The sequence below is a fragment of the Pedobacter sp. FW305-3-2-15-E-R2A2 genome, from assembly GCF_038446955.1.
Taxonomy (GTDB): domain Bacteria; phylum Bacteroidota; class Bacteroidia; order Sphingobacteriales; family Sphingobacteriaceae; genus Pedobacter.
In genome coordinates this window covers 2363757-2421427 of record NZ_CP151803.1, presented here as the reverse complement: position 1 = coordinate 2421427, position 57671 = coordinate 2363757, and the positions used below count along the sequence as shown (strand labels likewise).

49 protein-coding genes (1 of these 49 only partly in view) are annotated in these 57671 nt (G+C 42.7%); 19 read left to right on the top strand and 30 right to left on the bottom strand.

Annotated features, from left to right (window positions below):
- Nucleotides 1–406 precede the first annotated feature (406 nt).
- Entirely contained in the window at nucleotides 407–7717 is a 7311-nt protein-coding gene (locus AAFF35_RS10050) for a LamG-like jellyroll fold domain-containing protein (protein ID WP_342332319.1), read from the top strand.
- A gap of 48 nt (nucleotides 7718–7765) precedes the next feature.
- Here AAFF35_RS10050 and AAFF35_RS10045 read toward each other — a convergent pair whose 3' ends face one another.
- Complete coding sequence (locus AAFF35_RS10045) at nucleotides 7766–9154, bottom strand: aminopeptidase P family protein (RefSeq protein WP_342332318.1); 1389 nt, start codon at nucleotides 9152–9154, stop codon at nucleotides 7766–7768.
- 245 nt (nucleotides 9155–9399) lie between these two features.
- On the opposite strand from AAFF35_RS10045, the gene AAFF35_RS10040 reads away from it, so the two are divergent.
- The 4 genes from AAFF35_RS10040 to AAFF35_RS10025 all read left to right on the top strand — a co-directional run bounded on the left by AAFF35_RS10040 (nucleotide 9400) and on the right by AAFF35_RS10025 (nucleotide 12065).
- Nucleotides 9400–9885 (top strand): hypothetical protein, encoded by a 486-nt coding sequence (locus AAFF35_RS10040; RefSeq protein ID WP_342332317.1) that lies wholly within the window; start codon nucleotides 9400–9402, stop codon nucleotides 9883–9885.
- 389 nt (nucleotides 9886–10274) lie between these two features.
- Nucleotides 10275–10829 carry a hypothetical protein gene (locus AAFF35_RS10035; RefSeq protein ID WP_342332316.1) on the top strand — a complete coding sequence of 185 codons (555 nt, stop codon included), beginning with the start codon at nucleotides 10275–10277 and terminating at the stop codon, nucleotides 10827–10829.
- A gap of 1 nt (nucleotide 10830) precedes the next feature.
- On the top strand, nucleotides 10831–11457 hold the full coding sequence (locus AAFF35_RS10030) for a T6SS effector amidase Tae4 family protein (RefSeq protein WP_342332315.1): 627 nt from the start codon (nucleotides 10831–10833) through the stop codon (nucleotides 11455–11457).
- 68 nt (nucleotides 11458–11525) lie between these two features.
- Nucleotides 11526–12065: a GNAT family N-acetyltransferase gene (locus AAFF35_RS10025; protein ID WP_342332314.1), complete on the top strand. Its 540-nt coding sequence runs from the start codon at nucleotides 11526–11528 to the stop codon at nucleotides 12063–12065.
- Here the strand turns inward: AAFF35_RS10025 and AAFF35_RS10020 are convergent.
- Nucleotides 12046–12384 carry a hypothetical protein gene (locus tag AAFF35_RS10020; protein ID WP_342332313.1) on the bottom strand — a complete coding sequence of 113 codons (339 nt, stop codon included), beginning with the start codon at nucleotides 12382–12384 and terminating at the stop codon, nucleotides 12046–12048. The two genes, AAFF35_RS10025 and AAFF35_RS10020, sit on opposite strands and share 20 nt — an antisense overlap.
- Nucleotides 12385–12507: 123 nt before the next feature.
- Between AAFF35_RS10020 and AAFF35_RS10015 the strand changes: the two genes are divergently transcribed.
- Nucleotides 12508–13632, top strand: a complete 1125-nt coding sequence (locus tag AAFF35_RS10015; RefSeq protein WP_342332312.1) for a serine hydrolase — start codon at nucleotides 12508–12510, stop codon at nucleotides 13630–13632.
- A 35-nt stretch (nucleotides 13633–13667) separates the two neighbouring features.
- On the opposite strand, the gene AAFF35_RS10010 is transcribed toward AAFF35_RS10015, so the two are convergent.
- The 5 genes from AAFF35_RS10010 to AAFF35_RS09990 all read right to left on the bottom strand — a co-directional run bounded on the left by AAFF35_RS10010 (nucleotide 13668) and on the right by AAFF35_RS09990 (nucleotide 20894).
- On the bottom strand, nucleotides 13668–14030 hold the full coding sequence (locus AAFF35_RS10010) for a DUF6370 family protein (protein WP_342332310.1): 363 nt from the start codon (nucleotides 14028–14030) through the stop codon (nucleotides 13668–13670).
- A gap of 79 nt (nucleotides 14031–14109) precedes the next feature.
- Nucleotides 14110–15045, bottom strand: a complete 936-nt coding sequence (locus tag AAFF35_RS10005; RefSeq protein ID WP_342332309.1) for a helix-turn-helix transcriptional regulator — start codon at nucleotides 15043–15045, stop codon at nucleotides 14110–14112.
- 21 nt (nucleotides 15046–15066) lie between these two features.
- A complete protein-coding gene (locus AAFF35_RS10000; protein ID WP_342332308.1) occupies nucleotides 15067–16170 on the bottom strand; it encodes an efflux RND transporter periplasmic adaptor subunit in 1104 nt (367 codons plus the stop codon).
- 36 nt (nucleotides 16171–16206) lie between these two features.
- Nucleotides 16207–19485 carry an efflux RND transporter permease subunit gene (locus AAFF35_RS09995; protein WP_342332307.1) on the bottom strand — a complete coding sequence of 1093 codons (3279 nt, stop codon included), beginning with the start codon at nucleotides 19483–19485 and terminating at the stop codon, nucleotides 16207–16209.
- 11 nt (nucleotides 19486–19496) lie between these two features.
- A complete protein-coding gene (locus tag AAFF35_RS09990) occupies nucleotides 19497–20894 on the bottom strand; it encodes a TolC family protein (RefSeq protein WP_342332306.1) in 1398 nt (465 codons plus the stop codon).
- Between the two features lie 234 nt (nucleotides 20895–21128).
- Here AAFF35_RS09990 and AAFF35_RS09985 point away from each other — a divergent pair, with 234 nt between their 5' ends.
- Nucleotides 21129–22592: a hypothetical protein gene (locus AAFF35_RS09985; RefSeq protein WP_342332305.1), complete on the top strand. Its 1464-nt coding sequence runs from the start codon at nucleotides 21129–21131 to the stop codon at nucleotides 22590–22592.
- A gap of 3 nt (nucleotides 22593–22595) precedes the next feature.
- Here the strand turns inward: AAFF35_RS09985 and AAFF35_RS09980 are convergent, their stop codons facing one another.
- Nucleotides 22596–24074 carry an arylsulfatase gene (locus tag AAFF35_RS09980; RefSeq protein WP_342332304.1) on the bottom strand — a complete coding sequence of 493 codons (1479 nt, stop codon included), beginning with the start codon at nucleotides 24072–24074 and terminating at the stop codon, nucleotides 22596–22598.
- Entirely contained in the window at nucleotides 24064–25578 is a 1515-nt protein-coding gene (locus AAFF35_RS09975; protein WP_342332303.1) for an alpha-L-fucosidase, read from the bottom strand. The genes AAFF35_RS09980 and AAFF35_RS09975 overlap by 11 nt, the downstream gene beginning before the upstream one ends.
- Nucleotides 25579–25735: 157 nt before the next feature.
- Between AAFF35_RS09975 and AAFF35_RS09970 the strand changes: the two genes are divergently transcribed.
- From AAFF35_RS09970 to AAFF35_RS09960, 3 genes are read left to right on the top strand one after another with little or no spacing between them, the layout of a single operon-like run.
- Nucleotides 25736–26593, top strand: coding sequence for a DMT family transporter (locus AAFF35_RS09970; protein ID WP_342332302.1), 858 nt, complete (start codon nucleotides 25736–25738; stop codon nucleotides 26591–26593).
- Nucleotides 26594–26639: 46 nt separating this feature from the next.
- Nucleotides 26640–27401: an AraC family transcriptional regulator gene (locus AAFF35_RS09965; protein WP_342332301.1), complete on the top strand. Its 762-nt coding sequence runs from the start codon at nucleotides 26640–26642 to the stop codon at nucleotides 27399–27401.
- Between the two features lie 30 nt (nucleotides 27402–27431).
- Nucleotides 27432–27833, top strand: a complete 402-nt coding sequence (locus AAFF35_RS09960) for a VOC family protein (protein ID WP_342332300.1) — start codon at nucleotides 27432–27434, stop codon at nucleotides 27831–27833.
- A 159-nt stretch (nucleotides 27834–27992) separates the two neighbouring features.
- Here AAFF35_RS09960 and AAFF35_RS09955 read toward each other — a convergent pair whose 3' ends face one another.
- The gene (locus AAFF35_RS09955; RefSeq protein WP_342332299.1) at nucleotides 27993–28838 is read right to left on the bottom strand and encodes an AraC family transcriptional regulator; all 846 of its coding nucleotides are present in this window, start codon (nucleotides 28836–28838) and stop codon (nucleotides 27993–27995) included.
- Nucleotides 28839–28999: 161 nt separating this feature from the next.
- On the opposite strand from AAFF35_RS09955, the gene AAFF35_RS09950 reads away from it, so the two are divergent.
- Together AAFF35_RS09950 and AAFF35_RS09945 are read left to right on the top strand one after the other, a co-directional pair.
- Complete coding sequence (locus tag AAFF35_RS09950) at nucleotides 29000–30679, top strand: GMC family oxidoreductase (protein ID WP_342333359.1); 1680 nt, start codon at nucleotides 29000–29002, stop codon at nucleotides 30677–30679.
- A gap of 4 nt (nucleotides 30680–30683) precedes the next feature.
- Nucleotides 30684–31289 carry a gluconate 2-dehydrogenase subunit 3 family protein gene (locus AAFF35_RS09945; RefSeq protein ID WP_342332298.1) on the top strand — a complete coding sequence of 202 codons (606 nt, stop codon included), beginning with the start codon at nucleotides 30684–30686 and terminating at the stop codon, nucleotides 31287–31289.
- Nucleotides 31290–31345: 56 nt separating this feature from the next.
- Here AAFF35_RS09945 and AAFF35_RS09940 read toward each other — a convergent pair whose 3' ends face one another.
- The 5 genes from AAFF35_RS09940 to AAFF35_RS09920 form a co-directional block, all read right to left on the bottom strand.
- On the bottom strand, nucleotides 31346–32611 hold the full coding sequence (locus AAFF35_RS09940; protein WP_342332297.1) for an ATP-binding protein: 1266 nt from the start codon (nucleotides 32609–32611) through the stop codon (nucleotides 31346–31348).
- Between the two features lie 45 nt (nucleotides 32612–32656).
- Nucleotides 32657–32971 carry an antibiotic biosynthesis monooxygenase gene (locus tag AAFF35_RS09935; protein WP_342332296.1) on the bottom strand — a complete coding sequence of 105 codons (315 nt, stop codon included), beginning with the start codon at nucleotides 32969–32971 and terminating at the stop codon, nucleotides 32657–32659.
- On the bottom strand, nucleotides 32968–33426 hold the full coding sequence (locus tag AAFF35_RS09930) for a DinB family protein (RefSeq protein ID WP_342332295.1): 459 nt from the start codon (nucleotides 33424–33426) through the stop codon (nucleotides 32968–32970). The genes AAFF35_RS09935 and AAFF35_RS09930 overlap by 4 nt, the downstream gene beginning before the upstream one ends.
- Before the next feature lie 57 nt (nucleotides 33427–33483).
- Nucleotides 33484–33996, bottom strand: coding sequence for a hypothetical protein (locus AAFF35_RS09925; protein WP_342332294.1), 513 nt, complete (start codon nucleotides 33994–33996; stop codon nucleotides 33484–33486).
- Between the two features lie 97 nt (nucleotides 33997–34093).
- Nucleotides 34094–35068, bottom strand: coding sequence for a prolyl oligopeptidase family serine peptidase (locus AAFF35_RS09920; RefSeq protein WP_342332293.1), 975 nt, complete (start codon nucleotides 35066–35068; stop codon nucleotides 34094–34096).
- A 200-nt stretch (nucleotides 35069–35268) separates the two neighbouring features.
- Here AAFF35_RS09920 and AAFF35_RS09915 point away from each other — a divergent pair, with 200 nt between their 5' ends.
- A complete protein-coding gene (locus tag AAFF35_RS09915) occupies nucleotides 35269–35811 on the top strand; it encodes a DUF2807 domain-containing protein (RefSeq protein WP_342332292.1) in 543 nt (180 codons plus the stop codon).
- Between the two features lie 72 nt (nucleotides 35812–35883).
- On the opposite strand, the gene AAFF35_RS09910 is transcribed toward AAFF35_RS09915, so the two are convergent.
- The 8 genes from AAFF35_RS09910 to rpiB form a co-directional block, all read right to left on the bottom strand.
- Nucleotides 35884–37236, bottom strand: a complete 1353-nt coding sequence (locus AAFF35_RS09910) for a PhoH family protein (RefSeq protein WP_342332291.1) — start codon at nucleotides 37234–37236, stop codon at nucleotides 35884–35886.
- 149 nt (nucleotides 37237–37385) lie between these two features.
- Nucleotides 37386–39263: an alkaline phosphatase gene (locus AAFF35_RS09905; protein ID WP_342332290.1), complete on the bottom strand. Its 1878-nt coding sequence runs from the start codon at nucleotides 39261–39263 to the stop codon at nucleotides 37386–37388.
- Entirely contained in the window at nucleotides 39263–40786 is a 1524-nt protein-coding gene (locus AAFF35_RS09900; protein WP_342332289.1) for a RagB/SusD family nutrient uptake outer membrane protein, read from the bottom strand. The genes AAFF35_RS09905 and AAFF35_RS09900 overlap by 1 nt, the downstream gene beginning before the upstream one ends.
- Nucleotides 40787–40804: 18 nt before the next feature.
- Nucleotides 40805–44161, bottom strand: coding sequence for a TonB-dependent receptor (locus AAFF35_RS09895; protein WP_342332288.1), 3357 nt, complete (start codon nucleotides 44159–44161; stop codon nucleotides 40805–40807).
- A gap of 132 nt (nucleotides 44162–44293) precedes the next feature.
- Complete coding sequence (locus AAFF35_RS09890) at nucleotides 44294–45253, bottom strand: FecR family protein (protein WP_342332287.1); 960 nt, start codon at nucleotides 45251–45253, stop codon at nucleotides 44294–44296.
- A 63-nt stretch (nucleotides 45254–45316) separates the two neighbouring features.
- Nucleotides 45317–45886 (bottom strand): RNA polymerase sigma-70 factor, encoded by a 570-nt coding sequence (locus tag AAFF35_RS09885; protein WP_342332286.1) that lies wholly within the window; start codon nucleotides 45884–45886, stop codon nucleotides 45317–45319.
- Nucleotides 45887–45968: 82 nt separating this feature from the next.
- A complete protein-coding gene (locus tag AAFF35_RS09880; RefSeq protein ID WP_342332285.1) occupies nucleotides 45969–46523 on the bottom strand; it encodes a GNAT family N-acetyltransferase in 555 nt (184 codons plus the stop codon).
- Between the two features lie 562 nt (nucleotides 46524–47085).
- On the bottom strand, nucleotides 47086–47532 hold the full coding sequence (gene rpiB, locus AAFF35_RS09875) for a ribose 5-phosphate isomerase B (RefSeq protein WP_342332284.1): 447 nt from the start codon (nucleotides 47530–47532) through the stop codon (nucleotides 47086–47088).
- A 181-nt stretch (nucleotides 47533–47713) separates the two neighbouring features.
- Between rpiB and AAFF35_RS09870 the strand changes: the two genes are divergently transcribed.
- Nucleotides 47714–48415, top strand: coding sequence for a DUF4397 domain-containing protein (locus tag AAFF35_RS09870; RefSeq protein WP_342332283.1), 702 nt, complete (start codon nucleotides 47714–47716; stop codon nucleotides 48413–48415).
- 65 nt (nucleotides 48416–48480) lie between these two features.
- Here AAFF35_RS09870 and AAFF35_RS09865 read toward each other — a convergent pair whose 3' ends face one another.
- Nucleotides 48481–49005 (bottom strand): hypothetical protein, encoded by a 525-nt coding sequence (locus AAFF35_RS09865; protein ID WP_342332282.1) that lies wholly within the window; start codon nucleotides 49003–49005, stop codon nucleotides 48481–48483.
- A 59-nt stretch (nucleotides 49006–49064) separates the two neighbouring features.
- Nucleotides 49065–49667, bottom strand: a complete 603-nt coding sequence (locus AAFF35_RS09860; RefSeq protein ID WP_342332281.1) for a hypothetical protein — start codon at nucleotides 49665–49667, stop codon at nucleotides 49065–49067.
- Between the two features lie 237 nt (nucleotides 49668–49904).
- Between AAFF35_RS09860 and AAFF35_RS09855 the strand changes: the two genes are divergently transcribed.
- From AAFF35_RS09855 to AAFF35_RS09835, 5 genes are all read left to right on the top strand, one after another.
- Nucleotides 49905–50183 carry a hypothetical protein gene (locus tag AAFF35_RS09855; protein ID WP_342332280.1) on the top strand — a complete coding sequence of 93 codons (279 nt, stop codon included), beginning with the start codon at nucleotides 49905–49907 and terminating at the stop codon, nucleotides 50181–50183.
- Nucleotides 50184–50192: 9 nt separating this feature from the next.
- On the top strand, nucleotides 50193–50867 hold the full coding sequence (locus tag AAFF35_RS09850) for a response regulator transcription factor (RefSeq protein ID WP_342332279.1): 675 nt from the start codon (nucleotides 50193–50195) through the stop codon (nucleotides 50865–50867).
- Nucleotides 50868–52187 carry a HAMP domain-containing sensor histidine kinase gene (locus tag AAFF35_RS09845; protein ID WP_342332278.1) on the top strand — a complete coding sequence of 440 codons (1320 nt, stop codon included), beginning with the start codon at nucleotides 50868–50870 and terminating at the stop codon, nucleotides 52185–52187.
- A gap of 233 nt (nucleotides 52188–52420) precedes the next feature.
- Nucleotides 52421–52789, top strand: a complete 369-nt coding sequence (locus AAFF35_RS09840; RefSeq protein WP_074610536.1) for a BlaI/MecI/CopY family transcriptional regulator — start codon at nucleotides 52421–52423, stop codon at nucleotides 52787–52789.
- Nucleotides 52786–54144 carry a M56 family metallopeptidase gene (locus tag AAFF35_RS09835; RefSeq protein ID WP_342332276.1) on the top strand — a complete coding sequence of 453 codons (1359 nt, stop codon included), beginning with the start codon at nucleotides 52786–52788 and terminating at the stop codon, nucleotides 54142–54144. Before AAFF35_RS09840 ends, AAFF35_RS09835 begins: the two co-directional genes overlap by 4 nt.
- 66 nt (nucleotides 54145–54210) lie before the next feature.
- Here the strand turns inward: AAFF35_RS09835 and AAFF35_RS09830 are convergent, their stop codons facing one another.
- From AAFF35_RS09830 to lspA, 5 genes are all read right to left on the bottom strand, one after another.
- Nucleotides 54211–54663: a PepSY-like domain-containing protein gene (locus AAFF35_RS09830; protein ID WP_342332275.1), complete on the bottom strand. Its 453-nt coding sequence runs from the start codon at nucleotides 54661–54663 to the stop codon at nucleotides 54211–54213.
- Nucleotides 54664–54682: 19 nt separating this feature from the next.
- Nucleotides 54683–55117: a PepSY-like domain-containing protein gene (locus AAFF35_RS09825; RefSeq protein ID WP_342332274.1), complete on the bottom strand. Its 435-nt coding sequence runs from the start codon at nucleotides 55115–55117 to the stop codon at nucleotides 54683–54685.
- 85 nt (nucleotides 55118–55202) lie between these two features.
- Complete coding sequence (locus AAFF35_RS09820; protein WP_342332273.1) at nucleotides 55203–56468, bottom strand: HAMP domain-containing sensor histidine kinase; 1266 nt, start codon at nucleotides 56466–56468, stop codon at nucleotides 55203–55205.
- Entirely contained in the window at nucleotides 56465–57142 is a 678-nt protein-coding gene (locus tag AAFF35_RS09815; protein ID WP_342332272.1) for a response regulator transcription factor, read from the bottom strand. Before AAFF35_RS09815 ends, AAFF35_RS09820 begins: the two co-directional genes overlap by 4 nt.
- 39 nt (nucleotides 57143–57181) lie before the next feature.
- A protein-coding gene (lspA, locus tag AAFF35_RS09810) for a signal peptidase II (RefSeq protein WP_342332271.1) crosses the window boundary here: on the bottom strand, nucleotides 57182–57671 show its 3' portion. It continues 29 nt past the right edge of the window; 490 of the gene's 519 nt are visible here — the last part of the coding sequence; its start codon lies off the right edge, out of view — the gene reads right to left on this strand; it ends in the stop codon at nucleotides 57182–57184.

Below are 57671 nucleotides of genomic sequence, written 5' to 3'. Positions count from 1 at the left end.
AACTGGTATTGACAACAAGTGCAAACGTTTGCGTTGAAATACACAGCGTTGCATTTCAACGCAAATATTACATCGAAATTATCCCTATTATATACTGATTTAGTAGATTTTATCCCCCTTAACTTCTTTAATTTACAACAGATCCCTGAAAAATATCTATCTCATTTCAAGATCCGGACTAAAAAGCGCTCAAACAAGCTAATTAAATCAATATCAATCGTTTGCGCAATGATAAAAAACAGATTCCAAACAAAAGCCCTTAAATTGGATTTACCAAACTAACCATCCTAAATCTTCTCTTATGAAATCTCTCCTTCACCACCTCTTCTTCTTCAGGAAAGTCCCTGCACTCCTTTACATTCGAAGTAACCCACAGCACTAAACCAACCAAACCCTATAAACCATTATGAAGAAAATTTTATTATTTCTTTGGGGCATTCTTGTGCCTTTATTTTTAACTGCGCAGGTTCGGAAACCCGTCGAAAAAGACTTCCGGATCCTCCATACCAACAAAGAATTTAAGCCCGAAAAAGGCTTTCGATCTGATCAGAGCGCCAACATGACAGATCAGAAAAAAGGAAGGATAAAGTACACTAAAGGAGAATACTTCCTCGTTCAGTTCGAAGAACTTCCAGATGCCACACAAAAGGAAAAGTTAAAAAACCTGGGCATAAAACTGCTCGACTATGTGCCAAATTATTCCTATTACGCACACTTTAAAAAAGAACTCCACTCTGATCAGTTTCCGGCTTTAGGCATCAGAACAGTTTTACCCATAGACGAAGGCTTCAAATTATCCGAAGATCTTTTCAGAAACAGGATTCCACAACATGCCAGAAAAGGCACTGAACTGGAACTGGAAGTCCTATTTTATGAAGAAGCAGATCTTGTTGCCGCTGAAACCGCCCTACTCAAAGAAGCCAGGATCAAATCTAAAGGTCAGACCAGAAAATGGACGATCATGATCCCTCAGCATAAGCTAAAAAGGCTAGCAGCAATTAAAGAGATCAAATTCATTTCCCCTGTCGAGGACGCACCAAAACCGGAAGTAGATGGTCCGGGGGATATTTTCGCCAATAACATCGGTCGCTCCAACTACATCAACAGCGGGTTTAACGGATGGAATTACAATGGAACGGGTGTCAATGTACACATCCGTGAAAATGATTTTCTGCAGGACATTGACATGCAAGGCAGGATGATTCCCGGCTCAGCAAATGTAAATCCCGGAGGGCACTCCTGGGGTGTTTCCAAAAGGATGGGCAGTGCAGGAAATTACGACCCTAAAGATCAGTCCAATGCATGGGGTTCAAATTTTTATGTCGTCTCCGGACAAAACACCTATACCAATTACGATGATCCCAATAAAAAGATCAGGGTAACCAATATGTCTTATGGCTGGGGTGCCGATGCGAATTATAGTTCTTTATCAAATGAGCACGACAACTATATCCGGACCAGACCGGAGGCCATGCTGGTTTACTCTTCCGGGAATAGTGGCGACATCGTACCTATCGGTGGAAAATACAATGGTCTGCCGGGTTGGGGTAACCTGACCGGAAGTGCCAAACATGCCAAAAACCTGTTGACCATCAGTGGGACCGATTATGATGACAATTTTCTGGATTGGACCAATAAAGGGCCAGCTTATGACGGCAGGATTAAACCAGACCTTACGATAGAAGGTTCCGGAGGAACTTCTTACGCCGCACCGAAGGTCTCCGGTATTTTCGCAATATTGCATCAGGCCTATAAAGCTGAAACTCAAGCTGCAACTGCGCCTTCTGCGTTGATCAAGGCCATTCTTCTGAATACTGCCGACGACATCTACAATGCAGGAATCGATTTTAAGACAGGCTTTGGTCGTCCAAACGTTCGTCGCGCTTTTAAAACCATCCAGAACAGAAGCTTCAGTACGGGCCAGATGGCAAACGGCGGATCAACAAGCAGTACCATTGAGGTTCCCGCAGGAACGAGCCAGGTCAGGGTCTTGTTATATTGGGCTGATTACGAAGCTACACCAGGAGCAGCACAGTCGCTGGTAAATGATCTTGACCTGAATGTAACCGATCCTTCAGCCAATACTTTCCTGCCATGGGGATTGGATACCGCGGCCAATGCAGTAAGCCTGAACGCTCTGCCGACCAGAAAAGCAGACCATATCAATAACGTAGAGCAGGTAACCATAGACAACCCTGCTGCCGGAACGTATACCTTAAACATCAATGGAAACCTGATCCCACAAGGACCTCAGGAATATTTCATCGTCTATGAGTTTTTAAAAGACGAGATCATGATGGCCTATCCGCTTGGAGGAGAAGCCATGGGACCGGGAAAATCAGAATATATCCGTTGGGATGCTTATGGTGTTCCGGGTAGTTTTAACCTCGACTATTCTGCAGATAACGGCAGCACCTGGACAGCCATCGCCAGCAATATCGCGGCAGATAAACGACAGTTCAAATGGACGGTTCCAAACCTCTCCTCGAAAATAAAGATCCGGGTAAAAAGAGGCACACAGGAGAGCACAGCCAGCAATGTGAATGTCCTGGCCGCACCGGAAGGCTTAGAAGTCGTCTGGGCGGGTAGTAGTTCTTTACAACTCTCCTGGAAAAAACTAACACCTGCAGTTCAATATGAAGTATTCAAACTTGGCGAAAAATATATGGAATCGGCAGGTTTGACCAGCGACACCAGTATCGTCCTGAATGGATCAGATTCAAACAAACAGGAATGGTATGCCGTTCGTGCTATTGGCGCAAACGGACTGCAAGGACTTCGGGGAAACAGCATCCCTAAAGAAACAGGCTTACTGAATTTCAAAAACCTGATTACAGGAACAGCATTCAATGTTCGCAAAAACGCGGCCCTGCTTACAGGAAAAGTGAACTCATTAGGGGGAACGCTGACAAACCTCGTCTTTGAATATGGCCCTACAACAGCCTATGGTTCACAAGCGATCGTCGCAGGTTCTTTTTCAGGCTCCAACCTTATTCCCGTTCAACAAGAGGTTCCGCTGACCATGAAATCCGGAGAAGTATGGCATTACCGACTAAAAGCACTGGCCAATGGCGTCGATGTTTTTGGAGAAGACCATACCTTCCAGCCCGCTCCGGGAAACTCCGTTGCCTTTACAGGAACCGGAACGGAATTTATTACTTTGGGGAACAATTCTGCCATTAACGGAACAAAAGCAAGAACGATTGAGCTTTGGGCAAAGGCCGATGCCTTCAACGATGGCGGCGTATTTGCAACGGGCATCACCGGAACAAATCTCGGGGAATTCAGTTTGAGAACCACGACCACTGATAACCTTTGGAGGGCCAATTTCTGGAATTCCAGCAAAGATTTCAGCTTAGCCAACAGTAAGGGCGAATGGCACCATTATGCATTGGTATTTGATGGAACGAATGTTAGTTTCTACTACGATGGAGAACAAAAACTAGCACCAACGCCTACGGCTTTAAATACCACAAACGGCCTTGTGCGACTGGGTTTATGGAACAGTGGACCGAGCAATAAGTTTTTCAAAGGAGAGATCGATGAAGTCAGGGTTTGGAGCAAAGCATTGAGTTCATTCGAGATCAAGCAAGGCTTCCATCATCCGGTTCAGGGAAATGAAGCCGGCCTGGTTTATTATGCGAATTTCGACAATGCCGAGTCTGAAATTTACGATATCGTTAGTAAAAAAGCGGTATTGGTAACCGGAACTCCGGTTCGGATCAAAACGGCCTATCCTTTTGGCGGTGGTGTTTCACAGGCAAAATCTGAAGTCGCCGGAAGCTTAGTTTATGGCAATGGGGTTGATGTTACAGCTTTCTATAACGCGGTCACACCCGTGATTGCAGGATTCTCGAAGATAGATTTCAGTTCGCCCGCATTCAATGACTTCTCCCCTTCTGCGGTTAAAATAGGCAATGAATATTGGGTAGGGAACCGTTTCAATACCAACGCCAACCTGAATATGAATCTGACTTTTACGAGTACAGAAGATTTAACCGCCGCAGATCAGCTTCATCCGGAAAAAATCCTGGTGCTGACCAGACCTGCTTATGGTAGTGCCAAATGGCAGTTCAGTACACCTGCGACTGCGGTAGACGAAGTAAACAACACGATTACCGTCAATAACTTAAATGCGTATTCACAATATTTCTTTATCAAAGACAGCGCTCCTTTTCTGTTGAGTACAGCAGATTCACTAGTCTTCAGCGATGCAAGAGCAGGATCAAAAACAAAGGCTGAAAGCTTCCTGCTTTCCGGCACAAACCTTTCTGCAGATAGCATCAGGATTAAAGCACCTGTAGGTTATGAAATCTCCATGGACAACCTGACTTTTGTAGATGCCAATTCATTTCTGACGGTCAGCCCTGTAAATGGAACGGTTAAAGACCTGAAGATCTATGCCCGTTTTACGCCGACTGCAGCTCAGGTTTATACCGGTACGATTAAAATCAGCTCAGGGTTGCAATTGTTTTCCGAAGTTAAGGTGAGCCAAAGAGGAATAAAAGCAGATGTAATTGCTGGAAAATCAATGACCTTTGATGGGAATGGAGATTACCTGGAAATTCAGGACCTCAACTGGCAGCCAAAAGTCTTTACTATTGAATGGTGGCATAAGGCTAAATCTTATAAAAATTATAACCAGTCCATCGGTAATGGATGGGGTTCATTCCTCGTTCATTCCGATACTGGTGGGGGATTAAATATCGGGGTTGCCAACAATTCGGCTTCCAGACTAAGTATACCGGAGGCCTTTAAGGATCTCGCATGGCACCATTATGCCTATACGTTTAACAATGGCGTCGCCAGAATCTATAGAGATGGAAAGCTGGCCGACAGCAAGACTGCTTCTTCGCTCCCGCCGGTATGGAGCAGTTTCAAAATCGGATCTACCGATGGCAATTCTATTGACGGGGAGATGGAAGAATTCAGAATGTGGTCTGTGGAAAAAACACAGCAGCAGGTTCGTGAAGGAATGCACCTGACATCAGTAGGAAATGAACCCGGATTAAAAGTCTATTTACAGTTTCAGGATGCGTTAAAAGGCGTATCAGATTTATCGGACAACGGCTATAAGGTTTCCTTAAATGGAGATGCTAAAAGAGTGGTCTCTACTGCTCCGGTGGCTGCAGGAATCAGCGAAAGCAAGCAAATTACCGCAGCAGGAATCAGCGACTATCCACTGGCAGGTTTGAGTTTGCAGTTTTCTGAAACCGGTACCCATCCAAATGGAGAAGTGGTCGTGAGCCGATTAAAATCTATTCCAAACGAAAACACCAGCGTTTCTGTCTTAGACAGTACTTATTGGGTCATCAACAATTACGGAACCAATATCGCTCCTACCGGGCTTATTGGATTGAGCCTGAAAAATGTACAAGATCCTTCCGCAACAGCCGGCTTATATCGCCTGAGTTCCCGTGCTTTTAATGCTTTTGGCCAGACCTGGAGCTCGATGTCCACTCAGCTCAGTCCGACTGCCAATCCGGTTAATTTTGAACTCAGCCCGGCTCCTGCAGGTGTTACCTTCGGACAGCTGGCACTGAACAAAATTTCAGGTTTTGAGCCACTGGAAACACTGGCAGGAAAAGCATACCAGTTTGACGGAACCACCGGCGCTTTAAAAATAACAGGACTGAACTGGAAGCCAACCACCTTTACCCTTGAATACTGGCTAAATGCAGCTTCGGCAAAATCATGGAATCAATCGGTCGGAAATGGCTGGGGAAGCTTCCTCGTACATGCAGACGATGATAAAGGTTTGAGCATAGGGGTCGCAAACAATGCCGCCTCAAGGATTGACATTCCCGGAATGTTCAATACTTTAAATGTATGGCATCACCTTGCCTTCAGTTACGATAACGGAGCAGTTAAACTCTATATAGACGGTCAGTTATCAGCATCAAAACCAAGTTCATCGGCTCCACCGCTATGGGATAGCTTCAGTATCGGAAGTATGGACGACAATACCATCAACGGAAGAATGGATGAGTTCCGCTTGTGGTCTACGTCGCGTAGCGCACAGGAAATTCAGGAAAACATGCACTTAACGTTAAGCGGCAATGAACCTGGATTAAAGGTCTATTTACAAGGACAGGGAAATGCAGGTCCGGCTCAGCTCATCGATGTATCACCAAACCATTATGTAGTAGAAGCGACCGGAAATGTACAACGCGAAGCCTCTTCTGCTCCGGTAGCCAATGGGATTAGTCAGACGTTGGTGGTAAATGCCGCCGGAAAGTATGACTTTAACCTCAGTGGACTGGCTTTAAATTATGCAGCTACAGGAACTTATCCCAAAGGGAATGTGGTGATTAGCAAATTGAACAGCCTTCCGTTTAACCTGGCGGCCAACACCAATCCCCTGGATTCAAAATACTGGATCATCAGGAATTATGGAGACACAGCGGCCAGTGCGCTTGAAAGCGCTGAGCTATCCGGTGTTGCCAACAGCAATGTGAACCTGAACCTTTATCAACGCGGTTTTAACCAAAGCGGAGATTGGGGTACCGGAATTCAGGGAACCACCCAAATTGGTTTCAGCAGTTTCATTGCAGGAACTGCAGACCTGAGAAACAGCCAAATCATTATCGATAGTAAAGCGAATACCGCACCGCTGATTGCTTTCAGCGCTCCTTCGAATAACGCAAACTATAAAACCACCGATTCGATAAAAATAACAGGAACGGCTTCAGATCCGGATGGACCGATGCCAGTGGTCGAGGTCTACAATGGAACAACAAAGGTTGCTGCCCTTACAGGACCTTCGTTCAGTTGTAGCCTTGAACCACTTCCTGCAGGAACTTATCAACTCCTGGCCAAAGCCCTGGACAAAGCTGGGTTGATGGCAACAGATACGGTTTCTATCACGGTTAAAACGAATACCAATCCAATGGTTACCTTAACTGCCCCAGTGCAGAATGCCGTGTTTGACACCTCACAGCCCATTCTTCTGAAGGCAGAGGCGAGTGATGACGATGGCACCATTGCCCTGGTGGAATTCTATGACGGAACCGTAAAAATCGGAGAAAGTAATGCCTCACCTTATGAGTTCAACTGGACCGGAGCAACAGTAGGCAATCATCAGCTGAGGGCAAAAGTGAAAGACAATAATGCGGCAGAAAGTATTTCTGAGCAACTTAGTCTTGAGGTTATACCCGTTAATGCAGCACCTGCGGTAGCGATCATCAGTCCTGAGAATGGAAGCCTCTTCAATCCGAACAAAAAGGTAACCATCACTGCTCAGGCTACGGATTCAGATGGAACTATTGCTAAGGTTGAATTCTTTGAAAGGTCTTCTAAAATTGAAACAGTGACCATTCCACCTTACACTTTTAGATGGCAGCCCAAAGATCCGGGCACTTATTACCTTAGCGCTGTCGCTACGGACAATAAGGGATTGACAAGTACTTCCACTACGGTAATGGTTAACCTGGAGAAAAAGAAAGATGCGATTCTGGCTTCGAATATCATCACCCCAAATGGAGATGGCAGAAATGATAAATGGATCATTGAAGACATTGCTAACTTCCCGAATAATAAGGTGACGGTTTTCACCAAAAAAGGAAGAGTTGTGTTTAGTACCAGAAATTATTCCAATGATTCTAATTATTGGGAAGGACTATTTGACGGGAGTCCTTTAACCGAAGACACCTATTTTTATACCATTGACATCGGTGCAAAACAAGCCTATACCGGCTTTATCACCCTGATCAGATAATGGTTATTTTATCTACCGGATGCCTTTGTATGCATCCGGTAGATAATTTTAATAAGCGTTAGCTCTTATTGCTTCTACGTCTTCCACAGAAATCGCCAGGTCTTTACCTAACTTACGCGAACCTTCATTGGTAATGACATAATCATCTTCTACCCTGATTCCACCGAAGTTTCTATATTCCTCCACTTTATCATAATTGATATATGCTGAAAGGTGGTTGTTTTCTTTCCACTGATCAATCAGTTCGGGAATAAAGTAAAGTCCAGGTTCTACGGTCAATACATAGCCTTCTTCCAGTGCTTTCCCTAACCTCAGTGATTTCAGTCCGAATTGAGTGGTATTCTTTTTCAATTCGTCCGTATATCCTACGTACTGTTCGCCAAGATTCTCCATATCATGGACATCGAGCCCCATCATGTGCCCCGTGCCACATTGGAAGAACAAAGTATGTGCCCCTTGCGCAACTGCATCTTCCAGGTTTCCTTTCATCAGACCCAGAGATTTTAATCCTTCCGCAAGGCTGAGGCAGGATTTATTATGGATATCGAGATAACGAACTCCTGGTTTCAGGGCTTTTACCCCTTCCTGATAGGCATTTAAGACGATATTATAAGCTTCTTTTTGTGCCGGAAGGAATTTCTTTCCGGCCGGAAAAGTACGGGTAAGATCGCCGGCATAGCCCATTGGGGTTTCGGCACCCGAATCGTTTAATACCATATCCCCTTCTTTTAAGGTATTGCCATGGTGATGGTTGTGCAGGATATGTCCCTCAACACTTAAAATAATCGGGTAAGAAAGCTGTCCGCCGGACTTCAATGCCACCTGGTGCACGGCAGCTGCAATTTCGTTTTCTGTCATCCCTGGTCTTGCAATTTGCATGGCCATCAGGTGCATATCTGCCGAGATCTCAGAAGCTTTATCAAGCTCTACCAGTTCTACTGCTGATTTAATAGAGCGTTGCGCTACAACCGCTTTAATAAAGGGCACGGAAACTTCTTCGCTAAGCTGATTTTGTTTAAGGTCCAGCAAGTCTGCCAGTTTGATTTTGGCTTCGGCGCGGTATGGCGGTAAGAAATGAACTTTTCTTTTATTTTCGGTAAGGTAGCTTTCCAGTGCTGAAGAAGGAGAAACGATGGCAATGCCGGCATCATCTGCTTTCGCACGAAGGGTCTTTTGTCTGCCCATCCATACGATGGCGTCTATGCTCATCTCATCCCCAAAGAGGATCACTTTATCTTCGTCAATATCGATGATCGCATTCAGTCCCGGTTCCTGAATCCCAAAATAATAAAGAAAAGTACTGTCCTGTCTGAAATGATAAGTATTGTCAAAGAAATTCATCGGACTCTCTTCGTTTCCTAAAAAGAGCAGGATTCCAGTGCTGAATTGTCCGGCGAGTTGTTTTCTTCTTTCTATATATTCGTTTTTATGAAACATATGTGATGATTTTAAGGTGTTGTCTCAAAGTTAGAAAAAGTTCATGTTGTTAGCAGAGGTTCTTGCTTTTTCCTCATTTCTTATTTCCGGAATATGCGGGTCTGATGCTGTAGTTATACCTGGAAACTGGTAAGAAAAACTACTGGTTTTCCACGATTGTAAGTCCGCTGCTTCATTTTTAGCTTTGTCGGAATTTAAAGATCCTTATCCCCTTTTCACCTTAAAAAACATTAAACAAATACATTATGAACCTTAAAAAACTACTTTTTTCTTTTACCGTGGCTGCGGCTTTATTTACCATGAGCATCGGCAATGCAAATGCTCAGGATTACAAACATGCAATTGGTGGCCGTTTTGGTAACGCCAATGGGGTAAGTTTTAAAACTGCGCTTAACAAAGGCGCAATGCTCGAATTAATTGGAAACTTTAGAAGCAATAGTGGCGTCACTTATATGAACCTGACTGGTTTATACGAAGTTTACAACCCAATAAAAGGTGTGGATGGCCTTAACTGGTTTTATGGTGGTGGAGCAACGGTTGGTGCTTACAAAATAAAACATGGTGGCGGCAGCGATATATACTTGTCGGCGAATGGTGTTTTAGGATTGGATTATAAAATAAAAAATGCGCCGATTAACTTGTCGTTAGACTGGATACCTGCACTTCAAATCACTCCTGATACCGAATTCTGGGGCGGTGATATCGGGTTAGGTGTCCGCTTCACTTTCTAAGGAATATAGATTTACGTCAATTTTATGTAGCTGGGATAATTAGGATTATTCCAGCTATATCAGTGCTTTGCGCCTGGGAATAAAGCCAGGCAGAACCTCCTTCTTTTAAAAGCACCTCGTGTAGCAATTCAACAGCTTTGCTATAATCATCCCCATTATAAGCCATATAGAATTGGTCGATGTTAGATTCCACCTCCATCCTCAGGACAATTCCTGTAGTGATTTTGAAGAAATAGCATTGTACAGATGGGGATCAAACGCAGCTAATTTAATAAAAAAGATGTCATTAACTCCATAAAACAACACCTTAATTAAGTAAAAATAAATAATGGTACTATTTTTGCAGGATAAAGAAAATCATTCTATTCGAAAAAGGACAACCAATTATTATGATACAAAGCCTGTTTAAGCTATACCATACAAAAATTATCTTTAAGATCGCTGTCGTCATTTTAATCCTTTTTTCACTTTCCTCCTGCAAAGGAGGGCGCCCGGATTCTAAAAACAATCAGGATACCGTTCAGAAAGATAGTTCCGTTGTTCAGAAAGACAGTGCAACAAAAGAACAAGCTATACCTCAACGTGTTGCAGAAACAGTTCACCTTCCTGAATCTTTTTACAAAGACATCCAGTCGAAGGCAACAGATATTGTCAGGGTGAGGTTTTTAAAGGTCGATACTTTTAAATACAATGTAAAAGTCTATAGGACACAAGTATTGAAAGTATATAAGGGAAAGCTAAAAACAACGCAATTCCTGGATTATGCGGGCAGGTCAGAAAGAAACTTTAGCAGCAATCCAACAGATACGGTTATTGTTTTCCTTTATCACCATAAAAAACCACTTGAACATTTTGAAGACAAGAACCTCCGTTACAGTGTCGTAGAAGATAATGCGACCGTGGATAACTCAAAGTATGTCGATAGTTTATTAAAAAAACGCTAAAATGGGTATCGCTCTTCCTCCATTCTCAGAATTACGTGTCAACTACCCTGTGATCGAGCATCAGGCCCTATTAAGTTCAATTGGTGGCGGGGTTAACTCCGTATTAATGGACAATGGCTGTGTGATCAGAATGAGTAAAGCATTCAATTATCTCGGTGATCCACCTATTCCCTTTGATCAATGGCCTACACCTTCATGGAAGGTAATTCCAAAATCGATTAATTTTGATGAACTCAGGAAAGCTAAGATACAGAGGGATAACTTGCATAGCATTCCAAGAACATATAAATATGTGAATGCCTTTGAGACTACCTATGGGGCGGACAAAAAGCGCTATTGTTTTCGGGTAAATGAATTCTTCGACTACGTGAACCACAAATACAAGCAACCGGATCATAAAATACTCCTGGAACCACGTCAGACCATGCTAACTGTCGGACAGATTAGTCAACTCAAAAGGACAATTTATGGGAAAACAGGAATTATCTGTTTCAAGGCAAAATTTGGAGCAGACAGACCGGGATCAGCAGCATCAGGACATTTTACATTATGGGATGGTAATGTCTGTCTGTATGGCGATTATTTTCAGGACACAAGGACCTATGCCATTTATTTCTGGACCTGCTAATACAAGGATAGCCGATTTTTAGAAATGTACTTGATGATTTTAGCAAAAAAATAAAGACTTTTGTTTCAATGAGTACCATGTCCGTTTCAAGATCTTCCTTAGCTGATTTAGCAGAATTATTAACCTTAGTAAATGTCACCTACCGTGGCGAGTCGTCAAAAAAAGGATGGACTGATGAAAGTTCTTTTATAGCAGGAGAAATCAGGGTCGATGAGGAAACCCTAAGCGCCTACCTTACCCATCCAGACATCTGCATTTTAAAATATACGGACGAAAATCAGCAGATCATTGGCTGTGTTAATTTACATAAAAAGCAGGACAAGCTCCACCTGGGCATGTTTGCCGTTCATCCCGAGCTTCAGGCAGCTGGAATTGGAAAGATTTTATTACAAGCCGCTGAAGCGCATGGAAAAGCGGAAGGCTGCAAGGCAATTAACCTGACAGTTATCCAGGGCAGAGACGAATTAATCGCATTTTACGAAAGAAGAGCCTACTTGCTGACGGGTAAAAGCTTCCCTTTTCCTGTAGAACATCATAGGTTTGGCGTTCCACTAAAAGAAGTGATGCTATTGGAAATGGAAAAGGAGCTTACTTTTCCCAGCAACTGATACACAGGGTGATGCCAAGCTTACCTAACCGCAGGGTAAGCCCGGGATCGAACTCCATGTTACACTGATTTTCATAGGCATACAAATACCAGATGGTGATCATATCTGATGAAATCCCGATTCCACGGAGCTCGTCCGTATGGAGTTCTATTAAATCCAGAAAATGAGGCAATGCCTTAGTATAAAGCACAGTATTTTCCTCGACAATCATCTGCCACCAGCTAAAATCCTGACTGCCATTTGATTTTCCCAATATCGCTTCAATGGCTACCTTTTGAGTTTCATTCGATGAAAGTCTTAATTCATAACAACTACCCATACTTTATCACCTAATTTCATTATAATTGATACTTAGTTATTAACCAGTACTAAATAAACTTATTTATTCGGAAAGGACAAGATCAATTTCTCTTTTCAGGATAAGTAACACCAAACTGACGCAATGTTGATCAAAAAACCTCAAAACAAACACCTCTTCCTGATTGCTTTTATTTTCATTACCGGAATTATTGCTTCCTGTAAAGTCGCCCGTTTTGTCTATTACAATTTTGCTGACATCGGAGATCATAAAAAGTTTCCTTCCCGGCAATTGCATAACGACGGACCGAAATTCGTTTTCCATCAGACAGAAAAAGGAATATTTCCGAAAAAAATCAAGATCTACGAACAAGGAGAAGTTCCTTTTGATCAATACCTGGAGGACAACAATACGGTCGCTTTTATGATCATTAAAAATGACACCATTCAATATGAAAAATATTTCAAAGGTTATGATCAGGCAGCGATTGTCCCCTCTTTTTCTATGGCAAAATCGGTGATCTCTATCCTGATCGGTTGTGCGATTGATGATGGTCTGATTAAATCTGTTGAAGAGCCTGTTACCAATTACATTCCTGAATTAAAAGAAAATGGCTTTGATAAAGTCACACTGGAACACCTTTTACAGATGACCTCAGGGTTAGAATTTAATGAAGGCTACAGCAATCCTTTCGGAGAAGTAGCTACCTTTTATTACGGCACCAACCTGAGAAAGGCAACTACCCACCTGAAATTAAAAAGAGCGCCGGGAACAGCATTCGAATATGTGAGTGGTAACCCTCAGATCCTGGGGCTGGTATTGGAAAGGGCATTAAAGACGAAAACCATCACCGCCTACCTTCAGGAGAAGCTATGGCAACCTTTGGGAATGGAATATGATGCCAGCTGGAGTCTGGACAAGAAGAAAAACGGATTGGAAAAAACATTCTGCTGCATCAATGCAAGAGCCAGAGATTTTGCCAAAATCGGCAGACTTTACCTGAACAAAGGAAATTGGAACGGTCGGCAGGTCGTATCTGAAAGCTGGGTCAAGCAATCCACCAAAATAGACACCAGCAAGGGAAGCGCTTCGTATTATCAATATCAATGGTGGCTTCCTACGAAGAAAGGTGATTTTATGGCGGCAGGGATTTTGGGACAGTACATTTATGTCAATCCGGCAAAAAATCTAATCATTGTGAGATTGGGAAAAAATAAAGGAAAGGCCGATTGGCAGGGCACTTTTATCAAGCTCGCTTCTTCCTATTAAGCGAGCTGGCCTCCCTGATCAGGGAGGCCAGCTATTTATTTTTTGTCTTTCAATAATTTGAAAGAAGTAGCTTTGAATCTGCCATCAACGACCTTCCCTGTTACTTCTGCTTTTCTGATCTTGTTACAAAAGCCATCTTTGGCATGGGCATCACCATGGTCATCAATGCTCGTTCCATCCACAAAATAGGCGTGTCCGTTTATACGCACTGCAAGGTCACATTCTTTCCCTTCCAGGCCGAACTTACATTCTCCGCAGGCAGTCTCCACCACCTGAGGCTTTTGTTTACTGGCAACAACAGTTTCTTTTTTCACTTTTTCCTGCGCCTGTACAGCAAGAGCAAAACAGGCAAAAAACACGAGTGTAATCAGTTTTTTCATCGTTATTAAATTTTCCATAATACTAAGAATAATTCTTTCAATAATCAGAAACAGGAATACCTATTTTTCATCGGTACACCTCTCATTTCATCAAGCCTTATCGAAATGATTTCGGCGTTCCCTGCATTTGTCTGCGGAAAAAGATGTTAAAATTGGCCGGATATTCGAAACCAAGGCAATAAGCAATCTGGGCAACGTTCCATTCTGTATGCTTCAATAAAGCCACAGCCTCAGTGGCAATCCTTTTTGAAATATGCTCTGAAGTTGTCCTTCCCGTCACCTCTTTTACCGCATGGTTCAAATGGTTCACATGTACAGAAAGTTTATGCGCAAAATCATGAGCTGTTTTGAGCTCCAGAATATGATCCGTGGAGCCAATAGGAAACTGCCGTTCTAACAACTCCAGAAAAAGGGAGGTCAGTCTGACTGACGCATTATTTTCTTTGAAATAAGTATCTGCAGGTCTTACTTTTAAGGCTTCATGAACGATAAGGTGAATATAATTGCGCAACATTTCATATTTATGGATATAGTCGCCGTCTAACTCTCCCATCATTTTCACAAAGATCTCCATAAAGGTCTTCTCCTGTTCCTCGTTGATATTGATCATCGGACAATCGTGAATTCTCCAAAGCAAGGATTCCCTCAGGCTCTCGTTTCTCTTATGGATGAAGTTCTCCGTAAACAGACAAAAATACCCCGATTGCGTATCAGAAGTACATTCCCATGCGTATGGAATATTCGGGTTGGTAAACAACAGTGCCCTGCCGTTTACCTCTATCCGCTGATTTGGATAGTGAAGAATTCCGGAGCCAATGATCAGGGAGATCTTATAAAAATCCCTGCGGTTATAGGGAGTTGGATGTAAGGTACAATGGGTAGACCTTTTGAACACACCAAAATGCCCGATATCACTCACCATATCCAAATTGGGGATACTGATGTCCGGACGTATCACCCTCAGCCAGTCGTAGTAATCCTGTAAACTCTGCGTCTTATTCGCTAAGTGAAGATCTGGATTCTTGGTTAACATTACTTTAATCACTATATAAAATTACGGTTTGATCACGTTACCTTCACGAAGTTCTTCCGATGGTTCCGTAACAATTTCATCACCAGCATTAAGTTCGCCAAAAATCTCGGTTTTACCATCCGTTAATCTCCCTTTTTTAACGTTTACCTTTACTGCTTTATTTTGTACCACTTTCCAGACAAAGATGCCCTCAGCTGTTTCGAGAACGGCTTTCCTCGGAACCGTAAAAGTGCTTGCATTTGCAGGGAGCGGAATATGAACCTCAGCCACCATTCCCGGCAATAGCTCTTTACCCGTATTGGGCACATCTATTTCTACTCTTTCTGAACGCAAGCGTAAATCCAGCGCGCCGGATAAGCGTTTTACTTTTGCGGTAAAGGTCTTTTCAGGCATCGACTTTACGCTAAAAGTCACCTCATGTCCATCTTTCAGGTAACCGGTATACACCTCAGGTATGGAAACCGCCAGACGCAGATTTTTCTGTTCCTGCAAGGTGAATAAAGGAAATTCAGATCCTTTTCCTGAAGGGCCTACATAAGCCCCTAAATTCACATTCCTTGCCGTGATGATGCCATTAAAAGGAGCCCGTATTTCCAGGTAATCCCTGATATTGCTCACTTCTTTATAAGCAGCTTTTGCGGCTTCAAACTGTGCCAGGTCCGAATTTCTGCGGGCAACGGCCTGGTCGAGGTCATTTTTCGAGATCGTCCCCGGCGTTTTACTTGTTTCATATAACCGGTCGTAATTTGCCTTGCTGGCAGTATACAATGCTTCCTGTGCTTTTAACCTGGATTGTGCAGCAGCAAGCTGGGAATTTGTTTCCGGCGCTTCCAGGGTCATTAACAACTGGCCTTTGGTTACTTCCGATCCGATGTCAACTTTTAAGGTCTTCACAAAACTGCTCACCTTTGCATAGAGGTCTACCTGCTGGAAAGCACTCAGCTCTCCCGGCAACTGTAAAGCCGTGGACAGTTTTTCTTTTTCGAGTTTAAATGTAGCGATCTCCGGCTTTTTCTCTGTCGTGACTACTTCTTTCTTTGCGGTGGCGGTACAACCATTAATGATCGTCAACAGGGCTAAGCTTCCTGTTAAGATCATGGTATTTCTTGTGGTGTTTGTTCTCATTGGTGTATATTTTTATGGGGTTAAACCCCTGATTAATTAATCTTCCAGTCCTTTGATATAATGTTTACTTTCTTTATCCTCCGGATCTAAAGAGATCGAAGCTGTAGAAACCTTTCCCTGTACCCATGCAAATACGAGTGGCAATATAATCAACACGGCAAAAGTAGAGGCAATCAAACCTCCGATCACCGCTCTCCCCAAAGGAGAAACCTGATCTCCGCCCTCTCCGTGTCCGATCGCCATCGGCAACATTCCTGCAACCATCGCCACACTCGTCATGATGATGGGTCTGATTCTTAAAGCCGCAGCTTCTCGGGCTGATTCCAGTGCATTGCCATTGTGCAAGCGCAGATGTTCTGCATTGGTAATGAGCAAAACCGCATTGGCAATGGATACCCCTACCGACATGATGATCCCCATATAGGATTGAAGGTTCAGGGTTGAGCCCGTAATTTTCAGTAAAAGCAGGGATCCCAAAACCACTGCAGGTACGGTCGTCAGGATCACCAATGGCACTTTAAAGGATTGGAAATTGGCAGAAAGCATCAGAAAGATCACCACAATGGCCACCAAAAGTCCTGATTGCAGGCTACCCAAAGTTTCGTCCAGCACTTTGATCATTCCTACAGGCTGTACAATTAATCCCCTGGGCAGCTCTCCTACTGAGCTGATCGCTTTTTGAACATCTTTAGCTGCAGAACCGAGGTCCATTTTATTCAGGTTTGCAGTCACAGAAAGATAAGGCATGGCACCTAAATTATCATTCTCGCCATAAGTGGTATCGGAGGTGATGGTCGCCACGTCGCTCAATACGGGTCGGTTGACATTCCTCAACAAAGGAATCTCCCCCAAATCTTCTTTGCTGTTCATCTGGTTAAAAGGCACCTGAACCTGAACACTATAAGCCAGGTTGATCTTTTCATCTATCCATATATTTTTATCGGTGTACCTGGAAGAAGAGGTAGAAGCCACGAGAGATCTCGAAATATCGGTCAGGTCTACGCCCAGTTGTGCCGCTTTAACCCGGTCGATATTGACGTTCAACGAGGGATACTTAACGGCTTGAGCCAACTGAATATCCCGCAGATAAGGAATCGTTTGTAAGGCCTTCATGACCTTTCTCGCATACACTTCATTCTGTGCTTTGTTCTTTCCCGCAATGCGGACTTCTACCGGAGTTGGAGAACCCTGACTCAGTACTTTATCCGTAAGTTCGATCGGCTCAAAGGAAAGTTTAACATCAGGCTCCAGCTTTTTCACTCTTTCCCTCAGCTGATCTTTAAATTCTTCCATATCTTCATGGTAATCCTTAAACCCAACCTGAAAAACGGCTTCATGTGGTCCGGCCATAAACAGGTAGATCGGGTTTACAGAGAATAAAGCAGGATGCTGTCCCACGTATACAGAAGAGATGGATAAATGTTCCGGACCAACGATATTTTTTAATTCTTTCAGAATCACCTGTACCTTTTCTTCTGTTCGTTCTAACCTTGTCCCGTCTGGTGCACGCATTCTCAATTGAAACTGACTCGAATTGACTTTAGGCAGAACATCTCTTCCAATATTGCTTAACAATAAGGCTGCAGCACCCACAATCAGCACGAGATAACCTAAAACCACGATTTTCCGATGTGGCATAATGCGGTCGAGGAAGCGCATGAAACGATTCCTAAAGCGTTCAAAAAGAGAAACTTTACCATCATTATTAAAATCTTCACGTTCTACCAGTACTTTCTTTTGATTTAAAGTATCCTTTTCTGATTCCAGGCTCAATCCGGTTTCGTTGAATACCGCTTCATATTCTGTGATCTCTGCGCCATGTGCTTTCGCTTTCTTAGGATGTGCAACCATCAGCCAGTTGGCCATGATCGGTACAAATGTTTGTGATAAGAAGAAAGAGACAATCATCGAGAATCCGATGGCCAGGGCCAGCGGCAGGAATAAAGCGCCCGGAATACCCGACATGGTAAATGCAGGTGCAAATACAGCCAGGATACAAAACAGGATCAATAATTTAGGAAAAGCGATCTCCTTACAGGCATCCCAGATGGCCAGGGCCTTGGGTTTACCCATATCGAAATGCTGGTGAATGTTTTCAATCGTTACGGTAGATTCGTCGACCAGAATACCAATGGCCAATGCCAGTCCACTTAAAGACATGATGTTGATCGTTTGTCCGAAGAGCTTCAAAAACAGCACTCCTGCCACTATGGAAGTCGGAATGGTCAGGATCACGATCAATGCTGCCCGTTTATCTCCCAGAAATAAAAGCACCATCAAACCGGTAAGCAAGGCACCAATGACTCCTTCACTGATCAAACTTTTCACGGCATTGATCACATATACAGACTGGTCAAATTCGTAGGAAAGTTTGACATCTTCCGGCAGGGTATTCTGAATTGCCGGCAAATTTTCTTTGAGTTTACTCACCACATCCCAGGTAGAGGCATCTCCGGATTTAGCAATACTCAGGTATACAGAACGTTTACCATTAATCAGTGCATAACCTGCTGTGGCATCTGCTCCATCTTTCACTACTGCCACATCGCGCAGGTATAGGTTTTGTACCCCTCCTTTAAACAAAGGAATATTTTCGAATTCTTTAACCTTCTGAATCGTATAATTTGTTGGGGTCAGGTAGTTTTGATTGCCCATACGCACATTCCCTGATGGCGCCGTTTGATTGTTCACCTTAATCGCCTCTACCACCTGATCTACCGTCATGTTATGGGATCGTAATAACTCAGGGTCGACATTGATCTCAATCGTTCTGATATTCCCGCCAAATGGTGCCGGTGATAAGAGTCCGGGGATTGCCGTAAAGGAGGCGCGAACATAAGTATTGGCAAGATCCTGCAACTCATTATTGGAGCGTATGGGACTGCTCAGCACCAATTGTCCGACGGGTAAGGAAGAAGCATCAAATCTGATGATAAAGGGTGGCTGGGAACCCGGCGGAAAAATCGCCTGAGCCCGGTTAGATAAGGCACTAAGTTCTGATGCCGCCTGGGCCATATTTGTTCCCTCATAATAGGTCAGCTTCATCAGCATCAGCCCCTGCACATTTTTGGTTTCAATGGTTTTTACCCCACTGGCAAAAAGTAATATATTGATGTATTGCTTTCCGAAATAAGCTTCCATCTGTGTCGGTGTATATCCACCAAAAGGATGGGCAATATAAATGACCGGAAGGTTCATTTTAGGTAAAATATCTACCTTAATATCTTTGATGGCACCAATTCCGAAGAAGAACAATCCGGCAACAAGGACCAGAATGGAGATCGGTTTTCTAAGTGCAAAACGTATTAAATTCATGTAAGGGCTAATTAAAATTCGTTGATAAACAGGTCAAAATTTCCAAGGGCGGCAGATTTCAGCAGCAGGGCCTGCCATACATTGGTGTAGGCAATATCCCGGTCAGTCTCTGCCCGGTTAAGGGTATACAGCGCCTGAGTGAGGTCTACAATCGTGCTGAGCCCATTTTTATACAAGGTGCTTTTCTGCAGGTAAGCATCTGAAGCTGCTTTCACCTGGACCGGTGCTTCTTTATAGTTGTCGACCGCATTTTTCAATTTGGCATCAGCAATGGCCACCTGTGCCTGTAATTGTTGCTCAACCAGCTCATATTCATTCTGTAATCCTTTGGAAAGATATTCCTGTGCCCTCACCTGAGGATGTGTCCTCAGAATGGTGGTCAGGTTCCAGACCATTCCAACACCTAACAGGTAATTTCCTCTTACCGGGTTGATGCCATCGGCATAGTTTTGGGTAAAAGCACTCTGATTTTGCGCATAGGCGGAACTGAAGCCTGATCCCCTGCCCTGCATTACCCCAAATAAAGAAAAGGTAGGGTAATAAGATTTGCGGAATAACTTCGCCTGTTCATTACTCAACTCAACCCTGTTGCGATAGTACTTTAACAGCGGATGGGCATTTTCATTGAGCAGACTGTCCTGATACAAGACCGCGGGCACCCGGGTGATGGAAGCGGTATCCAGCACCATATCCGTAGCGGTGATGCCCATCAATATGCCCAATCGGTTTGCCTGTTCCTGTTCCAGATCTTTAGCCTTGGTCAAGGCAATTTTGGCACTGGAAACTTCGGCCTTGGCCAGGGAAGAATCGACTCCTGCAATCAAGCCGTTACTGGCCCTGACAACCGCAGTATTCTTAAAAGTGACCGCCCGGTCGAGGTTTCGTTCCTGCGATTTACGAAGCCGTTGGGCCGCAATAAGGTTCAGGTAAGCTGCTGAAACTCTGATTTCATGCTGGAATTTTTCCTGTGCCAGGTCATTCGCATCTCTTTTGAGCAGCGTTTGAGCAACTTTGATTTTCTCTTTGATCCTTCCGAAGGTAAAGAAGTCCCAGTTTACGTTGGCCAGGTACAAAGCGCCAAAAGCAGCATTCCAGTTCTGCCGGTCAAGGGATGGTCCGCTGGAAGCGACTCCCAATCCGCCAAGGCCATAGGAAGGTCCGTTTTGTCCGTTAATCGTTCCGTAATCCTGCTGTGCAGATAAACTCAGATTGGGCAGGTAATCCCGGCGGGCCTGCTGAACGCCTGCTTCTGAAGCGCTCACATAATTCCCTTTTGCTTTGATGCTTCCATAATTATTCAGGGCAGTGCTGATCGCATCTTTTAATTTGAGCATTTGTGCATCTGCACCCGGGCTGCCAAGCGTTAAAATGCCGCATAGTGTAATTACAAATAATAAGGATTTAGGCATGGTGTATGTTTTACACCGCAAATTTATCCCCTGTCCATAAAATCAAAGTATTCAGTTCAAACCAATAATTATGAAATTCAAACAATTGTGCTGCTTTGATATTAATGACATTTCCATTACAAGTCGAATATTAGTTAAAAATTTAACAGTTAATTAATAGTAATTACAAAGAGAATATTTTACATTTATTCCAAAGGGGGAATCACATTTAATTATTCAAGTAAAAAAGTTAACATGACAACACTTAGAAATGAACAAATTGAAAGTAATGAACTTTTGAATGAAATCGCATCAACAGATGTTACCGTAGCTGCCGGTACAGATGGTCTGCTGGCCGGCAATCTCCAGGATGCGCTGCAATTATTGGCTTCGCGTATAAAAGCCCTGGAAGATGCAGGACCTCAGACGGGGAGAATCATTCCTGTGGGTACCGGAACAGGAGTATTGGCGATTGACGGGGATCAACTGAGCCTGAATGGCAATCCCATCACCCTTCAGGCAAACGACGTGATTGAGATTCAGGCGGGGACTTACCAATGGATCGACATGAGCAATGTGACGTTTTTTGGTGCTGGTGTGGTCTATGTAAAGAATAACGGGCTGGTGATCATCAATGAAGGAGGCTTTAACCTGAATGGAAATGTACCGGTTAAAAATGTAGTCTTTGACTTCGCCAGTTTCCCCGGTTTGGAATACGGTTTAAAAAACACATTTACCGGACCTAATGAAAGGTTTCACATCGACACCCATAGCATGGGAGGTTATGAAAACATCACGATCCGCGGCCTGGAATTCGTCAACGTTTGGGACCGGGGTATCAGGTTAGGCTCCCATAGTGTGGATTATCTGAATACCGGTAAAAAGGCAATTTCAGGGTTATTGATAGAGAAATGTCGCTTTATATCAGACAATACGCCTGAATGGGGTGGTGGAATAGACCTTGGCGGAGAGTTGAATTATGAAACCGGTACAGATAAAGGATATATAGAGAATGTAGTGATCCGGGACATCCAGTTAATTGGCGGAGATGGCCAGATCTCCCTCGGCAATGCCAACAATTACGAGATATATAACATTACCGTAGATAAGGTAAACCCTACTGCTACCCATCACGCCCGGATTGTGTTCGCACAGGGATGGGGGAAAATTCACCATATAAAGGGGGTTGAACATTATGGTAACCTGACCTGTCAATGGGTATTTACGAGGGGAAATGTTCCGGCAGAAGCGCTGGTTTCAAATGTTATCGCTTATAAAAGCAGGAAATATTCTGCGACAGAATTCCAGTCTTTTCAGCGGTTTTTATGGCCCAACCGGACGACCTTTTGTCATGGGAAGGCATTGGGCATCACTGCGATAGACATGGGAACAAATATTGGTGTACCTGCCGGCAATGAATACACCTCTACAGCGGTAGATGTTTATAACATGGCAGGAGGAGAAGTGACGGTTAAAGATACACTGGCGATACATCCTTACAATACTACTGCGGTAAATAATGGCCCCATAAGCGCGGCTTCTTCCAATAACCTGGTTTATGCAGACAATACCGGGGCAAAACTGATTGATTTCATCTCTTTTAAACCTGCATCCGACAGCCCGCTGATTGGGGCAGGCATTACAGATGCAGATTTAACAGATGATTATTATGGCGCATTAAGAGCCCTTCCTCCTACCGTTGGTGCGGTAGAAGGATAATGATTATAAAAAGTTCCAGGCCTTCACATGGGAGTCCTGGTGCTCTTTTTTTACGATCTCATTAAACTGTTGAATGATTGCCGGATGGTTTGCGGCCTGATCCTTAGTTTCATTACGATCGGTTTTCAGGTTAAAGAGCTGCCATGGACTTTTCGGATCTTTTTTTACATTGACACGAACTCCTTTCCAATCGCCCATTCTGATGGCCAGCTGTCCGCCTTTCTCAGGAAATTCGAAATACAGGTATTCATGCTTTTTCTGCTGATCATCTTTTCCTGTTAAGGTTGGAAGAAAGGAAATACCATCGGTATCTTCTAACTTTTGGCCGGTCAGTTCTGCCATCGTAGCCAACAGGTCATATTGTGCCGACACCAGGTTTGAGGTCGATCCAGGTTTGATTTTTCCCGGCCATCTGGCTAAGAAAGGCTCCCGGATTCCGCCTTCATAAACGTCCATTTTCAATCCTTTCAATCCATCCACACTGTTGAAGAATTTTGCATTTACACCCCCGTTAAAAGTCGGACCGTTATCGCTGGAGAACATAATGATCGTATTTTCATCCAGCCCCAGGTCTTTCAGTCTTTTCATAATGAGGCCGACCTGTTTATCCAGAAAAGTAATCATTGCGGCATAGGTCGAATAGGGGTATTTATTTGGCGCATAACCCTGCTGCCCATAATAAGGTCTTTCTTTGAACTTCCCGATGTATTCCTTTACGTCCCTGTCCGGAGCCTGTAAAGAAACATGGGGTAATGGATAAGGCAGGTATAAAAAGAAAGGATTTTCTTTATTTTTATCGATAAAAGCAAGGGCCTTTTCCGTCATCTTTTCAGGTGCATAAACTTTGCCCTTATAATAATCAAAGTCTTTATCTGTTGCCTTTACCGAATCTAACGGTTGATGTACATTGATAAAAGTATTTCCCAGCGTATCCCATTTTTCATTTTCCCATAAATGGGTCGGGTAAAAACTATGCGCTTGTTTTTGATCCAGAAGACCGTAGTAATCATCAAAGCCTTGTTTCAATGGAGAACCTTCTGTTGCGTTCATCCCCAAGCCCCATTTACCTACCAGCGCCGTTTTATATCCTGCCTGCTGCATTAGGCGGGCAACGGTCAATGTTCCTGCTTTTAAAGGCATTTGTCCCCGTTCGGTACTATCGGGAAAACCACCCAATTCGAAGTTCCCGCGGATATAAGAATGACCGCCATGTTTACCTGTCATAAGCATTGCCCTGGCCGGAGCACAAACAGGCGTACCTGTATAATGATCGGTAAACTTCATCCCTTCTCTGGCGATCTTATCCAGGTTTGGCGTTTTGATCTTCTTCTGGCCATAAGGACCGATTTCGGCATAACCGAGGTCGTCGGCATAGATGTAAACCACGTTTGGCTTTTTCGTATTTTGCTGACTAAACGAGGTACCACATTGCAGGGAAAACGCAGCGATTAACATCAGCTTTAAAAGCAGTTTATTTCCCATAGCTGATCTTTCTCAAGCTTTTCGATTTTGTATCTGAAACGGCAAAATGGCTGATAGATGGAATCCCATTGGAAGCGGTAATGTTTAACCGGATCTTTGAAGCGTTCCCATATTCAGGAAGTGTAATGATTTTACAGGCCCCGATTTCATCCCCTTTATAAACAGACTTCCAGGTACCATCGAAGACTTCTATCGAAAAATGCTGAACATGAAAGTTTCTGATGGTAGAGAATCCATCGCTCAGCGCCTTCATTTCCGGCTGCTCCATAATCGTGATTCTATTGAACTTCTTGTTCAGGTCCATCTCTAAAGAAGCAATGGAATCTCCGGCTGTCCACCAGGTTTCCAGGCTGTAGTCATTCGCCTTCTCTGCTCCTGTTTTAGGATCAGCAGCCCTGCTCGAAGCTTTTATCGCGGCATTAAAAGCCAGGTTCTCATAACCGGCAGACAATGGCTTTTTGCCACCTTTAATTCCTACCCGCTCTGCCAATTCAATAATCCTTGCGCTTTCATGCGCTCTGATGCGGCCATGCTCATCGGGCGGAACATTAAGGATCATAATGTTATTATTAGCTGTAGTCCAATAAAACAGCTCTTCCAGTTCATCTACCCCTCTGGCAGGCAAGATTGCTTTTTTCTGAAACCAGTTCCACCGATCGGAAAGGCAAAGGGTATGTTCCAGGATCAGGTAATGGTTCTCGTTATTGTACGTATATAATTTAGGATCATCCCACCTCGCCAGGTTTGGATCTTTGGTTCTGAAGTCCACCGGCCAGAAACGGATAGGATCACCTTCCTGCATATCCAGTGGCTGCTGAACGGCGGTAATATTGTCCTTCTTTCCGATGGTATGGTTTACGGTAACCAGGCAACCCGGCTGTAGCTTTTTGATGTGTGCATATACTTCCGCTAACTTCCAGTCGGCATCTTTCTTTGCCCATCCCCCATCAAACCAAAGCTCGCAGATGTCTCCATAGTTGCTGAGCAATTCGCTGAGCTGATTTTTCATAAAGCTGACATAAGCATCCGGGTTGGGATCATTGTGCGAAGGCTCATGCCTGTCCCACAGCGAATAATACAAGCCAAGCTCTATGCCGTATTTTTTACAGGCTTTCGCTACCGCAGCCACTACATCCGTTTTTACCGGGGAAGAGGCCACATCATAGTCCGTATATTTGCTATTCCAGAGTGCGAATCCGTCATGGTGTTTGGTCACCAGGATCACATACCTGAAACCTGCTTCTTTTGCGGTTTTCACCCATTGATCGCAATCCAGCTGATCTGGCTGATAAGAGGAAACGGGCAGTTTTCCGTCCGACCATTCCGTTTCATTAAAGGTATTCAGTCCGAAATGGATGAACATCCCATAGCCTCTTTTGATTTGTGAAAGCTGCAATGCAGAGGGTTTTTGTGCTTTAGATACAGATGTCAGAAAAAAAGACAAAGCAAGGAATAACAATAAAGTTCCCTTTATTATTTTAAATCTGTTGAATTGAACAAACATATGTTTTGGTTTATTTGGTTACGGGTTTCAAATGTGTTGATTGTGTGGTTAAACGAAAGTAAAGAATTCTTTTTCTATTTCCCCTATTTCCCTGTTCATCCTATAGAATCACTATAAATTGCTTAAATTTGTCCCCTCATTTAACTCCCGGCCCATTATGAAAAACAATCGACTGCTTCAAATACCACCATTACCTGCAGTTTTATTGGCCATCATCAGTGTTCAGGCCGGGGCTGCAATTGCAAAAGGCCTCTTTCCAGCGATAGGTCCGGCGAGTACCGCCTCTCTGAGAATTGGCTTATCGGCCGTCATCCTTTTCATCGCCAACAGGCCGAATCTCAAAACGTTCACTAAAGTACAATGGAAAGCGGTAATGCTCTACGGACTGGTATTGGGCGCGATGAACCTTATATTTTACATGGCCATTAAGAGAATCCCTCTTGCACTGGGCGTTACCCTGGAATTTATTGGCCCTTTGTTGCTGGCCGTATTGAATTCCAAGAAGGTCATGGATTACCTTTGGGTATTACTCGCAGCATTGGGGATTGCGCTGATCGCACCCTGGTCGGAAAAAGGATTGGATTTAATCGGCGTCCTGCTCGCTTTACTTGCCGGTGGATTATGGGCAACTTATATTGTTCTTGGCGGCAAGATCTCTAAAGTGATGAAAGGCGGAGATGCCGTTTCTGTAGGGATGATTTTTGCCACTCTACTCGTAGTCCCTTTTGGAATTGGCAGTGGAGGATTTGGGAATTTAACGCCTGGTTTACTTTTGATGGGTGCCGCATTGGCTCTCCTCTCCAGCGCCATTCCCTTTACCCTGGAAATGAGCGCACTTAGTCAGATGCCGGCAAGGACCTTCAGTATTCTGATGAGTCTTGAACCCGCAGTTGCCGCGTTGTGTGGAATTGTGTTCCTAAACGAACATCTTTCTCTGGTGGAATACTGCTCCGTAGCCCTTGTGATCATCGCCAGCGCAGGTGCAACAATTACTTCAAAAAGAGAGACATTATAATTCAAATTTGAGCGTTATCTTGTAGAACCAAATCACATGCATTCCTATGCAAGAGACAAACGACGTAGAATATCAAAGGGCAGCACCTGACGATTTGTTGTCCGGCTTTGTAAAATGTTATTGGTCGGTGCACAATCCCGATCAGGAGGAAAAAAAGTTTAGCATCCTCCCGGATGGCTATTTTGACCTTCTTTTTCGTGCCCTGGAGGGCCAACCTATCCGGGTCTCTATAAGCGGATTATGGAATCAGGAAACCACATCTGTCGTTCCGGGAAAAACAACAATTTTCGGGATCAGTTTTAAATTACCTGCTTCAGAATACATTTTAAAAGAAAGCATTGCAGCGCTGGTAAATACAGAGCAAGGTTTACCTCCGGATTTCTGGGGACTTGAACTCAGGGATTTAACAGACTTCAATGCACTGGTTGGAACATTGCAGCAAAAAATGCATCAACGTCTCTGTAAGAACATCGACAACAGAAAACTGCACCTGTTTGAAACCTTATATGCATCCAATGGTTCCATCACTGCGGAAGAAGTTTCCAATACCATTCTCTGGAGCAACAGACAAATCAGTCAGTATTTTAAAGACCAGTTTGGGATTTCACTAAAATCCTATTGTACGATTCTCCGTTACCGTGCTTCTTTTGATCATTTGAATGAAAAAGAGCTGTATCCACAGCAGAATTATAGTGATCAGGCACATTTCATCAGGGAAGTAAAAAAATACTCAGGCGTTACGCCAGGTGTACTCGCAGAAAATCAAAACAACCGATTTATACAATTATCGACACTTAAGAAGGAATAATTTTGCGGTATAACAGCTAACAAAATTATTATGGAAAAATTAAGCGAAAAAACAAACGTAATCAACTGGTTCGAAATCCCGGTAACAGATACGGCCAGGGCAAAGAAATTCTACGAAACCATTCTTGATATCGAAATGAATACACAGCAGTTTGGCGAGGAGGAACTTACTTTTTTCCCCTCTACCCCCAACGTTATTCAGGCCACTTCAGGAAGGGTGACCGGAGTTCTGTTAAAAAACGAATTTTCCAAACCATCTCAGGACGGAACTGTTGTTTATATCAATGCCAGTCCGGATATTCAAAAGGTGCTCGACAAAATTGAGGCTTGCGGAGGAAAGGTATTGGTTCCAAGAACACAAATCCCCGCTGGCTTTATTGCTCAGTTTGTAGATACCGAGGGAAATAGGGTCGCCTTACACTCAGAATACTAAAAAACAACCTATGAAAGAAGTATATGGCAATACCATATATCCTTTGGAACAGGCTGCTGCAGGTTGGAACGACATTGCCTGCCGGCATTCAAAAACCGGCAGCAGCGCCGAAGGAGAAAAGTAAAAACGGGAAGACGGTACTTCAGGTGATTTAATGACTCAGGCCAGGTGTTGCTTTCTGTATTGTGATGGAGAAAGTTTTGTGACATCTTTAAACTGCTTGCTGAAATTCGGCCAGCTGTTATACCCACTGTCGTAACAAATATTCAACACAGGACGATTGGTTTCCCGCAGCAATTTACAGGCACGTCCGATCCTGATTTCTTTAATGAAATCAAAATAGCTCTTTTTGATGTTTCTTTTGAAGAAGCGGCAAAAGGAGGGGATAGACATTTTGGTCATTTCGGCCATTTCTTTCAGGGAAATGGGATCCAGATAATGCTTAAATGAATAGTCGATGATGGTCTCTATCATTGCATTTTCTGTTCCTCCGGCCAGGCTGTCAAATGCAGTGGTAATGGTTTTTTGTTCCGTGGAAGTACCGATCTTTTGCATTCCTTTTAAAAGCAGCTGAATCCGCTCCAGACCTGTCTCCTGTTCCATTTGTTTGATGATGACGGCAATTTCCTCCGCCAGTTGCCCTTGCAGCTGAATCCCGGTATCGTTGTTTTCCAATGGCCTGCAAATGTTCTTCAGCTCCGGCAGGGATAAAAAAACTTCCCCCATAAAGTCTTTCAGAAAATGGATCACAATCGCACTTCCTATCATTTTATGCTCCGATTTCCGAAACCAATGCGGCAGATCCGGACTCAAAAAAAAGACATCACCTTCTTTATATTCTCCAATATAATCTCCGATTAATGCAGTCCCGTTTCCTTCTGTGATCAGGATTAACTCACATTCCAGGTGCTTATGCCAGGCCGTTTCAAAATCAGGTGTTTTATACGTCCGGCAGGCGAAAGAATGGTGTTCTTCCACATGAATTTTCTGAATCAGTGTCTTCATATCCCATGGCTATTCAACTGCTATATTAACCATAAAATACTGTATTTTGCTACAACAAATGATCAGATAGCGTATTTTTTTCGATAAATAGCAGTTGAAGCACCTTCCGATTAAGCTGTACATTTAAAATAACCAAATAAAACCTAAATGAACAAGAGATGATAGAAGACAACACCTATGATGCAATTGTCGTCGGATCCGGCATCAGTGGCGGCTGGGCAGCAAAAGAACTTTGCGAAAAAGGCTTAAAAGTTTTAATGCTGGAACGCGGCGGTCCCTATGAACATATTAAAGACTATGCAACTGCTCAAAAGAACCCCTGGGAGTTTGAACACCGGGGAGGAACCACGGTTGAGCAAAAAAAGAAATACCCGGTCATACATCGTGGCTGGGCCGCCTCAGAAGCAGTAATGGATGCCTGGGCAAATGAAGAAGATTGCCCCTATACAGAAGTCAAACCCTTTACCTGGTGGCGCAGTTACCGCATGGGAGGCCGCTCCATCCTATGGGGAAGGCAATCTTACCGCTTGAGTCCAATGGATTTTGAAGCCAATGAAAAAGACGGAATTGCCGTTCCCTGGCCAATCGGCTATGCGGATCTCGCCCCCTGGTACGACCATGTAGAGAAATTTGCAGGAATCAGTGGTTCTAAAGAAAACCTCGCTCAATTGCCCGATGGTCATTTCCTCCCTCCTATGGAATTGAACTGTGTAGAAAAGGAGGTCGCGGAAAGGCTGAAAAAGCATTACAAAGATCAGCGCCACCTCATCATCGGAAGAACCGCCAACCTTACTGCCGCCATCCCCGGAAGAACGAAGTGCCAGTTTAGAAACCGTTGCTGGGAAGGTTGTCCCTTTGGTGGTTACTTCAGTACGCAATCCTCCACCCTGCCTGCCGCCATGAAAACAGGTAACCTGACAGTGAGGCCCTATTCATTAGTCACACAGGTTTTATATGATAAAGACAAAAAGAAAGCAAAAGGTGTAGAGGTTTTAGATACAGAAACCAATAAAACCCATGAATACCACAGTAAAATCGTCTTTTTATGCGCCTCTACCTTAAATACAGCCTGGATTCTATTTAACTCCGCCACCAGTGTATGGCCCGGCGGATTGGGGAGCAGCAGCGGCGAACTTGGACATAATGTAATGGACCACCATTATAACATTGGTGCTCAGGGAACAATTGAAGGCTACGAGGACCAGTATGTTTTCGGCAGAAGGGCGAATGGCTTTTACATCCCCAGGTTTGCCAATTTATCGGGTGATAAAAGAGATTACCTGCGTGGATTTGGTTATCAGGGAGGTGCGAGCAGACAAGGATGGAGCAGAGAAATAGCCGAGTTGAATATGGGTGGTAATTTTAAGGATGCTTTGACCGAACCCGGGCAATGGACAATTGGTGCAACAGCTTTTGGAGAGATCCTTCCCTATCATGAAAACAAGATTTCATTAGATAAAAATAAGAAAGATAAATGGGGTCTGCCTGTCCTGTCTATGGATGCGGAATTAAAGGAGAATGAGTTTAAGATGCGAAAAGACATGCAGGAAGAAATGAAGCAAATGTTTGAGGCCGTGGGGGTGAAAAACGTAAGTACCTGGGATGGCGGACATGACATGGGACATGGCATCCATGAAATGGGAACCGCAAGAATGGGAAGAGATCCAAAGACCTCTGTGTTAAACAAATGGAACCAGATCTGGGACTGTCTGAACGTATTTGTAACCGATGGCGCATGTATGACCTCTGCCGCCTGCCAAAACCCCTCCTTAACCTATATGGCCTTAACCGCCAGAGCTGCAGATTATGCGGTAACGGAATTAAAGAAAAACAACCTCTGACGATATGGAACGAAGAGAACTTTTAAAGATGATTGCTTTGCTTACCGGTAGCGTGATGATTGGTGGCAATGCGCTCCTTAGCGGCTGTAATCCGGAACCTAAAACAGGTCGGCAGCAGCTTTTCAGTAAAGAAGACATTGATTTTCTGAACGAAGTTTCAGAAACCATATTGCCGGAAACAAAAACCCCGGGTGCCAAGGCGGCAAACGTAGGGCAATTTATGACAGTCATGGTGACCGATTGTTATGAAACAAAAGACCAGAAAGCCTTTAGAGAGGGGATAAAAACGCTGAATGCAGCTTGTGAACAGATGCATCAAACCGGCTTTATGAAAGCCAGTGCAGAACAGCGGCTGTCCTTATTGGTTGCGTTGGATAAAGAAGCAAAAACCTATCAGTCAAAAAAGGGGGAACTGGAAGAAGCAGAACGAAAAAAGGATAAAGATTTTCCGGGTTTGTCAAATCATTATTTCCTGATGATGAAACAACTGACCATGCTGGGTTATTTCAGTTCGGAAGCCGGTTGTACACAGGCCTTACGCTATATGGCTGTGCCAGGTAAATATGAAGGGTCCGTTCCCTATAAAAAGGGAGATAAGGCCTGGGCCTGATCCAAAAAAAGGGTGCTCTTTTGAGCACCCTTTTTTCATTCTCTTTAGCCCTGTTTTTATATCGCCAAAAAGCTCATCAGCTCTTCTCTTTCTTCCGCTTCCATTTCCACAATTCCTTCTATCACCTGGAACAATTGCCCACGGTCTGCAGAATTCAACAGCACATGAATCAATCTGACAAATGCTTTCTTTTGATCGATACTTAAACCGCTGAATAATTTGGGTTGAATCTCATAGATCACCTTTAATGTTTCTACGAGGTCTTGTCTTTTCGTTTGTTCTTCCGCTTCAAATTTTGGCAGCACTCCTTCCAATTCGTATTTCTCGATCAGCTTATTGGAAAACTCTTTTAAAAAAGGTTTTCTTTTCGTTCTCAAAAGCTCATTGACCTTTTTAATCAGGTATTTATATTCTGAAGAAGATTTAGTGCGGCTGTAAAGCTTCACCTGTGCATCATGGTCGGAACTGCTAAAATCAAACTCATTAAAGAATTCGCTCTCAATGAAGACACTGTGGTAATACTCGTCGGCCTTTTTGTTCAGCGTAGTATAATCTTTATAGACTTCCTGTCCTTTATGATTGATGAAATAATTCTTAGATAATTCCTTATGTAAGGATTCCTTCCATTGTATAAACTTAACTTTAAACTGGGTATTGCTATCCGGATACCGGAATACCAATCCTTCTTCGTAATCAATGATATTATCCTGATAAGTTAAAGGTTGTCCGTTGATGACAATTGAAAATCCACGGTTTTTGTTCAGTTCCAGGAACCAGCAGAATTCGGCTTGTAAATAAGGGATAATGCTCAACTCCATCGTTTCTTTAAAAAGCTGGATATTTGAAAAGGAAACAGTAGTTCCGGTTGTAGTGGTCTTTACATCCTCATTTAATAAGGTAGACTCGTAATTGTTCAGTCCGCCGATAGCCACCTGGATACTTCCGTTTTTATAGACCCCCTGCTCTTCATAAGTGGTGTTCCATTCGGCATGGTGTGCAAAGGTGAAAAAGGTAAGCCTTCCTACCCCATTCTTTCCGTGCATGGTCGACTTATGGAGGTGGATCCGTTGTTCCATAGCTTTCTCCGACTCATAAAAGGGATTAAACTTATCCTTCAGATAAGCAAAGTTTATCCCGTATCCGTTGTCCGAAACTTTCAGGCTTTCCAATGTCCCCAGTTCATTATGGGTATAATCGATCCGGATGGTATCCGCCTTAGCGTCAAAACCATTCCAGATGTATTCTGCAAGCGCCTGCTTTTCATTATAAAGACGCAAGACCTTTTTTATACCGGTAGAAGTGATGTTTACATGATTTGCCATATTCAGAATCTTAAAATTAGGAAGCACAAAGTTAAAGTTATTTGGCTATCCTTTATCCACAATCGGCCTTGGAACAACCATTTCATAATGTTCTACCCTTGGGAAAGGATCGTAGTATTTATGCAGCAGCTTTTTCCATTCCTGGTATTCCGCAGATTGTCTGAATCCGATGGTATGATCTTCTAAAGTATCCCAGTTGACCAGCAGAAGATACCTGCTCCCTACCTCCAGACAGCGCTGCAGCTGATGCCCCTGATATCCTTTCATCTTAGTGATGATCAGCGATGCAGTAGCAAAATCACGCTCAAAGGAATTGGCTTCGGAAGGAATTACGTCCAGTACAGCAACTTCTAAAATCATTTTTTCTCTCTTATATAGGTGATGTAATTCAGGTCTGGAGCATCCGTCAAAAATGGCCTGATCAGGCTAACGATCTGTCCCTGATGGTATGCAGAATGGACGATCACGTGGGTTAACATATCAGAAATACCCGTTTCATAGCTGACTCCCTTAGTGGTATAATAATGAACTTTTCTATTCAGGTCTTCCTCCTCGATGCTGTGAAGAAAATCTCCGATCAATGCCCTGTTGTGATCCAGTTCCTGTTGCCAGTTTGCCATGTCAAATTTTGCCCAGACTTCTACGTCCTGCATTTCTCCGACCATCCGGCTCCCCCAGATGCGGCTGGCGGCGATCAAATGGTTAAAAAGGTCTTGCGCGCGTTGAGGAATCTCCGTTGCGCCTTGCATTGCAGCGAGTAGTCTGGCATTGGTCCAGTAGTCAAACTCCAGCAGATTGAAAAAATAATCCTTCATAAAATTGAATTTATGAAGGACAAGTTATTAAAAATCGTGAAAACTTAACAGTCTTATTTACAAGACCAATAAGCTATTTATTTCGTAAGCAAGATCCGGTGTATTGTCGATCTTATATAGCCTTCCTGACATCACCACTTCTTTCGACAACAGTGTTTTGAAGGTCTCTGAACCTGAGCGATGGTGTAGTTTGAGTACTTTACCATCATTTAAGCTCATTTCCATCTGACCGTTGACGTTCACTTTTGAAATGTGTCCTTTTATTTTCAATTCTGCTTCCTGCTTATTTTTCATAAAAGGAGCAATATTGCTCAAGTCGAGAATATCGACATTTTTCAACGGCGTTCCCAAAAGTAAGGTTCCTTTCAGTTCTGCTACTGGTTGAAGTCTGACTATTCCTACATTTCGTTGTAAGAACTGATTGGCCAGGATACCTGCCAGCAAAAGAAATACGATCACTTTCATGATACGGATACCTTTTGCGGTATATACAAAATATGTTTTTTCGGTGTTAACTTCTTTTAAAATCTCATTAACGCCTAATGATCTTTTCTTAATCAGATGTGCCATGACGGTTTGGTTATTTGTTTCTGGTACAAATCTGAGGTATTTTTTCTCCACCAATCTTGATCTATGGTAAAAAAATGAAAATGTTAAGAAACTATGACTATTCTTTTTTTATCATTTTATATACATATTGTCTTTCATCATTAATTACAAATTGTTGTTTTCTTTTTTTACCAGAGAACACAATATCGACAGGTTCGTTTTCTTTGATGAAAAATTTATTCTCCTGATAGGGTTTGATTTCGACCTGATGGTTTCTCATCTTCCCGATCAACACTCCGGAACCCGCATCCACCTTAATGGTATCATTCCTCAAGCTGTTCACATAATAGCCCTGATAACGTTCCAGATCGGCTTTGACAAGGGGAATCTGACTGTATTTAAATCTCTTCTGGCTGAGCATCCAGGTGTATAAACTATCTGTGTTATAGGCCGCAGTCCAGCTGTCATGACCGGCATCCGGATAAACCGTAAACTTTACGGATGGATTGTGAATGCGAAGTGCATCCACCATCTCCTGACTGGCCTTTAGCGGAACGGCATCATCTTTAGCACCATGGAACACCCAGGTCGGGGTATTTCGCATCAGCCAGACCTTCGAGCTGTCTCCACCTCCGCAAACGGGAATTACCGCAGCAAACAGTCCGGGATATTTTATGGCCATATCCCAGCTGCCGTAGCCCCCCATACTTAAACCCGTCAGGTACAGACGATCCTCATCAATACGGTATTTCTTCTGTAGAGATCGCATCAGGCGCATCAGATCCTTGCTTTCCCAGCCTTCATTTGCAGGTGCCTGGGGAGAAACCAAAATAAAAGGGAATTTCCTTCCCGCTTCCACCAATTTGGGGATTCCGTTTATTTTAACTTTTTCCAGGTCACTCCCACGTTCACCACTGCCGTGTAAAAACAATACCAAAGGAAATTTCTTAAGGGAATCCTGTTGGTAACCTTCCGGAAGGAAGAGTAAGTAGTTTTGTTCTATGATCAGTTTTTCCTGAGTTTGTTGTGCAAAAACGATGTTACTGCAGGAGCAAATCAAAAGAAAAAGGTTTAAGCAGGTTTTCTTCATCATATGGTTTAAGGTTAAAGTCTTACTAAGATAAGGGAATCGACGAAAATATTTTCGTCGATTGGTCGAATACTATTGGCCGTTGGTCGACTGCTATTTCCACGTGGTCTAATGCCGCAAAAACCGCTGAAACGTTTCTGCCCGGATGATGTCTTATCTACAAAACAACAACAAAATAATTAAAAACTTAAAAACTAAAAGATATGAAAACTGCCATCAAAACCCTAATCGCTTCTTCGCTAACAGCCATCGTTTTAACTTCTTCAGCATTCAGCACTTTCGCTAAAGAAAAAGCACCAATCCACAGTTCAGCTACGGTAAAGTTTAATAAAGTAGTGGTAACCGGAAACGCCAAAGTAGTATTGATACAAAGCAATGCAGAAACCATTACTTCGAACGACGAATTGAATAAAAACACAACCGTTAAACAAAAAGGATATACTTTGTACATCAACTCTACAGAGAAAAACCCTGCTACGATTTATGTACATGTAAAAGACCTGCAAAGGATTGATGCCTCAAATACTGCCAATGTAAAAACCCGTGGTGATTTCGACCTTCAGGTATTACAGATCTTCTTAAAAGATGAGGCTAAAGCAAATGTAAATGCAAAAGTAGGTAGTCTTTATACCGATATGAAAGGTCAGTCTGATTTAAAATTAAGCGGTTCATCAGCAGAACACCACCTGGTTAGAAACGAGGTTTCTAAATTAAACCTGAATGACTTTGTGATCGCTAAACTTTAAGACCAATTTACCGCCCAAAGCGTTTTTATACGCAACAAGAAACCGTTCTAAACCATGAACGGTTTTTTTGTGTTAAAGCAAATCGTTCGCCAGATTGGCCAGTTCACTCCGTTCTCCCTTATCCAGCGTAATGTGTGCATACAAAGGGTGGTTTTTAGCACTCTCGATCAGGTACGACAGGCCATTACTTTCAGCATCAAGATAAGGCGTATCAATCTGATAGATGTCGCCCGTAAAAATGATCTTGGTTTCCTCCCCTGCCCTGGAAATAATCGTTTTGATCTCATGCGGCGTTAAGTTCTGGGCCTCATCCACAATAAAAAATATTTTGGTAAGTGTGCGTCCCCGGATATAGGCCAGAGGGGCGATCACGATTTTTTCCGTACTTACAAACTCATCGATCTTTGCCTGAGCCTTTGGGTCATCGGTATATTGTTCCTTAATAAAGCGAAGGTTATCCCAGATGGGCGCCATATAAGGGTCTATTTTTGATTTCGCATCACCGGGAAGAAAGCCGATATCCTTATTACTCAGGGCCACAATTGGCCGTGTTACATAAATCTGCCGGTAATCCTTACGTTGTTCCAGTGCACTGGCAATGGCCAGTAATGTTTTTCCCGTTCCGGCCTTTCCCTGTATGGTGACCAGCTTTACTGCCGGATTCAACATCGCATGGATCGCCATGCTCTGCTCCTCGTTTCTGGGCGCAATGTTGAACACCTTTTGTGCTTTCACCGTCACCATCATTCCTGCTTTCACATCGTGATAAGCGGTAATGGGTTTCCGCTTACTTTTCAGGATATAAAAATGATTGCCTGTTTCCGGAGCCAGTTCCAACTGATCCGCACTTGCAGTTCCGGTAGCCTTCAATTCGTCCAGAAGCTCAATACTCACATTTGTCAGCGTCGTTTTTCCGGTATAAAGTTCATCGACATTTTTAATTTTGCCGGTTTCATAATCTTCGGCGTGTAAGTCCAGGGATTTGGCCTTTAACCGCAGGCAAATGTCCTTGGAAACCAATACGATTTTTTTCTCCGGAAACTCTTCCTTCAGGCTCAATGCTGCATTTAAAATGCGATGGTCAAATTTACCAGCCCCAAAGATGGCTTCGGCATCCAAAAGGGAAGGCCTATAATCCATCACCACTTTAAAATGGCCGCGCTTACTCCCTTTCAATGGAATCCATTTGTTCATGACCTGCTCTCCGGAAGCATTGTCCATCAGCCGGATAAAACTTCTTGCTTCTGCATTTCTCGTTTCATTCCCATTTTTCATGTTGTCCAGTTCTTCCAAAACCTGGATGGGAATCGCCACATCATGTTCCTGAAAATTATTGAAAGCATTGTGATCGTATAAGATAACCGAAGTGTCCAATACAAAGATCTTTTTTTTGACGGATGTACGCTGTAGGATAGATTTACTCATGACACCTAAAAATAGCGAAAATCATAAATAAATTTTGTTAATTAATGGAATAAGTTCAAGAGAAGAGCTTGGGAATTGTTTAAAACAATGCAGCAGCGGGAATAAAACCCGACCGCTTTCTGAACTGAAAACAGCCGGGCGGGGTATTTCTATTTTTTCTTTTTGTTTTTCAATCCGATCACCTTAAGGATCTTATGAAAGATTTCATTATTGGCATAAGTCCCGCGGAATTCCGCTGAACCAGGCCCATAGGCAAATACAGGAACCATAATATTGGTATGGTCGTTGGTGCTGAAATGACCACTGATCATCCCCTTTTCTGTTGAGGCATCCAATAAGGTCAGTCCTCCTGTTTCATGATCTGCAGTGATCAGCACCAAAGTTTCTCCATTCTGATCAGCAAAGCGTAAAGCAGCTTCAACCGTTTTATCAAAATCATGAAGTTCAGTTACCGCATAAGGCAGGTCGTTTGCATGACCTCCGTAATCGATCTGCGCGCCCTCAGCCATTACAAAAAAACCTTCTTTATTTGCAGAGAGCATTTTCAAACTATGGACTAAGGCTTCCTTTAACAATGCTCCCCGGCCATCTTTCACCGGACGGGTTGCTGTATCAGGAAGCAATACCAGTTGCCTGCCCTTGCTTTCTTTGTAAAAACCATCAGCACTCGTATTCAGCTTAAATCCCTGATCTGCCAGTTTGTTCATCAAAGCCGCATCTTTATTTTTAAAAAAGCTTTTTTGATTGGAACCTACCAAAATTTCCACTTTACTATTCAGCAAATCTGCAGCAATTTCTGAACTCATGGAGCGGTCCGGCTGATGCGCATAAAATACGGCAGGAGTAGCATCGGTAATGTCGCCAACACTGATGATGCCACTTTTGATGCCATAATTGGCCAGGGTATCTACCAGGTTCGTTCTTTTCTTTTGATCAGCACCTACCCCAATATATCTGTTATTGGTTTTCTCGCCAATGGCGATAGCTGAACCACCGGCAGCAGAATCCGTATTTCCTGCATCCGCCGCCGCGGTTTGTGAAAAGCCAATGTTGTGGATGTTACTCATATTGAGCTGTCCATGATTGGCAATATAACCAGCATGAATTTGTGCCAGGCCCATTCCGTCTCCAATCAGCAGGATCACATTTTTAACCGGTTTTTGCAATCCGTCAATCTTATACTCCGGAGTGTATACCGGATAAGCGACCGGATTCGTATAACTGAGTTTATCCTTGTGGAGGTAAAATTCCTTTAACTTTTCAGGCTGATCGGTATTGATCCAGTCTGCCCCCAATCTTTCCAGTACGATCCAGGTATTTGGACTGTCCTGGGTGGCCCAAAAGCGAAATGGCTTATCTTGTTGATGTGCCTTTTCGATTACCGCAGTCAGTTTAGCAAGGTCCGGAGCCGTTGGATTTCCTTTTCCATTCCAGGGAGTATAGTTCTTGATGTCATCGCTGATCATGGCCACCCGTTTCAACTGATCCTCCGTATAGGTGGTATAGGGACGACCATCAAAGGAAATATAATCCGGATAATTCTTAAAGTCAGCCGGTACAGGAACATCACCACTAATAACGATCCTGATCGCCTTTGGATTTTTGCTGCTGTTGAATACATCCTGATAACCTTCCAGGTCTTTGATCAACTGGGCAAGCACTTTTGCATAGTCTTTTTTAATGTCGACCACCAGTTGTAATCTGTGCGTAGAATCGGAATAAGGCCTGTTTCCATTTTGGCGGTAAAAGCCAGCCAAAGGCTCCAGGTACAGTTTTTTCAAGGTGATACCTGTCTTTATTTCTGAAGGATCATGCGCCACATACAAGGCTCCGTCTTTTAAAAAAACATCCGCTTCAATAGACCCCATCCCTGCATAATAGGCCGTCAACAGTGGAATATTCTGGTGATAGTCGTTATGACTATGACCAGAATTAACATTTAAAGGGCGTTGTGCCTTTGCTTCCCCTGCCCATAAAGCAGCAACAAACAACGCACAACGAACCATATTTTTCATTTCATTTCTCATTACCAGCCTGGGTTTTGAGTAATCACTCCTCCACTATTGTCAATTTCTCTTTGCGGAACCGCCCATACATCATGAATCTGTGGATCGAATGCTCTGGAAGCCCAGATTTCTTTTCCTTGAGAGTCATGTAATGGCAAAGCATAGGTTGCCTTTGCATCTCCCCATCTTACCAGATCGCGATGACGATCGGCCCACTCTCCGGCCAGTTCATTGCGACGTTCCCGTTTCAGGTCTGTCATGGTCATACCGCTTTTGGCAAGTAATCCTGCACGAAGCCTGATTTTATTTAATTCTGTATCACCTGCACCTGAACCATTTAATAAGATTGCAGCCTCTGCTTTGATGAGCAGGACTTCTGCAAAACGCATTAATGGCACATTCAGGTCAGTAGTCATATTATCACCACTCGGATTTACATGTGTAGGAATAGGATTTGCATAAGAGAAAGGCTCCATGTATTTCTTGAACTGGTAATCTGAGGTTGCTCCTCCATCTTTGGTAAAGCTCCGTTCCATTCCGAAAAACATGAACTTATCACCTGGCTTCAGGATGGTAGCTTCACGACGTTTATCCCCTGCTTCATAAGAATCATATAGTTCTTTAGTAGGCAGATAATAACCCCATCCATTGTACAAGCTCCAGCCTTTATTGGTGAGCATTACTCCTGGTAATTTACTTCCCCAGCCTGTGCCACCCGCACTAGGGCTACATACTACAGACCAGATGTATTCCTTCGACCAGTTATTCGACGCTTTAAATACATCTGCAAAACCCGTTAAAACCAAATCATGTTTACCGGAATTGATCACCATATCCGCATATTTTTTTGCATTGGCATAATCCTTTTTATAGAGATAAACTTTTGATAAATAAGCCCATGCCGCAGTTTTATGTGCCCTTCCGTAATCTTCAGCTTTCATATCTGTAAAGAAAGGCAGTTGTTCCGCTGCCTTTTCAAACAACTGAATGATGTAATCATAATTTTCATTTACATTTTTTGCTCTTGGGATTGCCTTTGCCGGATCCGTATCCAGGCCAACAATAGGAACACCGGCTTTTTCATTTCCATAATTTGCAGCCAGCTGGAAATAGACCAGTGCGGCATTAAAATAGGCATCACCGATGATTGCCTTTTTCAGTGACTCCTCCATTGCAATCGCCGGAACATTTTTAATGATGTCATTTGCACGTTTGATAATGGCGTAGCGCATAGACCACTGGCTTTCGGTATATCCACCTCCCAAATAAGTCTTATTAAAATTTTTAATGTTATCTGCTTCCGGTTTATTTCTTCCGGTCACCATATCATCACTGGCATTGATAAACCAGAACATCCCTCTACCATAAAAGTTCTCATCATTGTATTTCTCATACAGTCCGTTTCGACCTTTTAAAGCATCTTCCTGAGTTTTCCAGAAGTTCTGAGCCGAGGGAGCACCCTCGGGAATAATATCCAGTTGCTTTGAACACGATGTTAAAAAGGCAAGTGCAGCTACCGCTATATATTTTATATTTTGTTTCATTTTTGTTTCTTTTAAAAATTATAAATTCACGCTAAGACCTAACAGGAAGCTTCTGGCTTGTGGATATCTACCTACATCCAGACCATTGTTACTCATCCCGATTTCAGGATCAAAGCCAGAATAATTGGTGATCGTAAACAGGTTATTTGAAGTCGCATAAATGCGAACCGCCCCTGTTTTCATCTTATTGGTAAGAGATTTAGGAAGGCTATAACCCAACGTCAGATTTCTCAGACGCAGGTAAGATCCGTTTTCTATATAAAAATCTGAAGCGTTAAAGTTGCCGTTCGCATCTGAAGTAGAGATAATCGGAACTTTTCCACCTGGATTTTCCGGCGACCATGCATCCAGGATACCGGTTAGCTTATTATAGGAAGGACCACTCGCACTATATGTTGTTCTTTTAACTGCATTAAACAACTTGTTTCCATATACACCCTGTGCAAAAATGTTAAGATCAAAGTTTTTATAACTCGCATTGAAACTCAAGCCATAGGAGAAATCCGGGTAGGCACTTCCGGCAAAATGACGGTCTTTTGCATCGATTGAACCGCTGTTATCCAAATCGGCAAACTTAAAATCTCCCGGTTTGGCCTTAGGCTGAATTTTCTGCCCCTTACTATCCACATACTGGTCTACTTCAGCCTGACTTTGAAATATCCCTTGCGTTTTCAGTACATAATAACTGTAGAGCGGCTGTCCTATTGCATTTACTAAAGGAGTCAGCTCATTTCTAAAGTTCGTAGACAACGGCATTATATCCTTACCAGTTGCCAGTTTCATCACCTTATTGTTTACCTTGGTTACCGTAAGTCCTACTGAATAATTAAATTCACGCTCTTTACTGCTGTTATAATTTATTCCCAGCTCAAATCCCCGGTCTCTGACCAAACCGGCATTAATGGTTTGTGTCTCTAAACCTGCAGTTCCAGGCAGTTGATTTTTAAAGATCATCTTGTCTGTATTTTTAACAAAATAATCTGCAGTAACCGTCAGTGCATTTTTCAGGATTCCAAGATCCAGCCCAATATTGGTTTGTTTTGATTCCGCCCATTTCAAGTCCGGATTCTCCAAAATAGCGGAAACATAGCCAGTCCCTAAAGCAGGGTTTTGTCCAAAATAGGAAGTGGTACGGTCTAATAAAGGACTTACATCCGTTGGCGATAAACTACCCAGATTACCCAATAAACCATAACTTCCCCTTAGTTTAAGTTCATTTAACCAGGTACTTTCCGACAAAAAGTTCTCTTTTGTCAGCACCCATCCAGCCGAAACAGAGTAATAATTACGGAATCTGTTCTCTTTTTTAGGGATCAAAGAAGAACCGTCACGACGTCCGATCAATGATAGCAGATACTTATCTGCATAATTATAATTGGCTCTTAAGAACAATGAAGACAATGCAGTAGCTTCAAATTTGGTGATGGCTGGCTCAAACGTTGAAGCGTTCACCAGGTATCTTTTTGAAGGCGCCTCATCATCAAAGCCGTTCCCTTTTACGTAATAGTCATTATATTTTGTTTTCTGAAAGGAGAAGCCTCCTGTAAAGTCCAGGTGATGCTGATTCAGATCGGTCTTATAGTTCAGAATTTGTTCTGCAAGGATATCGCTCTTTCTGGTTTGTCCAACCTCCAGGGAATTGCTCAATATCGGTTTTCCTACTTCCGGTCGCTTAGGGGTAAAAATCGTAGAATTCAGGAAATCCTTGGTCAGGTTAAAATTAGATTTAAACGATAAGCCTTTCGCCAGGTCAACCATGATATACGGATTGATCATGAAAACATTCTGCGGCCTTTTGACATCTATTCTCATTAAATCCGCCACAGGATTTACAATATCCCCGTAATCACCTGCGAATTCTCCGCCTGGTAATCCGGCGAAAGAACCGTCCGGATTGTATGGCGTTCCATTTGTAGGATAATAGACCGCAGACAACAATGCCCCGGTATAATCACTAATCGTATTTGCGCCTTGTCCGTTTGTACTGCTAAAGGAAAAATTTTCTCCTATTTTCAACCAGGAATTGATTTTATAATCAGAATTGATTCTAAAATTATATCTTTCGGCAGAGGTATTCAAGACAATCCCCTCCGCTTTACGGTAATTGAAACTCAGGTAGGCATTGGATTTCTCAGTTCCGCCGGAAAGACCAAGGTTATAATCCTGAGTCACCCCTGTTCTGAAAACTTCATCCAACCAATTGGTACGGGTTACTCTTCCATCCGGATATTTTGAAGCATCAAAGGCTGGTAACAAGTCACTCTTTCCGTTTTTCGCGGCTGTTTCTGCAACAAAAGCTCTTTGTTCCGCATTTAAAGGTTCCAACTTTCTCCAGGCAGCCTGTGTTCCGATCTTACCATCAAACGTAATCTGCATGGCTCCGTTTTTCCCTTTTTTAGTGGTGATCAGCACTACCCCACCTGAAGCTCTCGCCCCGTATATCGCTGCAGATCCATCCTTTAATACGGAAATGGATTCGATATCATTTGGGTTAAGAATAGGTGTACCTGAAAAAACAGTCCCATCCACTACATAAAGGACATTCTCTCCATTAATTCCTCCGGAACCACGGATATTGATGCGTGGTGATGAGGTAGGGTCTCCACCTTCATTGGTGACAATTACACCCGGAGCTTTTCCGGCCAGAACCTCGCCAACACTGTTTAAAGATCTTGAAGAAACTTTATCCAAAGACACGACACTCACTGCACCTGAAAGGGTTGCTTTTTTCTGTGTGCCATAACCTACGACAACAATTTCAGATAAAAGGGCTTTATCTTCCAGCAATACGACATTGATTTCCTGGTTGTCCAGAACTTTAACCTGCCTGGTCTTAAAACCAACCATAGAGAAAGACAACACTGCATTTTCAGGAACCGGGATGCTATATGTTCCGTCTCCGGCAGTCGTTGTTGCTTTTCCGCCGATCACATTGACAGATACCCCCGGCATTGCCATTCCTGCCGAGTCTGTCACCTTTCCTTTAAGGATCCGATCAGGCTTTGGTGGAGCAACAGGGATATTTCTAAGGATCACATGACCGCCTTTTTCCTGATAGTCGAAGCCCAGAATTTTGAGTAATAAAGAGACCTTTTCGTTTTTAAAAGACTGTGCAGCCAGATTTTGATTTCCGCGAATGGATTCCGGATTGTACACAAAATGAAGTCCTGTACCGGCTTCAATTTCTTTGAGAATAGAACTGGTGGTACGGTTCGCAGCAATTTTAATGCTGACCCTGCTTTTTTCCAATGTCTGTGCCATCGTCAGGGAAGCAAAGAGCGTTCCGCAGAAGGTGCATAGAATGGAAAAAGTTAACACTGAATATTTCATGGCTTTATAAAGAGCTGGTAACCTCTTGTATGAGGATTTTTTCATATTTTTATTTGTTTTTATACGCTGTAAGGGTGTGTTAAAATAAGGTTGGCTGTGTAATTGTCGTTAGGCAGCCGAATCAAATTTTCCGGTACTGATCTGATCAGTACCGGTTTATTGGTCATTCTTATCTTTTCATTTTCTATATACATTAAAGGTTTTATGATCTTCAGATGCCCTGAACCGGAGATGATGGAGACTACAAATGATGTCCAGAATCTCTTCAGGGCTTTGTTTGGTGTTAAAAGTGGCGTTACATTTAAGCTTTTTAACAGAAGCGCCATTTACAGAAATGTGAATGCTGTACGCATATTCCAATTGGCGGGCTACCTCTTGCAGCTCGGTATGCTCAAACCTGAGGTTTACATACGTTTTTACAGGAGTATAACTGATCTCTGCACGTTGATCAATTTTATCGTAGGCAATTTGTTGTCCCTTGATCAGCGTTCCAAATACCTGGTTGGAATTTCCTACAGCCACTTTTCCGGTCATGACCGCAACAGAAATATGACGGCTTTTATGGTAAGATTTAATCCGGAAAGAAGTTCCGAGTACTTTCGTATACAGGTCTTCCCTGGTTTTCACCATAAATGGCCGGCCTTCCTCGTGGGCGATGTTAAAGAAAGCCTCGCCTTCAGAAAGGGATACCGTTCGATCTCTGGATTTAAATTTTGCGGGGTACAGTAAACGGGAAGAAGGTCCAAGGATAATTTCAGAGCCCTCCGAAAAAACAATTTTCTTCTTTTCCCCTGCCCTGGTTGTCAACGACAGCAGTTGTTGTTCGTCAACCACCTGTTTCTTACTGAACAACCAGCCAGCAAGACCTGCAGCAGAAATCAACAACACTGCGGCTGCCACTTTGCGCATCTGATACCAGGCAGAAAAGCGAAATGTTTTGATTTCCTCTTTTTCCATCTCCTGGCGGAGTTTCCGTAATACATTTTCTGCAATTGCTTGTTTTCTCTCCTTTTCTAAAGGAGGAAGCCCGTCCTGGGTGGACGTATACCAGCTTTCTACCTGCGCTATTTCTGCAGGGCTAGCTTCCTTATCGATATATTTTCTCAGCAGCTCTCGTGCCTGTTCTTCCTTTGTCATCTAACTACATGTCAAAGCAAAAGAAGAATGGTACTAGCCTAAAGTGTTAAAATTAGGTTAAGTTTATGTGAATAAGATACAAATGATTAAAACCAGCAAATAAGAGAGTCTTTTCCGCATCACTTTAAGCGCTGCACTAAGCTGATTTTTAACCGTTTGGGCAGACAAACCCAACTCATCAGAAATTTCTCCGATACTTTTTTCCTGCTTTCTGCTCATGGAAAAAATCAGTCTCATTTTTTCAGGCAGGTCCAGCATTGCTTCATCTACCTCCTGATGGAGGTCTTTGAGTATCAACCTGTTTTCCGCGGAATGTTCCAAATCATCCCGGAGGAGGAGCGACAGGTCTTCTTTATGTTTTTCTTTAATTGCCGAGGAACGGAAGTAATTGATCACACGATATTTCACCGCTCCTTCGAGGTAAGCACGCAAGGTACCTGTGAGCTGAACTTTTTCCCTGTTCTCCCATAAAGAGATGAAAATCTCCTGGGTAATGTCCTGGGCAACCTCTTCATCACGTAACCTTTTATAGGCACTGTCCAGCACTTCTTCCCAATAGAGACTGTAAATGTCTTCCATTGCCTTATGGTCCCCCTTCTTTAGAAAAGAGATCAGTTGGCTACCGGAAATCATTTGATTTGTTTCGATGGGATTTTTTTGACAAAGCTACTTCTACCATATTCCCTTAATGTTAAGAAATCCTTTATTTAAAAAATTAAAATGGTACAGCACGTAAAAAGACATACTCAGGGCCGTCCACCTCATCCATCACTTCGTCAATCTTATCGAAGCCAAAGCTGCTGATCAGTTTTAAAGAGGCTTCATTATCAGGAGATACAGAAGCGATAAAATGGTGAATATTAAAATTTGTCTCTGCCCAGACCATGACTGCCCCAGCTGCTTCTCTGGCATACCCTTGTCTTTGGTATCGACTAAAAACCTCGTACCCAAACTCTACCGCATCAGGAACATACTGTTGCAGGTATTCAGGATTTGGAAGGCTATGAAAGCGAATCATCCCAACAACAATATCTTCCGCTTTGGATACCATTGCTCTTGCAGACCAGGGCAAATAAGCGCTGTCGGCTTCCAGTTGTTTCCGGCCATATTCAAGTCCACTCATGTCCTCCAGCATTTCGGCAGGGATTTCAGTTCCAAATAGCCGTACTGCTTGCTCCAGCTGATGAGACAGACAAGCCGCCATAACCTCTTCCGGGATTAAACGCAGCACTAAGCGCGGGGTGATGATATCAGCTAAAGGATCGAACATAAATAAATCAGATAAATCGTAAAGTAAAAAGGCATGGTCATTAAAAAAAAGGCAAAAAGAAAACGGAGTCCCTCTTCTAGCGATTTGGTTCTCCGTTTCCACCTTTTCATTGCCGTAGCACCGAAAAAGCATCAAACTTTCCATATTTTAACCTTCATTGGTCCTCTTAGTATATTTCAACTTTGATCCCTCCGAACTTCTCCTTTTCACATCGTTCCGTAGAATAATGGATAGGTTTTAATGTCTGTCCCGAATTTAGTGAATATACCCTTACTTAACAGTTCTGGCATTTTAAGTATCATTTCCTCTGTCTCCTTTGAATCTGATCTTTTACTAATTCCTTGAAATCTCCAGAACTTCTGCCCTGAGGCTTTTGTTCTTTTTGGAGTCTTTCTTTCAGACGGTCAAATTACTTCCGTTTTGATAGTACTAATTTACAAACTATAACTATCTAATGCAAAGATAAATGCATTTTATTTTTAACATGTTACTAACAGGTTTTCAACAGCTTTTACACAGGGTTATCCACATCGATGAAGGTGATTGCCCAATCAGCAGTATTCTACCATTTTGACTCTATGTCTGCAATCTTCGCCAGGCGTTTAAGGTGGCGTTCTTCGTTGGAAAACTCCGCTTTTAAGAAGGCAAAGACAATGTCTTTGGCCAGTTCTATGCCTATCACCCGCTCCCCGATACATAAAATATTTACGTCATCGTGCTCCACTGACTGATGTGCAGAATACGTATCATGACAAACGCCTGCCCGGATTCCTTTAAATTTATTTGCGGCAATACTTACCCCTACGGAACTTCCACAAATCAGGATACCCCGCTCTCCCTGTTTATTAATCAGGGCCTGCGCCACATCAGCAGCATGATCCGGATAATCGCTCGGCGTTTCCGTCTGAGTGCCAAGGTCAAGAACTTCGTAGCCCTGCTCTTTTAAAGCGGCAACAATAATGGTTTTATAGCGGAAGCCCGCATGATCTGAACCTACAATAACTTTCATGATGATTTCTATTTTTCGCCTTTATCAAGCAGTGTTTAAATATTGTTCCTAAGGTACAAAATTAGCAACCCGCAGTCTAGGGATTACAAATTTCATTCCTTTTTACAGTTAACCTGTAGCGTTTCTTTCTGGTCTTCCGTTTTACCCTCAGTAACATTCAAAAATCTAAGCCCCCATCAATATGAAAATTTTTACACAAAACAACCTTCACAGATTAGCCGCGGTGTCTTTATTTGGCATAGGTACATTATTATCATCCTGCTCTACAAAAGAAACACCGGTTCCGGAATCCGCTTCTTTAATGGTTGTAAATACCTCTCCCAGTCCGGCCACTTTCAACGCCTACATTAACGGAGGTAAAATAACTTCCTCAGGTGCTTTAGCTTTCGGCGGCGCCGTTCCCTATCTGAGGCTCAATACCGGAGAAAATACCATCAAATTTACAACCGCGAGCAGTACGGAAAGCCTGCTTACTAAAAATATCACTTTAGAGAATAAAAAGATCTATTCCGTTTTCCTTATTGATAAAGAGGCAAAGCTGGATTTTCTGGTTGCCAATGATGATGTCGCTGTTGCACCAACGACTAAAGCTTTGATTCGCTTCATTAATCTTTCTCCTGATGCACCCGCACTGGACCTGGCGGTAAAAGATGGTGCTGCGCTGATTACAGACAAAGCTTATAAAGCCAGCAGCAGTTTCATAGAGATAGAACCTAAGAAATATATTTTTCAGATCAAAAACAAGACCGCAACTCCTCTGCAGGCAGAATTAGCGGAGACAGAGATCAAGGCAGGTGGGATTTATACCTTATTAAGCATCGGCCTTTTAAACCCTACCGGGTTGGATCCTAAAATTACCGCAAAGCTGATCACCAATAAATAAAAAACACACCAAAAAAAACGGGCTTCCATTTTCATGGAGGCCCGTTTTAGGTTTATTTGTGTGTGTTAATCTCTTCCTTTTCCACGTCCTTTATCGTGACCATTGTGGCCCTCTTTCCACTTTCCTTTATCTTTTCCTTTGTTGTCTTTACCGTAATATTTCTTTGCCTGTCCAGGAGGCATTCCATGAGGATGGCCCTTTACCACATAATATCTGGAATCATTGCTGTATCTGATCATCTTTTGCGTACGGACTTTTTTATACTTCGCATACCTTACCCGATCCGAGTTAAAGTTATCGTAAGAATTGACCACCACTTTATAACCATTATACAAGTTATAACTGCGATACCTCGAAGGCAATGACCTCGAAAAGATCCACCTTCCATTATCCATGTAAACAAATTGCTGTTTAGGCACAGAATAATAGCTTTCAATATCAGGCAGATAATAATAATCTACGTGATCGTAGCCTACCGGTCCCCATAAAGGCTGCGAGCCAATATTTACGTTAACACTGATTTGTGCTGTTGCAGGCTGCGAAATCATTCCGATTATCCCCAGCAGGCCTATTACGATTAATTTTTTCATGGTTGATGTTTTTTATACTTAGATGTTTTTTATACTTAAATATACCCAATAATTTGCAGTTAATCTCTTCCCCTGCCATGGCCTCTGCCATGATCTCTGTCGCCACCTCTGCCATGGTCTCTGTCTCTTCCACGACCTCTATCGTCATCTCTGTCTCTTCCTCTACCATGACCTCTATCGTCGTCCCTATCGCGTCCTCTCCAATTTCCATTTCCCCTATCATCTCTGTCTCTTCCATAGTGTCCTCCATGTGGATGTCCTTTAACTACATAATACCTGGAATCACGGCTATATCTGATCACCTGCTGGCTTCTTACATTTCTATATCTTGCATAACTAATGCGGTCGCGGTCGAAATTGCGGTAAGGATCTCTGGAATTTACTACGACTTTATACCCGTTATAAAGGTCATATCCTCTATATCTTGAAGGCAGTGAAGAAGAATAGATCCACCTGCTGTTGTCCATATAAATGAACTGACGTCTGGGTACGTTATAATAGCATTCGATATCAGGCAAATAATAATTGTCTACATAATCGTATCCTACCGGTCCCCATAAAGGCTGCGAGCCAATATTTAAGCTGATGCTAACTTGTGCTGCGGCACGGTATGGCATCCATCCTATTACACCGAGCAGTCCTAATACTATTAACTTTTTCATAACCCTGTTATTTAATGTTTCATTTGTGTGTTGTTGAATCAAATCTCCATACCGAAGATGAAATCAACATGAAATTTTGGAATTATTTAATTTATTTTTCTTTTTCATCTTAATTTCATGTTCAACCCTCATCTTCGTATCATTCAATTAGAGTGGCGCAGATAATAAAACACACAAATGTTTTAAGTGAGGGAGTGTTAGTTTGCCTCGGAAGAGGCAAACTTTCCATATATTTACATGATGAGCAACAATAATTTCTTCCGTTCATTTATCGCAGCCATACTTTTCATCTGGCTTCCCCTTGGCACATTTGCCAGAGACACGACCACTACATCCCTGATTTCCAGCAGCAATTTACATCAGGACAGAAGGGGTAAAAAACAGGAACGTGGCAAAGAAAATAAGAAACCTGATGTGAAAGAAGTACCTCAATCCAGAAGACAGGAGAAACCAGGAGAAGTAAAACCTGAGAAAAGAGAAAGACCATCCAAAGAAAATAAACGAAGAAACGACTAAGCCGGCGGTATGAAAGTTCTGATTGTTGAAGATGAAAAAACCCTGGCCTATGAAATGGAAGACTTCCTGAAAAAGGCTTTCTATATCTGTGACCTCTCCCATAACATTAAAGACGGACTGGAAAAGATAGAACTCAACAGCTATGATTTCATCCTGCTTGACCTCGGACTACCTGACGGGGATGGACTCAGTCTGCTTCCCAAAGCGAAAAAATACAATCCGGATGCCGCATATATTATCCTTACTGCCCGGGGAAACCTGGAAGACCGCATTGCAGGGCTCGATCTGGGCGCTGATGATTACCTTCCCAAACCCTTTTCCTTATTAGAACTCCAATCCAGAATGCAGGCCATTGCCCGCCGTAAGTTCAATGTCAAAGAAGAGTTGTTAACCCTGGGAGATTTCAACGTAGACCTGCAGAAAAGATTAATCCTTTTTCAGGACAATCAGATTGAATTGTCAAGAAAAGAGTTCGATTTGCTGAGCTACCTTTTTCTCCATAATAACCGGGTATTGACGAGAATGCAACTCAGTGAGCATATCTGGGGGACTTTTGCTGATGACGACTACGATTCCAACTATATTGATGCGCACATTAAGAACATCAGAAAGAAATTAAATGCCTGGGCACCGACAGACTTCCTGGAAACCGTACGGGGTGTTGGCTACAGAATAAAGAAGTAAATGAAATTATCATCGAAATTAATCCTGTTCATCACCAGCTCCAAACTGGCAGTGGTATTGCTCTTTATCGTCTCTCTTCCATTTCTGGTTGACAGCATCGTTTCCGAATACACCAATTATTCCTTACGCCGCCAACAGGCAAAAGTGATCAATGTGGTCCATAAAAATGGAATCGATCATTATTTGCAGGGCGATGACAGCTATGGCAGTTATACCATGCTTAAAGAAGAATACATTGCACTGGAACCCGCAGCAGCCAAAACCCTGATCGACACGATAAAAACAGCACAGCGGGTCGTAGAAAGAGATACCCTCAGTTACCGGATCCTGATGCACACGTTTAGCTTCGAAAACAAAAACTACCTGCTGGAGATTGGAAAAACGACCGCCAGTATCAACCAATATAACAAGCCTCTGCAAAGGATCGCTTTATATGTATTGATGGGCCTCATCGCCCTAACCCTGCTTTTTGACCTTATTTTTACCCGTGCCCTCATCAGACCTCTAGGCAAAATCATTAAAAGTAAACTGATCAACAGAAAGTTCCCCTTTAAAGATCATTCTCCACCTGTACCCACTTCTACACAAGATTTCAAATACCTGGATGAATCTTTAATCCTGCTGATGGACCAGATCAATGAAGCGTTCGAAAAAGAACGTGAATTTACGGCTAATGCTTCTCATGAGCTCATGACTCCCATTAGCATCCTTCAGAATAAGATGGAAAATCTTTTGGGAGATGAACAGCTTCCGGAAAGTGTGGTGCTCCGCATTGTAGAGATGATGAAAACCCTCAGCCGGTTAAAGAAAATCTCCAACTCCCTGTTGCTGATCTCCAGGATTGAGAACCAACAGTTTGTGAAATCTGCGAGTGTAAAGCCTTCTAAAATTATCCATGAGGTGATGGAAGAGATCAGTCACCGGTTAACAGAAAAAGAACTGAAAATCAACATCAGTCTAAAAGAAGACCGCCTGCTTAAAAATGTAAACCAGGACCTTTTGTTTCAGCTGTTCTATAACCTGATCAATAATGCCATCAAGTACAACGTCAATCAGGGCAGCATCCTGATCACAGATGAATTCCGGGAAGGAAAAAACTATACCATCACCATCAAGGATACCGGTATCGGCATTGCTGCTGAAGATCTTGATTTTATCTTTGACCGCTTCAGAAAGGCTAACCTAACAGAAAATGTAGGTTATGGTCTTGGCCTGTCCATCGTAAAAAGTATTACCCTATATCATGGGATTGAAATTCTGGTGAAATCTAAAGTTGCTGAAGGCACCACTTTCAGTCTGATCTTCCCTCCTTCTTCTTAAAAAACGCTTTATATTTCCGGATACCGATCCTACAGAGATATTTCTTCTCCAGTTTTTCTGGTCCTGCCTTTTCCTGGATTTAAAAACCAAAATCAATAACCTGCATCATTCATTAAAAAAATAAACCTCCTCTAAACGCTGAAATACAGCCAATTCAATTAAACTACAAAAATAGTTTGCAAACTATAAAAATAGTAGTAACTTTAATTAACGTTAGATATCAAGAGAATAAAATGAGAGAACTTACAAAAGCAGAAGAACAGGTGATGTTGATTTTATGGGAAATAAAAGAAGGTTTGACAAAGGATGTCATTGAAAAGATGGCTCCCCCAAAACCGGCCTATAATACCGTCTCCACAGTAATCCGGGTCCTGGAAGGAAAGGGGTTTATTGACCATAAAGCAGTTGGAAACACACACATTTATTTCCCGCTGATTACAGAAGCTCAATACAAACACTTTGCTTTTGACAAGGTCATGAACAATTACTTTGAAAACTCTTACCAGAGCCTGGTTTCCTTTTTGGTAAAAGAGAAAAATATGGACCTCGAGGAGCTCGATGAATTGATTCAACTGGCGGAAAAACTTAAAAACAAGAAATGATGAATTGGTTATATTATCTGTTGGAAGCTAATTTATATGTTGCCTTATTTTATGGCTGCTATCATTTGCTATTCCACAAAGAAACATTTTACAGCATAAACCGGTATTTTCTGATCGGTGCTACCCTGCTGGCCTTCGCTTTACCCCTACTGCAGATTGGCTACCTGAATCGCTTTTTTCAACCGGAATATGATGCCATGCCAACTGGAGCATTCAACCCCATTGCAGATGAGGGAAGCGATCTGATTAAACTGGGCATCAGTAGCCTCTATTGGCTTGTTGCGGTGTTTTTCTCTTTAAAATTACTGAGAGACCTCTACCAGATTATTGCGCTTTCCAGAACGACAAAAAAACATCATGATGGACAAGTCATTCATATTGAGCTGGAGAAGGGCAAATCTGCATTCTCTTTTTTTAACCTCCTGTTTATCCCTGCAAATGCTGCCGGCAAAGAAACCATTCTAAAACATGAAATGGTTCATATCCGGCAAAGACATAGCCTGGACATCCTGTTTTTTGAAATTATTCAAATTCTAAACTGGTTTAATCCGGTGAGTTACCTGATCAAGAAAGACATCAAACTCTTACATGAATACATTGCCGATGAACTGACTACGAGTGAAGAGATCCAAAAGCACGATTATGCCCTTTTTCTGATCAGGAATTCCTTTGGTGCAGAAACAAAACAACTGAGCAATCAAATTTTCAATCCATCCATACTTAAACAGAGAATCAACATGTTAAACAAAGAAAAATCAACAGGGCGAGCGAGGCTCAAGCTCTTGCTGACACTACCACTCGTTGGGGGAATGCTTTGCACTTCCACAGTGGCATTTACTAAAGATTATGGTTTAGTGGATTTTTATCCGAATACGATAAAAACCATTGGTATCAAGCGCTATACTCAAGATACAACCAGGAAAAAAGCGGTAAAGAAAAAACAACTCAGCCCAGCGGAAATACGAGAAAACAACGCTAAATTCCCTCCCCCTATCGTTGTATCTGACCGCCCGGCTCCCAGAGCAAAACATAGAAGTAAGGTTAAATTTCCTCCACCACTAGTGGTACCTGATCGTCCGATTTCGCCAGTAAAGCAGTCAAATGCAGTACCACCACCACCGCCGCCACCAGTTGAACCTGCACATGCGGTAGACGGTCCGCCACCACCGCCGCCGGTTGAGCGAAATAAGAGGCTGCGCTCCATAAAAATCAAGGAAAAACCGGCTAAAAGCTTAAAATCCTCAGAACTGAATCATGTAAATACCAATATCAAAACCACCATCAATTTAAACACTAAAAATAAAGCAACTACGAACTTAGAAACAAAAAATACCGTAAACACTTCTAAACCATAAACACCAATACGTCATCATGAATAGCTTCAGGATGACGTATTGGTGTAATTGGAATTTTGCTTCTCTTTAAATATCTATTCTTAAAAAATCACCGGTCTTACTAAATTTCAGCTCCATTCCGGTCGACAACTGAACTTCCTGATCGTTCAAATCCAATTCCCATTCTGTAATAAATTCCGCTGGATAATTCGCTTTTACATAAGCTAAAACCTTTACCGGAATCACGCTGTCAGGCAATTTTTTCAAGCTTTTGATGCTTTCCACTTCTCCTTTTGTATTGAATTCCAGTTTCACGCCATTGTTAAGAATCACTTCGTATTCATGGCTTAATCCTTCTTTATCTTTGATCACCTGAGTAATGGCTGCACCATTAAAATGTGTATTCACATAAGCTTTGGCTTCTGCAGAGAGTTCCGTTTCCGGAATGACTACATCATCGTCTTTATCACAGCTGGACAAGGTTACAGTAAGTGCCAATGCAAGGCTCAGGGTGGTTAATGTTCTTTTAAATGTGTTCATATTATTCTTGTTTTGGGGATTATAAAATTCTGTTGCTGATTTTTCCTTGTGCATCAAAAACTACTTTTTTCTCTTCAGAAAGGGTTTTCAATTCGACCTTATAAAAGAATTGTTTTTCTTCTTCATACTTATCTACCTCATCAATTCTGAACCCTTTGAAATTCTTTTTGATGCTGTTGACGATCACTGAAGGCAATTCCCGGACACGAAGCTCTTTTTTATGTTTTACGATTCCTCCCTTAGGATTTAGCCATACTTCATGGTCTCTTCTGCCGATATCAAAATCTGCATTGAACAAATCTCCTTTCTTCTCCCAGTCTACTTTCAGGGCTTGTGGAAACGCTTTGTTAAAGGAATTAAGTACTACGGAAGGCACCTCTTTTACAGGAATGTCCTGCGCATAAGTAAGCCCCGAAAAAAGCAGACCTGCTGCTAATATAATGCTCTGTTTCATGGTCATGTTTTTTATATACCACAAAGAAAGAGGTCAAATCTGAAAAGAAACTGGAAAGGAATACCAGAATGAATTAAAAAATCAATTATCTGAAATTTATTTTTAGATGATGCTGATCTGTATAGGAATATTGAATATCGAAACCATAGAGATCGATAATTGCTTTTACGATGGCAAGCCCAAGACCGGTACTGCTTTGCGCCTGACTGTCCTTTTTAAAGCGCTTAAAGACCTGCTCCGGATCCAGCGCAACAGAACGGCCGGTGTTACTGATCACTAAGCCCTGACTGCTGATCGATACGGCAACGGTTCCTCCCGCAATATTATGGGTAATGGCATTTTTAAGTAAATTAGAAATTAATATCGCTGCCAGGTCTTTGTTCATGGCAACTTCCAGCAGCGCCTCTTCCTCCAAATGGATCTGAACGGATTTCAGCTGCGCAAAATCTTCATACTCTGAAATCAATGTTTTCATCAGCATGTTGATCGAAAGTAAGGCCACTTCTCCATATTGTTTATTTTCAATTTTCGAGAGTAGCAAAAGAGATTTATTCAACCGGGTAAGCCTTTGCAAGGTGCCAATGACCTGCCCGATAGCCTCCAGATGTTGATCTGAAAGGTCTTCACTTTCTGCCAGCAACTCCAGCCTGTTCAGGCTGATCGCCAGTGGCGTTTGTAATTCATGTGCCGCATTTTCGATAAACTGCTTCTGACTTCCATACGTACCAACAGATTGCGTGACCAGGCTCTTTACCGCCACATTCAGTTCCTTAAATTCTTTCACTTCAGTGCTGCCAGTCTCTATTCCCTGGTCCTGGTCCAGCCGGAATGCTTTTAGTCTTCTGAGCAACTGATAAAACGGAGTCCATATTCTTCGGAGCAAGAGGTGATTGATCACAAAAAAACTGATCAATATCGCTGCATAGAGCCAGATCAGACTGTACAACAGGCCCCTCACGAGGTCGTCCTCTTCCACTGTAGAAGATACCACCTTCATTTCATAGTACTTATTGTCCTTGTTAAATACGGTGGTCAGCATCCGAAAAGGCTCCATGTCTTCCTCATTAAGGGTATACATGAGTGTATCCTGATACTTATCTTTAAATTTCAATCCTGATCTTTCGGTCACTTCTTTAATCTCGTAATTGTGTTCAGAAAATCCGGAGCGCTGAATGATTCCACTGTCTTTTTCTACCCGCTGTATGACCAGCATTTTACTATTTTCCAATCCATCATCAAGGCTGTCCTGCACCTCATCAATCATATTGAAATAAAAGAGGACTGCCCAGATGCTGATCACCAGCAATAAGGCTATAGAAAGGTATTTAAGCGTATAATTCAGCAGGTTCATACGACCACCAGTTTATAACCGATTCCATATACCGCCTGAATCTCTATGCCCGCACTTTTTTCTTTAAGTTTCTTACGGAGGTTCTTAATTTGGGAATAGATGAACTCATAGTCGTCTGCTCCGTCCATATAGTCACCCCAAACTTGTTCCGCCAATGCGGTTTTATTGACCAGGCGGTTTTTATTTACGGCGAGGTAGCTTAAAATGTCGAATTCTTTGCGGTTCAGTACCAGTTCATCCCCATCGATCCAGACCTGACGTTCATCGAGGTCAATTTTAACATTGGCGTGTTCGATGGCATTTTTACCGTTCAGTGATTTTCTTCTCAATACAGACTTGATCCTTGCATTGAGCTCTGCAATATGGAAAGGCTTCACGAGGTAATCATCAGCTCCCATTTCCAGGCCTTTGATCTTGTCTTCCAGGGAATCTTTCGCAGAAATGATAATCACGTTATCAGATTTATTCATTTGTTTTAGCTCAGCCAGGAGGTCCAGACCAGTTCCATCTGGCAACATAATGTCCAGCAGGATACAATCGTATTCATAGGAAACGATCTTTTCTAAGGCCAGGGCATAACTGCCAGCAGTTTCTACCAGATAGTTTTCTTTTTCCAGCGACTGACGGATTACTTCCAGCAGCTCAACCTCATCTTCGACAACCAATAACTTCATGAATACAAAATTGAGTAACAAAACCGGAAAGATCCGGGATTAACTATAGCTGACATTCGCAAGCTTCCTTCTTGAAAAGGAATCGATCACGATCAGCAGCATTCCCAACATAATAGAAAGATCTGCTGCATTAAAAACACCGGTTTGAAAGATGACAAAGTCGATGTGAAGAAAGTCTGTTACAGAGCCATAAATAATGCGGTCGTATAGGTTTCCTGCCCCACCACCAATTACACAGCAAATCCCAAAAGTCAGCAAAGGAGACAGGTTTTTTCGGGTCATCACGAAATAAACACCCATCAACAGAACCGCTAAAGGCATTAATAAAAGTAACACAAACTTAACTCCGGAATGAAGCGAATCGCCAACGCTTAAAAAAGCACCTGAATTTTCTACATTGGTCAGGGTAATCTGATCACTGAGCACCTTGATATTTGCATTGGACTGCACATGGTCCCTGACGATAGATTTTGTAATCTGGTCACAACCGATATTAAACATTACAATCACCAGGATCAAAACTTTCCCC

Bases quoted from the DNA above. Each gene is read 5' to 3' on its own strand.
- AAFF35_RS10050 (WP_342332319.1), top strand. From the start codon at position 407: ATGAAGAAAATTTTATTATTTCTTTGGGGCATTCTTGTGCCTTTATTT.
- AAFF35_RS10045 (WP_342332318.1), bottom strand. From the start codon at position 9,154: ATGTTTCATAAAAACGAATATATAGAAAGAAGAAAACAACTCGCCGGA.
- AAFF35_RS10040 (WP_342332317.1), top strand. From the start codon at position 9,400: ATGAACCTTAAAAAACTACTTTTTTCTTTTACCGTGGCTGCGGCTTTA.
- AAFF35_RS10035 (WP_342332316.1), top strand. From the start codon at position 10,275: ATGATACAAAGCCTGTTTAAGCTATACCATACAAAAATTATCTTTAAG.
- AAFF35_RS10030 (WP_342332315.1), top strand. From the start codon at position 10,831: ATGGGTATCGCTCTTCCTCCATTCTCAGAATTACGTGTCAACTACCCT.
- AAFF35_RS10025 (WP_342332314.1), top strand. From the start codon at position 11,526: ATGAGTACCATGTCCGTTTCAAGATCTTCCTTAGCTGATTTAGCAGAA.
- AAFF35_RS10020 (WP_342332313.1), bottom strand. From the start codon at position 12,384: ATGGGTAGTTGTTATGAATTAAGACTTTCATCGAATGAAACTCAAAAG.
- AAFF35_RS10015 (WP_342332312.1), top strand. From the start codon at position 12,508: ATGTTGATCAAAAAACCTCAAAACAAACACCTCTTCCTGATTGCTTTT.
- AAFF35_RS10010 (WP_342332310.1), bottom strand. From the start codon at position 14,030: ATGGAAAATTTAATAACGATGAAAAAACTGATTACACTCGTGTTTTTT.
- AAFF35_RS10005 (WP_342332309.1), bottom strand. From the start codon at position 15,045: ATGTTAACCAAGAATCCAGATCTTCACTTAGCGAATAAGACGCAGAGT.
- AAFF35_RS10000 (WP_342332308.1), bottom strand. From the start codon at position 16,170: ATGAGAACAAACACCACAAGAAATACCATGATCTTAACAGGAAGCTTA.
- AAFF35_RS09995 (WP_342332307.1), bottom strand. From the start codon at position 19,485: ATGAATTTAATACGTTTTGCACTTAGAAAACCGATCTCCATTCTGGTC.
- AAFF35_RS09990 (WP_342332306.1), bottom strand. From the start codon at position 20,894: ATGCCTAAATCCTTATTATTTGTAATTACACTATGCGGCATTTTAACG.
- AAFF35_RS09985 (WP_342332305.1), top strand. From the start codon at position 21,129: ATGACAACACTTAGAAATGAACAAATTGAAAGTAATGAACTTTTGAAT.
- AAFF35_RS09980 (WP_342332304.1), bottom strand. From the start codon at position 24,074: ATGGGAAATAAACTGCTTTTAAAGCTGATGTTAATCGCTGCGTTTTCC.
- AAFF35_RS09975 (WP_342332303.1), bottom strand. From the start codon at position 25,578: ATGTTTGTTCAATTCAACAGATTTAAAATAATAAAGGGAACTTTATTG.
- AAFF35_RS09970 (WP_342332302.1), top strand. From the start codon at position 25,736: ATGAAAAACAATCGACTGCTTCAAATACCACCATTACCTGCAGTTTTA.
- AAFF35_RS09965 (WP_342332301.1), top strand. From the start codon at position 26,640: ATGCAAGAGACAAACGACGTAGAATATCAAAGGGCAGCACCTGACGAT.
- AAFF35_RS09960 (WP_342332300.1), top strand. From the start codon at position 27,432: ATGGAAAAATTAAGCGAAAAAACAAACGTAATCAACTGGTTCGAAATC.
- AAFF35_RS09955 (WP_342332299.1), bottom strand. From the start codon at position 28,838: ATGAAGACACTGATTCAGAAAATTCATGTGGAAGAACACCATTCTTTC.
- AAFF35_RS09945 (WP_342332298.1), top strand. From the start codon at position 30,684: ATGGAACGAAGAGAACTTTTAAAGATGATTGCTTTGCTTACCGGTAGC.
- AAFF35_RS09940 (WP_342332297.1), bottom strand. From the start codon at position 32,611: ATGGCAAATCATGTAAACATCACTTCTACCGGTATAAAAAAGGTCTTG.
- AAFF35_RS09935 (WP_342332296.1), bottom strand. From the start codon at position 32,971: ATGATTTTAGAAGTTGCTGTACTGGACGTAATTCCTTCCGAAGCCAAT.
- AAFF35_RS09930 (WP_342332295.1), bottom strand. From the start codon at position 33,426: ATGAAGGATTATTTTTTCAATCTGCTGGAGTTTGACTACTGGACCAAT.
- AAFF35_RS09925 (WP_342332294.1), bottom strand. From the start codon at position 33,996: ATGGCACATCTGATTAAGAAAAGATCATTAGGCGTTAATGAGATTTTA.
- AAFF35_RS09920 (WP_342332293.1), bottom strand. From the start codon at position 35,068: ATGATGAAGAAAACCTGCTTAAACCTTTTTCTTTTGATTTGCTCCTGC.
- AAFF35_RS09915 (WP_342332292.1), top strand. From the start codon at position 35,269: ATGAAAACTGCCATCAAAACCCTAATCGCTTCTTCGCTAACAGCCATC.
- AAFF35_RS09910 (WP_342332291.1), bottom strand. From the start codon at position 37,236: ATGAGTAAATCTATCCTACAGCGTACATCCGTCAAAAAAAAGATCTTT.
- AAFF35_RS09905 (WP_342332290.1), bottom strand. From the start codon at position 39,263: ATGAGAAATGAAATGAAAAATATGGTTCGTTGTGCGTTGTTTGTTGCT.
- AAFF35_RS09900 (WP_342332289.1), bottom strand. From the start codon at position 40,786: ATGAAACAAAATATAAAATATATAGCGGTAGCTGCACTTGCCTTTTTA.
- AAFF35_RS09895 (WP_342332288.1), bottom strand. From the start codon at position 44,161: ATGAAAAAATCCTCATACAAGAGGTTACCAGCTCTTTATAAAGCCATG.
- AAFF35_RS09890 (WP_342332287.1), bottom strand. From the start codon at position 45,253: ATGACAAAGGAAGAACAGGCACGAGAGCTGCTGAGAAAATATATCGAT.
- AAFF35_RS09885 (WP_342332286.1), bottom strand. From the start codon at position 45,886: ATGATTTCCGGTAGCCAACTGATCTCTTTTCTAAAGAAGGGGGACCAT.
- AAFF35_RS09880 (WP_342332285.1), bottom strand. From the start codon at position 46,523: ATGTTCGATCCTTTAGCTGATATCATCACCCCGCGCTTAGTGCTGCGT.
- rpiB (WP_342332284.1), bottom strand. From the start codon at position 47,532: ATGAAAGTTATTGTAGGTTCAGATCATGCGGGCTTCCGCTATAAAACC.
- AAFF35_RS09870 (WP_342332283.1), top strand. From the start codon at position 47,714: ATGAAAATTTTTACACAAAACAACCTTCACAGATTAGCCGCGGTGTCT.
- AAFF35_RS09865 (WP_342332282.1), bottom strand. From the start codon at position 49,005: ATGAAAAAATTAATCGTAATAGGCCTGCTGGGGATAATCGGAATGATT.
- AAFF35_RS09860 (WP_342332281.1), bottom strand. From the start codon at position 49,667: ATGAAAAAGTTAATAGTATTAGGACTGCTCGGTGTAATAGGATGGATG.
- AAFF35_RS09855 (WP_342332280.1), top strand. From the start codon at position 49,905: ATGATGAGCAACAATAATTTCTTCCGTTCATTTATCGCAGCCATACTT.
- AAFF35_RS09850 (WP_342332279.1), top strand. From the start codon at position 50,193: ATGAAAGTTCTGATTGTTGAAGATGAAAAAACCCTGGCCTATGAAATG.
- AAFF35_RS09845 (WP_342332278.1), top strand. From the start codon at position 50,868: ATGAAATTATCATCGAAATTAATCCTGTTCATCACCAGCTCCAAACTG.
- AAFF35_RS09840 (WP_074610536.1), top strand. From the start codon at position 52,421: ATGAGAGAACTTACAAAAGCAGAAGAACAGGTGATGTTGATTTTATGG.
- AAFF35_RS09835 (WP_342332276.1), top strand. From the start codon at position 52,786: ATGATGAATTGGTTATATTATCTGTTGGAAGCTAATTTATATGTTGCC.
- AAFF35_RS09830 (WP_342332275.1), bottom strand. From the start codon at position 54,663: ATGAACACATTTAAAAGAACATTAACCACCCTGAGCCTTGCATTGGCA.
- AAFF35_RS09825 (WP_342332274.1), bottom strand. From the start codon at position 55,117: ATGAAACAGAGCATTATATTAGCAGCAGGTCTGCTTTTTTCGGGGCTT.
- AAFF35_RS09820 (WP_342332273.1), bottom strand. From the start codon at position 56,468: ATGAACCTGCTGAATTATACGCTTAAATACCTTTCTATAGCCTTATTG.
- AAFF35_RS09815 (WP_342332272.1), bottom strand. From the start codon at position 57,142: ATGAAGTTATTGGTTGTCGAAGATGAGGTTGAGCTGCTGGAAGTAATC.